Annotated in this window: 36 protein-coding genes, 1 tRNA gene and 1 pseudogene; 30 read left to right on the forward strand and 8 right to left on the reverse strand. The window is 76.3% G+C overall.

Annotation, left to right across the window (positions count from 1 at the left end; translation table 11 throughout):
• The first annotated feature begins 11 nt into the window (after positions 1 to 11).
• From rnc to JIG38_RS18170, 3 genes are read left to right on the forward strand one after another with little or no spacing between them, the layout of a single operon-like run.
• Positions 12 to 740: a ribonuclease III gene (gene rnc / locus JIG38_RS18160; RefSeq protein WP_199425130.1), complete on the forward strand. Its 729-nt coding sequence runs from the start codon at positions 12 to 14 to the stop codon at positions 738 to 740.
• A complete protein-coding gene (gene mutM, locus JIG38_RS18165; protein ID WP_199425131.1) occupies positions 733 to 1698 on the forward strand; it encodes a bifunctional DNA-formamidopyrimidine glycosylase/DNA-(apurinic or apyrimidinic site) lyase in 966 nt (321 codons plus the stop codon). The genes rnc and mutM overlap by 8 nt, the downstream gene beginning before the upstream one ends.
• 44 nt (positions 1699 to 1742) lie before the next feature.
• Positions 1743 to 2369, forward strand: a complete 627-nt coding sequence (locus tag JIG38_RS18170) for a response regulator (protein ID WP_199425160.1) — start codon at positions 1743 to 1745, stop codon at positions 2367 to 2369.
• 48 nt (positions 2370 to 2417) lie between these two features.
• Here the strand turns inward: JIG38_RS18170 and JIG38_RS18175 are convergent, their stop codons facing one another.
• The 5 genes from JIG38_RS18175 to JIG38_RS18195 are packed head-to-tail and all read right to left on the reverse strand — an operon-like array spanning position 2418 to position 10114.
• A complete protein-coding gene (locus tag JIG38_RS18175) occupies positions 2418 to 4190 on the reverse strand; it encodes a sensor histidine kinase (protein ID WP_199425132.1) in 1773 nt (590 codons plus the stop codon).
• A gap of 33 nt (positions 4191 to 4223) precedes the next feature.
• On the reverse strand, positions 4224 to 5924 hold the full coding sequence (cydC, locus tag JIG38_RS18180) for a thiol reductant ABC exporter subunit CydC (RefSeq protein ID WP_199425133.1): 1701 nt from the start codon (positions 5922 to 5924) through the stop codon (positions 4224 to 4226).
• A complete protein-coding gene (cydD, locus tag JIG38_RS18185) occupies positions 5921 to 7618 on the reverse strand; it encodes a thiol reductant ABC exporter subunit CydD (protein ID WP_199425134.1) in 1698 nt (565 codons plus the stop codon). Before cydD ends, cydC begins: the two co-directional genes overlap by 4 nt.
• The gene (gene cydB / locus JIG38_RS18190) at positions 7615 to 8634 is read right to left on the reverse strand and encodes a cytochrome d ubiquinol oxidase subunit II (protein ID WP_199425135.1); all 1020 of its coding nucleotides are present in this window, start codon (positions 8632 to 8634) and stop codon (positions 7615 to 7617) included. The genes cydD and cydB overlap by 4 nt, the downstream gene beginning before the upstream one ends.
• A 10-nt stretch (positions 8635 to 8644) precedes the next feature.
• Entirely contained in the window at positions 8645 to 10114 is a 1470-nt protein-coding gene (locus JIG38_RS18195; protein WP_199425136.1) for a cytochrome ubiquinol oxidase subunit I, read from the reverse strand.
• A 423-nt stretch (positions 10115 to 10537) separates the two neighbouring features.
• Between JIG38_RS18195 and JIG38_RS18200 the strand changes: the two genes are divergently transcribed.
• The 6 genes from JIG38_RS18200 (at position 10538) to proB (ending at position 18323) form a co-directional block, all read left to right on the forward strand.
• Positions 10538 to 13876 (forward strand): Rne/Rng family ribonuclease, encoded by a 3339-nt coding sequence (locus JIG38_RS18200; RefSeq protein ID WP_199425137.1) that lies wholly within the window; start codon positions 10538 to 10540, stop codon positions 13874 to 13876.
• Positions 13877 to 13950: 74 nt separating this feature from the next.
• The gene (locus JIG38_RS18205; protein WP_199425138.1) at positions 13951 to 14721 is read left to right on the forward strand and encodes a metallophosphoesterase family protein; all 771 of its coding nucleotides are present in this window, start codon (positions 13951 to 13953) and stop codon (positions 14719 to 14721) included.
• A 183-nt stretch (positions 14722 to 14904) separates the two neighbouring features.
• Entirely contained in the window at positions 14905 to 15213 is a 309-nt protein-coding gene (gene rplU / locus JIG38_RS18210; RefSeq protein WP_199425161.1) for a 50S ribosomal protein L21, read from the forward strand.
• A gap of 79 nt (positions 15214 to 15292) precedes the next feature.
• Positions 15293 to 15550 (forward strand): 50S ribosomal protein L27, encoded by a 258-nt coding sequence (gene rpmA / locus JIG38_RS18215; RefSeq protein ID WP_199425139.1) that lies wholly within the window; start codon positions 15293 to 15295, stop codon positions 15548 to 15550.
• A gap of 93 nt (positions 15551 to 15643) precedes the next feature.
• On the forward strand, positions 15644 to 17167 hold the full coding sequence (gene obgE / locus JIG38_RS18220; protein WP_199425140.1) for a GTPase ObgE: 1524 nt from the start codon (positions 15644 to 15646) through the stop codon (positions 17165 to 17167).
• A 7-nt stretch (positions 17168 to 17174) separates the two neighbouring features.
• The gene (gene proB, locus JIG38_RS18225; protein ID WP_199425141.1) at positions 17175 to 18323 is read left to right on the forward strand and encodes a glutamate 5-kinase; all 1149 of its coding nucleotides are present in this window, start codon (positions 17175 to 17177) and stop codon (positions 18321 to 18323) included.
• Positions 18324 to 18332: 9 nt separating this feature from the next.
• Here the strand turns inward: proB and JIG38_RS18230 are convergent, their stop codons facing one another.
• The gene (locus JIG38_RS18230) at positions 18333 to 19796 is read right to left on the reverse strand and encodes a lipase maturation factor family protein (RefSeq protein ID WP_199425142.1); all 1464 of its coding nucleotides are present in this window, start codon (positions 19794 to 19796) and stop codon (positions 18333 to 18335) included.
• Positions 19797 to 19813: 17 nt separating this feature from the next.
• Here JIG38_RS18230 and JIG38_RS18235 point away from each other — a divergent pair, with 17 nt between their 5' ends.
• The 7 genes from JIG38_RS18235 to JIG38_RS18265 all read left to right on the forward strand — a co-directional run bounded on the left by JIG38_RS18235 (position 19814) and on the right by JIG38_RS18265 (position 25549).
• Positions 19814 to 21121: a glutamate-5-semialdehyde dehydrogenase gene (locus tag JIG38_RS18235; RefSeq protein ID WP_199425143.1), complete on the forward strand. Its 1308-nt coding sequence runs from the start codon at positions 19814 to 19816 to the stop codon at positions 21119 to 21121.
• 180 nt (positions 21122 to 21301) lie between these two features.
• The gene (locus tag JIG38_RS18240; protein ID WP_199425144.1) at positions 21302 to 21445 is read left to right on the forward strand and encodes a hypothetical protein; all 144 of its coding nucleotides are present in this window, start codon (positions 21302 to 21304) and stop codon (positions 21443 to 21445) included.
• A 52-nt stretch (positions 21446 to 21497) separates the two neighbouring features.
• A complete protein-coding gene (gene nadD / locus JIG38_RS18245; RefSeq protein ID WP_199425145.1) occupies positions 21498 to 22100 on the forward strand; it encodes a nicotinate-nucleotide adenylyltransferase in 603 nt (200 codons plus the stop codon).
• Positions 22093 to 24288: a hypothetical protein gene (locus JIG38_RS18250; protein ID WP_199425146.1), complete on the forward strand. Its 2196-nt coding sequence runs from the start codon at positions 22093 to 22095 to the stop codon at positions 24286 to 24288. The genes nadD and JIG38_RS18250 overlap by 8 nt, the downstream gene beginning before the upstream one ends.
• Positions 24285 to 24671 carry a ribosome silencing factor gene (gene rsfS, locus JIG38_RS18255; protein ID WP_199425147.1) on the forward strand — a complete coding sequence of 129 codons (387 nt, stop codon included), beginning with the start codon at positions 24285 to 24287 and terminating at the stop codon, positions 24669 to 24671. The genes JIG38_RS18250 and rsfS overlap by 4 nt, the downstream gene beginning before the upstream one ends.
• On the forward strand, positions 24671 to 25369 hold the full coding sequence (locus JIG38_RS18260; RefSeq protein ID WP_199425148.1) for a histidine phosphatase family protein: 699 nt from the start codon (positions 24671 to 24673) through the stop codon (positions 25367 to 25369). The genes rsfS and JIG38_RS18260 overlap by 1 nt, the downstream gene beginning before the upstream one ends.
• A gap of 107 nt (positions 25370 to 25476) precedes the next feature.
• Positions 25477 to 25549 (forward strand) — tRNA-Ala (locus JIG38_RS18265).
• Between the two features lie 121 nt (positions 25550 to 25670).
• Here the strand turns inward: JIG38_RS18265 and JIG38_RS18270 are convergent.
• Positions 25671 to 25895, reverse strand: a complete 225-nt coding sequence (locus tag JIG38_RS18270) for a hypothetical protein (protein ID WP_199425149.1) — start codon at positions 25893 to 25895, stop codon at positions 25671 to 25673.
• Between the two features lie 96 nt (positions 25896 to 25991).
• On the opposite strand from JIG38_RS18270, the gene JIG38_RS18275 reads away from it, so the two are divergent.
• From JIG38_RS18275 to JIG38_RS18315, 9 genes are all read left to right on the forward strand, one after another.
• The gene (locus JIG38_RS18275) at positions 25992 to 26678 is read left to right on the forward strand and encodes a DedA family protein (protein ID WP_199425150.1); all 687 of its coding nucleotides are present in this window, start codon (positions 25992 to 25994) and stop codon (positions 26676 to 26678) included.
• Positions 26679 to 26687: 9 nt separating this feature from the next.
• Positions 26688 to 27488, forward strand: a complete 801-nt coding sequence (locus tag JIG38_RS18280) for an LLM class F420-dependent oxidoreductase (protein ID WP_199425151.1) — start codon at positions 26688 to 26690, stop codon at positions 27486 to 27488.
• 77 nt (positions 27489 to 27565) lie between these two features.
• Entirely contained in the window at positions 27566 to 29404 is a 1839-nt protein-coding gene (locus JIG38_RS20470) for a metallophosphoesterase family protein (RefSeq protein ID WP_233405246.1), read from the forward strand.
• 154 nt (positions 29405 to 29558) lie between these two features.
• Positions 29559 to 30239, forward strand: coding sequence for a copper resistance CopC family protein (locus tag JIG38_RS18290; RefSeq protein ID WP_199425152.1), 681 nt, complete (start codon positions 29559 to 29561; stop codon positions 30237 to 30239).
• Entirely contained in the window at positions 30236 to 30997 is a 762-nt protein-coding gene (locus JIG38_RS21165) for a YceI family protein (protein ID WP_199425153.1), read from the forward strand. Before JIG38_RS18290 ends, JIG38_RS21165 begins: the two co-directional genes overlap by 4 nt.
• 64 nt (positions 30998 to 31061) lie before the next feature.
• Positions 31062 to 31982 carry a metal ABC transporter solute-binding protein, Zn/Mn family gene (locus JIG38_RS18300; protein WP_199425154.1) on the forward strand — a complete coding sequence of 307 codons (921 nt, stop codon included), beginning with the start codon at positions 31062 to 31064 and terminating at the stop codon, positions 31980 to 31982.
• Positions 31979 to 32740 (forward strand): metal ABC transporter ATP-binding protein, encoded by a 762-nt coding sequence (locus JIG38_RS18305; protein ID WP_199425155.1) that lies wholly within the window; start codon positions 31979 to 31981, stop codon positions 32738 to 32740. Before JIG38_RS18300 ends, JIG38_RS18305 begins: the two co-directional genes overlap by 4 nt.
• The gene (locus JIG38_RS18310) at positions 32737 to 33576 is read left to right on the forward strand and encodes a metal ABC transporter permease (protein WP_199425156.1); all 840 of its coding nucleotides are present in this window, start codon (positions 32737 to 32739) and stop codon (positions 33574 to 33576) included. Before JIG38_RS18305 ends, JIG38_RS18310 begins: the two co-directional genes overlap by 4 nt.
• A 50-nt stretch (positions 33577 to 33626) precedes the next feature.
• A complete protein-coding gene (locus JIG38_RS18315; RefSeq protein WP_199425163.1) occupies positions 33627 to 34241 on the forward strand; it encodes a metal-dependent transcriptional regulator in 615 nt (204 codons plus the stop codon).
• A 30-nt stretch (positions 34242 to 34271) separates the two neighbouring features.
• Here the strand turns inward: JIG38_RS18315 and JIG38_RS18320 are convergent, their stop codons facing one another.
• Complete coding sequence (locus tag JIG38_RS18320; RefSeq protein ID WP_199425157.1) at positions 34272 to 36107, reverse strand: helicase HerA-like domain-containing protein; 1836 nt, start codon at positions 36105 to 36107, stop codon at positions 34272 to 34274.
• Between the two features lie 137 nt (positions 36108 to 36244).
• Between JIG38_RS18320 and JIG38_RS18325 the strand changes: the two genes are divergently transcribed.
• The 5 genes and pseudogenes from JIG38_RS18325 to JIG38_RS18345 all read left to right on the forward strand — a co-directional run.
• Positions 36245 to 37360 (forward strand): fatty acid desaturase family protein, encoded by a 1116-nt coding sequence (locus JIG38_RS18325; protein WP_199425158.1) that lies wholly within the window; start codon positions 36245 to 36247, stop codon positions 37358 to 37360.
• A 92-nt stretch (positions 37361 to 37452) separates the two neighbouring features.
• Positions 37453 to 40383, forward strand: coding sequence for a leucine--tRNA ligase (gene leuS / locus JIG38_RS18330; protein WP_199425164.1), 2931 nt, complete (start codon positions 37453 to 37455; stop codon positions 40381 to 40383).
• 51 nt (positions 40384 to 40434) lie between these two features.
• Positions 40435 to 41301, forward strand: coding sequence for a DegV family protein (locus tag JIG38_RS18335; RefSeq protein ID WP_199425159.1), 867 nt, complete (start codon positions 40435 to 40437; stop codon positions 41299 to 41301).
• A gap of 184 nt (positions 41302 to 41485) precedes the next feature.
• Entirely contained in the window at positions 41486 to 42646 is a 1161-nt protein-coding gene (locus JIG38_RS21170) for a ComEA family DNA-binding protein (RefSeq protein ID WP_307845022.1), read from the forward strand.
• Positions 42627 to 43206 (forward strand): annotated as a pseudogene (locus JIG38_RS18345) (hypothetical protein); the annotation flags it as partial. The gene JIG38_RS21170 and the pseudogene JIG38_RS18345, both read left to right, overlap by 20 nt.

Here is a 43206-nt window from a genome sequence, read left to right on the forward strand (position 1 = left end):
GTGCGGGACCGTTGCCCGCCACCCCTGCCGCCCCGCTCGTCGAGAAGCTCGGGGTCCACCTGGACCCCGAGCTTCTCGTGCTGTCGCTGACCCACCGCTCGTTCGCGCACGAGGCCGGCGGCATCCCCACCAACGAGCGGCTCGAGTTCCTCGGCGACACCGTCCTCGGGCTCGTCGTCACCGAGGCGCTCTACCGGCGCCACCCCGACCTGTCCGAGGGCGAGCTCGCGAAGATGCGCGCCGCGACGGTCTCGCAGCGGGCGCTCGCCGCCATCGCGCGCGAGCTCGGGCTGGGGGCGTACCTGCTGCTGGGCAAGGGCGAGCTCGCGACGGGCGGTCAGGACAAGGACTCGATCCTCTCCGACACGCTCGAGGCGCTCATCGGGGCGGTGTACCTCACGCACGGCCTCGAGCCGGCGCGCGCCGTCGTCGAGCGGCTCGTCGAGGCGACGCTCAGCACGGCCGCGGGCCTCGGCGCGGGGCTCGACTGGAAGACGTCGCTCCAGGAGCTCGCCGCGCGGCTCGACCTCGGCGCACCCGAGTACCGGTGCGAGGGCGAGGGCCCCGACCACGCGCGCGTCTTCACGGCCCGCATCGTGCTCGGCGGCGAGGTCCGGGGCAGCGGCACGGGACCGTCCAAGAAGGTGGCCGAGCAGGAGGCCGCGGCCGCGGCGTACCGGGCGCTCGAGGGGCTCACGGGGGCCGCGAGCCGCACCGCGGGCACGACGGCGGGTGCCTGAGCTCCCCGAGGTCGAGACGGTGCGCGACGGGCTCGCGCGCCACGTGCTCGGCCGGACGGTCACCGCGGTCGAGGTCCGCCGCGACTCGAGCGTCCGCCGCCACGACGGCGGTGCGGCCGACTTCGCGGGCCGCCTGACCGGGCGCACGCTCAGCGCCGCGGTCCGCCGCGGCAAGTTCCTCTGGCTCCTGCTCGACGACGCGTCGTCCGGCGAGGCGATGCTCGCGCACCTGGGGATGAGCGGCCAGCTGCTCGTCCGGGCGGCCGGCACACCCGAGGCGGACGCCCACCCGCACCTGCGCACGCGCCTGCACCTCGCCGGGCCGGGCGGGGACCGGGTGCTCGACTTCGTCGACCAGCGGACGTTCGGCCACCTCATGGTCGCCGACCTCGTGCCGACGCCCGACGGCGCCCCCGCCGGCCAGGGCAGCGCGCTCGCCGCGCTGCCGGCGCCCGCGGTGCACATCGCGCGCGACCTGCTCGACCCGCACCTCGACCGGCGCGCCCTCGTCGCGGCGCTGCGGCGCCGTCGCACCGAGGTCAAGCGCGCGCTGCTGGACCAGACGCTCGTCTCGGGCGTCGGCAACATCTACGCGGACGAGGCGCTGTGGCGCGCCCGGCTCCACGGCCGCCGCCCCGCCGACGCGCTGCGGCCCGTCCAGGTCGGGCGACTCCTCGACGCGGCGGCCGAGGTCATGACGCAGGCGCTCCGCGTGGGCGGGACGAGCTTCGACGCGCTCTACGTCGACGTCAACGGCTCGTCCGGCTACTTCGACCGGTCTCTCGCGGTGTACGGCCAGGAGGGCCGCCCGTGCCCGCGCTGCGGCGCGGCGGTCGTGCGGGACGCGTTCATGAACCGGTCGTCCTTCACGTGCCCCCGCTGCCAGCCACGCCCACGCGTCCGCCTCGCTCGCGCCTCCGCCCCCCGACCCACCGGCACGCCTAGGATGCTCCCGTGACCAACGTCCCGCCCGCCGCCGGCCGCCCGGCGGACATCGCCGTCATGATCGTCGACGACCACGAGGTCGTCCGCCGGGGGATCGCCGAGGTGATCGACCGGTCCGAGGGCATGGGCGTCGTCGCCGAGGCCGGCTCGGTCGCCGAGGGCGTGCGGCGCGCGACGCTCGTCAAGCCCAAGGTCATGCTCGTCGACCTGCAGCTGCCCGACGGCACCGGGATCGACCTCATGACCGCGCTGCGCGACCAGCTGCCGGAGACGCGCGCCATCGTGCTGACGTCGTTCGACGACGACGACGCGCTCGCCGCCGCCCTCAAGGCCGGCGCGGCCGCGTACGTCCTCAAGAGCGTGCGGGGCGCCGAGATCGCGGACGTCATCCGCTCCGTCGCCGCGGGCCGCACGCTCCTCGACGAGCGCACCGTCACGCGCCGTCGCGCCGACCACGACGACCCGACGGCCGACCTCACGCCGAGCGAGCGCAAGGTCCTCGACCTCATCGGCGAGGGCATGTCGAACCGCGAGATCGCCGAGCGCCTGGGCGTCGCCGAGAAGACGGTCAAGAACCACATCACGTCGCTGCTCGCCAAGATGGGCCTGCAGCGCCGGACGCAGGTGGCCGCGTGGGTCGCGGGCCACAAGCACAGCGCGTGGCGCGGGGAGCACACGGACTGACCCCCGCCCCGCGCGCCGGAGGGCCGGTGCGGCGGGCGGAGGCGTGCGTCAGGCGAGGGCCGACGCGTGGGCCGTGGCCCGCGCGGGCGACAGCGGCGCACGCCAGCACAGGAGCGTGCCGCGCCCCTCGGCCGGGGTGCCCAGGCTGAACGACCCGCCGTGGCGGCGTGCCCGCGCGGCGAGGTTGTCGGTGCCCGAGCGTCGGTCGCGCTCGGGCGGCAGGCCCGCGCCGTCGTCCTCGACCTCGACCACGACCTCGCCGCCGGGCGGCACCGCCCCGCCGTCGGCCCGCGTCCCGTCCTCGACGACCTCGACGCGCACGGTCACCGCGGTCGCGCGCGCGTGCCGCGCCGCGTTCGCGAGCCCTTCGCGCACGACCGCGACGACGTCGTCGGCGAGGTCCTCGCCCGTGCGGTCGTCGATCGCCCCGGCGTCGCCCTCGAGCGCCTCGTCGGAGTCGAGCACGCGCCCGTCGACGGTGATGACGAGCCCGGGGGCGAACCCGAGCCCGGTCCGCGCGAGCGACGCCTCGCGGCGCAGGCGCTCGGCCAGCGGGGCGCGCGCGTCCGGGTCGCGCAGCGCGTGGACGATCGAGCGGATCTGACGGACGGTCGAGTCCACGTTGTCGAGCGCGTCCTCGACGATGCCCGTGAGCTCGGAGGGGTCGACGCCGCGTGCGGCGCGACGCCGCACGGTCTCGAGCTGCATGCCGGTCGCGAAGAGCTGCTGGATCGCGAGGTCGTGCAGGTCGCGCGCGATGCGCTCGCGCTCGTCGAGCAGGGCCGCGACGTCCTGGGCGTGGCGCGCCTCGGCGAGCACGAGCGCGAGCGCGGCCTGGGCGGCGTACGACTCGGCCGTCGCGAGGTCGCTCGGGGCGAAGGGCGCGCTGCCGCTGCGGCGCAGCAGCACGAGGACGCCGACGCCGCGGCCGTCCGCCTGCATGGGGGCGTACAGCGCGGGACCGAACTGGCGCATGGCGTCGACGCGCATGGCCCGAGCCCGGCTGAGGGAGTCGACGACGAGGCCGTTGCCGTCGCGCAGCACCGTCCGCGCGCGCCCGTCGGGCGGCATCACGGTGCCGATGAGCTGGTCGGCACCGAGGCCGTCGACGATCTCCATGACCCAGTCGTCGCCGACCCCGGGCAGCACGAGGGCGGCCGTGTCGGCGCCCGCGACCTGGCGCGACGAGGACGCGATGCGGGCGAGCACCTCCTCCTCCTCGGCGCCGGACAGCAGCATGGTGGTGATCTCCTGGCCCGCACGGAGCCAGTGCTCGCGCCGCTCGGACTCGGCGTACACCTGCGCGTTCTGGATCGCGACGGCGGCCGCGGCGGCGAGCGTGACGACGGCCTCGTCGTCCTCGTCGGAGAAGCCGCCCGGCTTCTCGGAGAGGTAGAGGTACCCGAAGACCCGGTCCCGCACGCGGACCGCCGCACCGAGGAACGAGCCCATGGGTGGGTGGTTCGGCGGGAAGCCCTTGAAGGTCGGGTGGTGCATGAGGTCGTCGAGCCGGAGCGTGCCGTGCGGCGGGATCGAGCCGAGGACGCCGATCGCGTGGGGCGGCCGGCCGAGCATCGCGGCCAGCCGGTCGTCGATGCCGGTGTGGACGAACGTCGTGGAGCGGCCGCGTGCGTCGAGCACGTTGATCGCGGCGTAGCGGGCGCCCGTGAGGTCGGCGCTCGCGCTGACGAAGCGCTGCAGCACGGTCGGCAGGTCGAGGTCCGAGGCGAGGCCGAGCGCCGCCTGGAGGAGGTCCGCGGCCGCGAGGCTGCTGTCGTGGTGGTCCGTGCCGCTCTTGCCTCCGTCGACCCGCGAAACCATGCCTGTGCTCCTGCGCTCGGTGCCGGTCACCGCTCAGCGAGCGGCTGCCCGCACGCTACCCCGCTCGCCGACGTGGATCACCTCGTCGGCCGCGGCGAGCGCGGCCGTGCGGTGGGTGACGACGACGACGCCGCGCCCGGGCGCCACGGTCCCGTCGAGCAGGCCGACGAGCAGGCGGTCGCCGTCGGCGTCCAGGTGCTCGGTGGGCTCGTCCAGCAGCAGCAGGGGAGCGGGGGACAGGAGAGCGCGCGCGACGAGGAGCCGACGGCGCTCGCCGCCCGACAGCCGCGCCGCACCGGAGCCGACCGTGGTGCCGAGGCCGTCGGGCAGCGCGGCGAGCCAGGGCCCGAGGCCGACGGCGTCGAGGGCGGCCCGTGCCTCGTCGGGGGTCACGTCGCCGCGCGCGACGCGCAGGTTCTCCAGGACCGTCGTGTCGAACACGTGCGCGTCCTCGGTGGTCACCGCGACCGCCGCCGCCGCGGCCCCGCGCGGGAGGTCGCCGACGTCGCGCCCGTCGAGGCGCGCCGATCCCGCGACGGGCGGCAGGAGGCCCGCGAGCGTGAGGAGGAGGGTCGTCTTGCCCGCGCCGCTCGGCCCGACGACGGCGATGCTCCGACCGCGGACGAGCTCGAGGTCCACGCCCGTCGCCGCCGTCGGCCGCCCCGGCCGCCCGGCCGTGAGGCCGGACGCGACGAGACGCGGGGAGGGGGCGGCGGGCTCGCGCATCTTCGCGGCGGCCGCCACGTCGTCCACCGCGTCGGCGTCGCCGGCGGCGTCGAGCAGGCCGACGAGGCGCGCCGCCGCGTCACGCGACCGGAGCACCTGCACCGCGGCGGCAGGCAGCAGGCCGCTCGCCTCGAACGCCGCGAGCGGGGTGAGGACGACGACGGCCAGCTCGACCGCGGCGAGGCGCCCGTCGACCGTGGCCGGCACCCCGAGCAGCAGGGCGGACAGCACGGCGAGGCCCGTCGCGGCGGGGCCGAGCGCGGCGGCGAGGGCGGCGGGGCGTGCGGCGGCGTCGGTGGCGCGCGCCACGTCGGCGTCGGCGGCACGCAGGCGCGCGAGCAGGTCAGGGACGCGCCCCGCGACGCGCAGCTCGTCGGCGCCGTCGAGCAGCGTCATGGTGAGCGCCGCGACCTGGGTCCGCGCACGAGCGGCCCGGTGCTCCGCAGCGCGCGCGGCCCGCGCGGCGACCCAGGGCGCGACGACGCCCGCGAGCACGAGGCACGCGGCGAGCGCGGCGCCGGCCGCGGGCAGGAAGGCGGCGACCAGCGCGACGCTCCCGAGCCCGACGCCGGCAGCGACCCCCGCGGGGACGAGCCCGCGCACGACGACGTCCCCGACCGCGTCGACGTCGGCGCCCACGCGCGCGAGCAGGTCGCCGCGCCGCAGGTCGACGACGCGGTCGACGCGCGCGGCCGCGAGCCGCTCGTAGACGCGCGCGCGCAGCGTGGCCATGCCGCGCAGCGCGACGTCGTGCGAGACGAGGCGCTCGACGTACCGGAGCAGGCCGCGGCCGATGCCCAGCGCGCGGACCGTGACCGCGGCGATGGTCAGGTGCATGACGGGCGGCATCTGCGACGCGCGGGCGATGAGCCACGCCGAGACCGCCGCGAGCGCGACGGCGCTGCCGAGGCTGCCGGTGCCGGCGACGACGGCCGCGAGGACGCGTCGCCGGTCGACGTCGAGCAGCCGCACGACGCGCACGAGCGGGTCCCGCGCCGGCCGGCTCACGCGTCGACCCCCACGGCCGCGCGCACGGCGACCACGTGGTCGGCGCACGCGAGCAGGTCGGGCCGGTGGGCCACGAGCAGCACGGTCCGCCCCGCGTCGCGCAGCGCGGCGACGGCGGCGAGCACGACGGCGGCGGCGTCGTCGTCGAGGTGGGCGGTGGGCTCGTCGAGCACGACGAGCTGTGCGTCGCCGACGAGCGCGCGGGCCAGGGCCACACGCTGGCGCTGGCCGAGGCTGAGGCCCGCGCCGCCCTGGCCGAGGGCGGTGGCCCAGCCGTCGGGGAGCGACGCGAGCACGGCGTCGAGGCCCGTGAGCCGCGCCGCCCGCGCGAGCGCGGCGTCGTCCGCCGGCGCGTCGCGCAGGACGGCCTCGCGCAGCGTGCCGGGCTCGAGCACGGGTCGCTGCGGCACCCACGCGACCTGGCGCCAGTACGACGCCGGCTCGACGTCGGGCAGCGCGACGGCGGGGCCCTGCGCCGGCACGAGGAGGACCTCGCCCTCGTCGGGCGGCAGGAGGCCCAGGGCGACCGCGACCGCCGTCGACTTGCCCGACCCGTTGGGGCCGGCGAGGGCGACCACGCTGCCGGGCGCGACGTCGACGTCGAGGCCGCAGGGCGCGGTCGCGGCACGATCGTCGCGGCGCACCCCCACGCCCGCGAGGCGCAGCGTCGTCCTTCGCAGGTCGGGCGCCGGCACGCGACCGGCCGGCGACGGTCCCGGGCCGGCGGCCTCGCCGGCCGGGCGCGTCTCGAGGACCGCGAACGCGCGGTCGGCCGCGGCGACGCCGTCGACCGACGCGTGGAAGTGCGCGCCCACCTGGCGCAGCGGGAGGTAGACCTCGGGCGCGAGCATGAGGACCGCGAGGCCCGTCTCGAGGTCGAGCCCGCCGTCGACGAGGCGGAAGCCGATCCCGACGGCCACGAGCGCGACCGAGAGGGTCGTGAGCAGCTCGAGCACCATCCCGGACAGGAAGGCGACCCGCAGCGTCCCGAGCGTCGCGCGCCGGTGCGCCTCGCCGAGCGCGCGCACCCGCGGGCCCGGACCGCGCTCGCGGCCGAGCGCCCGAAGGGTGGGCAGGCCCACGAGCAGGTCGAGCACCTGGTGCCCGAGGCGCTCCATGACCACCAGCCGGCGCTCGGCCGCACCCTGCGTCATGCGACCCACGAGGACCATGAAGACGGGCACGAGGGGCAGCGTCGCGGCGATCGTCGCGGCCGCGACCCAGTCCAGCCCGAGCACGACGACGAGGGCCGCCGGCGTCACGGTCGCCGCGAGGAGCAGCTGGGGCAGGTACCGCACGAAGTAGGGCTCGAGCGCGTCGAGGCCGCGCGTCGCGAGCGTCGCGACGGCTGCGGGCCGGCCGTGGGCGGGGCCGTGGGCCCCGAGCGTGACCGCGTGCTCGACGACGCCCGCGCGCAGCTCTGCCACGGCGCGGGTCGCCGCGCGGTGGGCGAACCGCTCCTGCACCGCGGTCACGGCGACCCGCGCGAGGACGACGGCGGCGAGCCCGGAGATCGTGGGCGCGACGTCGGGCAGCGCGGCCCGTCCGGCGACCACGGGCGCGAGGGCGCGCGCGAGCAGCAGCGCCTGCGCGACGACGAGCGCCGCGGTGAGGCCGCCGAGCGCCGCGGTGAGGACGACGTACCGGCGCGCCGCGCGCGCGTGGCGCAGCAGCCGGGGGTCGAGGGGCCTCACACGCGCGTGAGGGGCAGGCCCGTGTGGTCGGGGATCTGCTCGGCGGTCAGCCGCTTGCGGAACACCCAGTACGTCCAGCCCTGGTAGAGCAGGACGACGGGCGTGAGGATCGCCGCGACCCACGTCATGAGCCGCAGCGTGTAGTCGGACGACGCCGCCTCGGCCACGGACAGCGAGAGCGCGGGGTCGGTCGCGGGCATGACGTCGGGCCACATCGACCCGAAGATCAGGACGACCGCCGCGACGAGGGTCACCGCGGAGGCGCCGAACGCGAGCCCCTCCCGCCGGGCACGCGTCGCGGAGACGAGCGCGAGCAGCGCGACGGCGGCGAGACCGGTGGCCGCCCACGTCCACGTGACCGAGTAGGCGAGCTGCGCCCACACCGCCCAGGCCCCCGCGACGACGAGGCTCGCGACCGCGAGGCGCGCGGCGAGCGCGCCCGACCGGCGGCGCACGTCGCCGTCGGTCTTGAGCGCGAGGAACACCGCGCCGTGCGCGAGGAAGAGCAGCGCGGTCGTCGCGCCGCCCAGCAGGGCGAACGGGCTGAGCAGGTCGGCGAACGACCCGACGTACTGGTGGTCGGCGTCGAGCGGGACGCCCCGCACGAGGTTGGCGAACGCGACGCCCCACAGGACGGCCGGCACCCACGAGCCGACGACGAGCGCGCGGTCCGCCCACGCCCGCCAGCGGTCGTCGTGGATCTTGCCGCGCCACTCGAACGCGACCACGCGCACGATGAGTGCGAGCAGGATGAGCAGGAGCGCGACGTAGAAGCCCGAGAACATCGTGGCGTACCACTCGGGGAACGCCGCGAAGGTCGCGCCGCCCGCGGTGAGGAGCCAGACCTCGTTGCCGTCCCATACGGGCCCGATCGTGTTGATCATGACGCGCCGGTCGCGGTCGCGGCGGCCGAGCACGGGCAGCAGCATGCCGACCCCGAAGTCGAAGCCCTCGAGCACGAGGTAGCCGGTCCACAGGACCGCGATGAGCAGGAACCAGACCGTCGAGAGCTCCATGGCGGCCTCCTCAGTAGGCGAAGGACAGGGGGCGGTCGCCGTCGGCGTCGGACCGCGCGTCCGGGCTGACGTCGGGCTCGCTCGCGGACACGCCGTGCGCGGCGTAGCGCGCCATGAGGCGGAACCACAGCACGGCGAGCACGGCGTACAGGGCGGTGAAGGCGATCATCGACGTGAGCACCGCACCCGGGCCGACGACGCTCGAGACGCCGTTCGCGGTGAGCATCCACACGCCGTCGACGCCGCTCGGGTTGGGGTTGGGCACGACGACCCAGGGCTGGCGGCCCATCTCGGTGAAGATCCAGCCGAACGCCGACGCGAGGAACGGCGTCGGGATCGCGAGGAGCCCGAGCCGGCCGAACCAGCGGTGGCCGACGGTGCGACCGCGGCGCAGGAGCCAGAGGGTCGCGGCGGCCAGGGCCGCCGAGCCCGCGCCAAGACCGATCATGAGCCGGAACGACCAGTACGTCACCGCGAGGTTGGGCCGGTAGTCGACGCCCTCGCCGTAGAGCAGCTCGGAGCGCTCCTGGAGCTCGTCGACGCCCGGGAGGTAGGAGTCGAACTCGCCCGAGGCGAGGAACGACGTCACGCCCGGGATGGTGAGGACGTGGGTGACGCCCTCGCACGAGTTGGACAGGTCACCGATCGTGAGGAGCGAGAAGGCCGCGCCGTTCTCGCCCTCGCACAGCGCCTCGGCCGAGGCCATCTTCATGGGCTGCTGGTCGAACATCAGCTTGGCCTGCCAGTCGCCCGAGAGCGCGACGCCGACGCCGGACACGAGGACGGTCACCACGCCGAGCACCACGGCCGGGCGGTAGATCGTGCGGGCCGTCAGGGCGTCGCCCGCGCCGTGGCTGCGCACCATCCACCAGGCGCCGATGCCGGCGACGAACGTGCCCGCGGTGAGGAAGGCCGCGGCGATGGTGTGGGGGAACGCGGCCAGCAGCGTCGGGTTGCTCAGGACGGCGCCGATGTCGACCATCTCCGCGCGGCCCGTCTCCTCATTCAGCACCGCGCCGACGGGGTGCTGCATCCAGGAGTTGGCGGCGAGGATGAAGAAGGCCGAGAGGTTGGTCGCGATCGCGACCGCCCAGATGCAGGCGAGGTGGATGCGCTTCGGCAGCCGGTCCCAGCCGAAGATCCACAGGCCGAGGAACGTCGACTCGACGAAGAAGGCGGCGAGCGCCTCCATCGCGAGCGGTGCGCCGAAGACGTCGCCGACGAAGCGCGAGTACTCGCTCCAGTTCATCCCGAACTGGAACTCCTGCACGATGCCGGTCGCGACGCCGATCGCGAAGTTGATGAGCAGGAGCTTGCCGAAGAACTTCGTCAGCCGGAGCCAGCGCTCGTCGCCCGTCCGCACCCAGAACGTCTGCATGAGCGCGACGAGGGGCGAGAGGCCGATCGTCAGCGGGACGAAGATGAAGTGGTAGACGGTGGTGATCCCGAACTGCCAGCGGGCCAGGTCCAGGGCGTCCACGGGCGTCTCCTCGAGGCAGGACGGAGCGGGGGAGAGGGCGCCGCCGACGGGCTGCGTCCGTGGTCGACGCTAGGAAGAGGGCCCCGCTCGGCCGTGGGACCAAGGTCCCGGTTGATGACGGGACGTCAGTTTCCTCGCGACCCCTCGGGGCGTGGCATGTCGCGGGGCAGGACGGACGTCCTGTGCGATACTGACCGCGGCTCGGGGGGTCGCCACACCGTCCGCCCGGCCGACGAACGTCCCGCTGGACCCCGGTCCGCGGCCCGCCGTGCGCCGCCGTCTCCCGACGCGCAGGCGCCGGCGCCGCCGCCCGCCCAGCCGTGACGACACCGACGACTTCCGTCGCGCACCGACGAGGCGCACGCGACGACCGAACCGCCCGAGGACCGGCGAGTGTGGACAGCCCTCGGGCCTGGAGCACCCGTGACCGACGAGACCACGACCCCCGAAGCAGCAGCAGCGCCCGTGCGGCGCACGCGAGGACGCCGCGTCGCCACCGGCGTCGCGACGCCGCCCTCGAGCGAGGCGCTCGCGAGCGCACCCGCCGCCGCCCCGCCGGCCGCCGCACCCGTGGTCGACACCCCGGTGGCCGACACCGCCGGAGAGGCCCCGTCCGGCGCCCCGTCGGCCGCCTCCGACGGCGCGGGGCAGGCCGCCCCGAAGACCCGAGCGCGTCGCACGACCCGCCGCGCGACCGCGCCGACCGCCGCAGCGGACGCGGCACCGGCCGAGCAGGCCGCCGCCGCGCCGGCCGCGGACGAGCCCACGACGGCGTCCGCGGCGCCCGAGCCGACGCCGCAGCAGGCCCCCGAGCAGGCTCCGGAGCCGGCGCCGCGAGCGCGCCGCAGCCGCAGGGCGACGTCGGCGTCCGTCGCCGCGCCGTCCGACGAGGCACCGTCCGACCAGGCGCCCACCGACGAGACGGCGGCCCGGACGGACGAGACGGCCGCGTCCGCCGCGGTCCCGTCCGAGACCACGCCCGAGGAGCCGACGCCGGCCGCCGAGGAGCGTCCCGCCCGCGCGCGCCGCCGCCCGGCTCGTGGCGCCGCGGCCAAGGCCGAGGCCTCCGACGCACCGCCCGCGCTCGACGTGCTCGCGGAGCTGGGCATCGAGCGCCCCACGACCACCACGACGGCTGCGCCGGCTGCGACGGCCGAGCCGCCCGCCGCCCCGGCGGCCGGCTCCGCGCGCGGTCGGAGCGAGGCGCCGCGCCTCGCGACGACCGCCCTCCTCTTCCAGGCGCCCGACCCGACGGCGCGCCCGCGGCGCCGCCGCGCCCAGGCGCCGGCCGGTCCGCCGCGCCCCGAGGACGTCGTCGTCACCGCCGAGGAGGAGACGGACGAGGACGCGCTGGCGGTCGAGGCCGGCCTCGTGCCCGCCGAGGAGGACGCCGCTGCGATCGAGGCGACGACCGAGGACGCCGCCGAGACCACCGACGAGGTCGCGGGCGACGACGTGGCGGGCGACGAGGAGGACGGCGGCCCCCGCCGTCGTCGTCGCCGTGGTGGCCGTGGCCGCCGCAGCCGCTCGGGCGCCGACCGCGAGACGGACGAGCAGGACGGTGCGGACGACGCGTCCGCCGAGGTGACGGACGACGCGACCGACGCGGACGAGGTCCCGGGCGACGAGGAGCCCGCCGGGCGCCGTCGCCGGCGCTCGGGCCGGGGCCGGGGCGCGGCGACCGTCGAGGACCAGGACCAGGCCGAGCAGGCCGAGGACGAGGACGCCGACGACGACGAGCAGGGCGAGGGTGCCGACGCCGACGAGGCGGGCGGCTCGTCGAGCCGTCGTCGCCGTCGTCGCCGTCGCACGCGAGGCGAGGGCGACGACGTCGTCGCGCCCGTCCGGACGCGCACCCGCGCCGCGCGCGGGGTGTCCGACGAGGTCACGGCCCTCAAGGGCTCGACCCGCCTCGAGGCCAAGCGTCAGCGCCGCCGCGAGGGCCGCGACGCGGGTCGTCGCCGCACCATCGTCACCGAGTCCGAGTTCCTGGCCCGCCGCGAGGCGGTCGACCGCGCCATGGTCGTGCGCGAGTCCGACGGACGCGTGCAGATCGCCGTGCTCGAGGACGGCGTGCTCGTCGAGCACTTCGTGTCGCGCACGAGCAACGGCCAGAACCAGGCGTCGATGGCCGGCAACGTCTACCTGGGTCGGGTCCAGAACGTGCTGCCGAGCATGGAGGCCGCGTTCGTCGACGTCGGCAAGGGCCGCAACGCCGTGCTCTACGCGGGCGAGGTCAACTGGGACGCGGCCGGCCTCGAGGGGCAGCCGCGTCGCATCGAGCAGGCGCTCAAGTCGGGCGACTCCGTGCTCGTCCAGGTGACGAAGGACCCGATCGGCCACAAGGGCGCGCGCCTCACCTCGCAGATCACGCTCGCCGGCCGCTATCTCGTGTACGTGCCGTCCGGCGGCATGACGGGCATCTCGCGCAAGCTGCCCGAGAACGAGCGTGCGCGGCTCAAGAAGCTCCTCAAGGAGATCGTGCCGGACGCGGCGGGCGTCATCGTCCGCACCGCGGCCGAGGGCGCCTCCGAGGAGGAGCTGCGCAGCGACGTCCAGCGCCTGCAGGACCAGTGGGCCGCGATCGAGAAGAAGGCCAAGAGCGCGTCGGCGCCCGCGCTGCTCCAGGGCGAGCCGGACCTCGCGATCCGCGTCGTGCGCGACATCTTCAACGACGACTTCTCCTCGCTCGTCGTCCAGGGCGACGGCGCGTGGTCGATGATCTCGGAGTACGTGGAGGCCATGGCACCCGACCTCGTCGAGAAGGTCAGCCGCTGGACGGGGACCGGTGACGTGTTCGGGGCGCACCGCATCGACGAGCAGCTCGCCAAGGGCATGGACCGCAAGGTCTACCTGCCGTCGGGCGGCTCGCTCGTCATCGACCGCACCGAGGCGATGACGGTCGTCGACGTCAACACGGGCAAGTTCACGGGCTCGGGCGGCACGCTCGAGGAGACCGTGACGCGCAACAACCTCGAGGCCGCCGAGGAGATCGTCCGCCAGCTCCGCCTGCGCGACATCGGCGGCATCATCGTCATCGACTTCATCGACATGGTGCTCGAGTCCAACCGCGACCTCGTGCTGCGGCGGCTCGTCGAGTGCCTGGGCCGCGACCGGACCAAGCACCAGGTCGCCGAGGTGACGTCGCTCGGGCTCGTCCAGATGACGCGCAAGCGCGTCGGCCAGGGGCTCGTCGAGGCGTTCAGCGAGACGTGCCAGCACTGCAACGGCCGTGGCTTCATCGTGCACGCCGAGCCCGTCGAGGTGCGTGGCGCGGCGCCGGACGACGGTCGGCCCGCCGAGCCGAGCGAGTCCAAGCGCTCGCGGCGCAAGAAGGGTGCCGCGTCGGCGCCTGCCGCCCCGGCCGTCGCCGTCCCGGTGCTGCCCGAGGCGCGTGAGGCGGTCAAGGCGACGCTCGCGACGATCGCCGCCGCGGCGGCGCACGCGCACGAGCACCCGCACGAGCACTTCCACGAGGACGTCGCGGTCCACCCGCACGACGAGCAGGGGTCGGAGGACACCGTGACCGGAGCACCGACGACGGACGGGCAGCCGTCCGACGAGCAGCCGTCCGTCGAGGAGGCAGGGGAGCCCGCCGCGACCGACGCCGGCAGCGCCGAGCTCGGCGACGCGCTGTCGAGCATCCAGGCCGTCGAGGCGCCCGTAGCGCCCGTCGCCGACGGCGCGGACGGTCCCGACCGCGCGGACGGTGGGGACGGTGCCGACGGCGCGGACGGTGCGGACGGCGCGGACGAGGACTGAGCCGACCGACGGACGACCGGCGCCCGCCTGAGCGCGCCGGCCGTCCGTCGCCGGCGGCGGCTACCGTGACGCGCGTGGAGCGGATCGCGGTGGTCTCGGACGTGCACGGCAACATGACCGCGTACGACGCGGTGCTCGCCGACATCGACCGCCGGGGGATCACCACGGTCCTCAACCTCGGCGACGTCGCGGGCAAGGGGCCGCGCGGCTCGGCGGCCGTCGCACGCACGCGCGAGCGCTGCGCGGTCACGGTGCGAGGCAACTGGGACGACTTCCTGCCGCGCCCGGACCCGGACAAGAACCCGGCCTCGGTCTGGTGGTACGAGGAGCTGACGCCCGAGGACCGCGCGTGGCTCCTCGCGCTCCCGCTCGTCCACGACATGGTGATCAGCGGTCGCCGCGTGCGCTTCGTGCACGCCTCGGCGGACAGCGTCTACACGCGCGTGCGGCGCGTGCACACCGACGAGGAGTTCGACGGCATGTTCGCGGCGACCGAGCTCACGGGCCCCGGCCCGGCGCCGTCCGTGGTCGTCTACGGGGACGTGCACGACGCCTACGTGAAGACGGTCGACGGGCGCACGCTGGTCAACGCCGGCAGCGCGGGCAACCCGCTCGACGAGCCCGTGCCGTCCTACCTCGTCCTCGAGGGCGTCGTCGGCGGCACCGCCCGGGACCCGTTCGCGCTCCAGGTCGTGCGCGTCCCGTACGACGTCGAGGCCGAGATCGAGGTCGCCCGGGCGGCCGGGATGCCCGAGCTGGAGGCCTGGGCGATCGAGCTGCGGACCGCGGTCTTCCGGGGCCGGCACGCCGAGCTGGGGCTGGTCCCCGACCCGCCCGTCCGGTGACCGGGCCGGTTTGACCCTCGCGGGGCCGTTCCGTACTCTAGGACGTCGGCGCGTCTCGGATGCGCCGGGTTGTGCGTGCCCCCAGACCGGCGTCCCCGGACGCTGCGGCTGCGCGCGGCGCCTGACCAAGAACGAGCACGCGACTGACGTGCGACCGAAGAACGAGTAGAGATGAGCGGCAACGTGGTGTACGCGATCGTCAAGGCTGGTGGCCGCCAGGAGAAGGTTGCGGTCGGGGACGTCGTCGTCGTCGACCGTCTCAAGGGCGAGGCCGGCGGGACCGTGCAGCTGCCCGCGCTCCTGCTCGTGGACGGGGAGAAGGTGACCTCCGACGCCGCGACGCTGGCGGGCGTGACGGTCACCGCGGAGATCGTGCGGGACGAGAAGGGCCCGAAGATCGACATCCTCAAGTACAAGAACAAGACGGGCTACCGCAAGCGCATGGGTCACCGTCAGAAGCTGACCCGCCTGAAGGTCACCGCGATCAGTTGAGTCCGGACGGCCGCCCGCGCGACGCGGCGGCCGACCACCCTCCCACCCGTCTCACGTTCAGCACGAAAGCAGGTCAGTCATGGCACACAAGAAGGGCGCCAGCTCCTCGCGGAACGGCCGCGACTCCAACGCGCAGCGTCTCGGCGTCAAGCGCTTCGGCGGTCAGCTCGTCAACGCGGGCGAGATCATCGTGCGCCAGCGTGGCACCCACTTCCACCCCGGCAACAACGTGGGCCGTGGCGGCGACGACACGCTCTTCGCGCTGACCGCCGGTGCCGTGCAGTTCGGCGTGCGCCGTGGCCGCAAGGTCATCGACATCGTCACGGCCGACGCCTGACCCAGAGCACACCACGCGAAGGGGCGCACCGGAGAACGGTGCGCCCCTTCGTGCGTCACACCCCCGCACCACCCCGACCGAGAGGAGAGCGCCGTGGCATCGTTCGTCGACCGCGTCGTCCTGCACGCGACGGGAGGTGACGGCGGCCACGGGTGCGCCTCCATCCGCCGTGAGAAGTTCAAGCCCCTGGCGGGCCCCGACGGCGGCAACGGCGGTGACGGCGGCGACGTCGTCCTCGTCGTCGACCACCAGGTGACGACCCTCCTGGACTACCACCACTCGCCGCACCGGCACGCGCCGTCGGGCAGCCAGGGCATGGGCGACGACCGCCAGGGCGGCACGGGCCAGGACCTCGTCCTGCCGGTGCCCGACGGCACCGTCGTGAAGTCCACCGACGGCGAGGTCCTCGCGGACCTCGTCGGCGAGGGCGCCCGGTTCGTCGTCGCCGCGGGCGGCCGGGGCGGGCTCGGCAACGCCGCGCTGTCCTCGCCGCGCCGCAAGGCGCCCGGTTTCGCGCTGCTCGGCGAGCCGGGCGAGAGCCGTGACGTCGTGCTCGAGCTCAAGACCATCGCCGACGTCGCGCTCGTCGGGTACCCGAGCGCCGGCAAGTCGAGCCTCGTCGCCGCGATCTCGGCCGCGCGGCCCAAGATCGCCGACTACCCCTTCACGACGCTCGTGCCGAACCTCGGCGTCGTCCAGGCGGGGTCGGCGCGGTTCACCGTGGCGGACGTCCCCGGGCTCATCCCGGGCGCGAGCCAGGGCAAGGGCCTGGGCCTGGAGTTCCTGCGCCACATCGAGCGCTGCGCCGTCCTCGTGCACGTCCTCGACTGCGCGACGCTCGAGCCGGACCGCGACCCGATCAGCGACCTCGACGTCATCGAGGCCGAGCTCGCGGCGTACGCGAGCGACCTCGAGATCCGCGGCGGCGAGGTGCCGCTCACCGAGCGCCCGCGCGTCGTCGTCCTCAACAAGATCGACGTGCCCGAGGCGCGGGAGCTCGCCGAGCTCGTGCGCCCCGAGCTCGAGGCGCGCGGTCTCACCGTGCTCGAGATCTCGACCGCGAGCCACGAGGGCCTGCGGCCGCTGACGTTCGCGCTCGCCGAGCTCGTGAGCCGGGCGCGCGCGGCGGCCGCGGCGGTCGTGCCGGCGCGCGTCGTGCTGCGTCCCAAGGCCGTGGACGACGCCGGCTTCACCGTGACCCGCAAGGAGAGCGGCGGCCGCGTGTTCTTCCAGGTGCTCGGCACCAAGCCGCAGCGCTGGGTCCGGCAGACCGACTTCACGAACGACGAGGCCGTGGGCTACCTCGCGGACCGGCTCGCGCGCCTCGGCGTCGAGGAGCGGCTGTTCGCGGAGGGAGCGACGCCCGGCGCCGAGGTCGTCATCGGACCGGAGGACGGCGGGGTCGTCTTCGACTGGGAGCCGACGCTGCTGACGGGGTCCGAGCTGCTCGGCGGCCCGCGTGGCACGGACCTGCGGCTCGAGGACCACGCGCGGCCGACGCGCGCGGCGAAGCGCGAGCAGTACAAGGACCGGATGGACGCCAAGGCGGAGGCGCGCTCGGAGCTGTGGACCGAGCGCGAGGCCGGCCACTGGGCGGACCCGGGCTCGGACGCGTGAGCCGACGGTGAGCGGGTCCGCGCGCCACGAGCCCGGCGCCGACCGGGCGGCCGTCGCCTCGGCGGACCGGGTGGTCGTCAAGGTCGGCTCGTCGTCCCTCACGGGCGGCGACGGGCACCTCGACGTCGAGGCGCTGCGGGCGCTCGTCGCGGTGATCGCCGCGCGGCGCGCCGCGGGCGGTCAGGTCGTGCTCGTGACGTCCGGCGCCATCGCCGCGGGCCTCGCCCCGCTGGGCCTGGCGACGCGGCCCCGGGACCTCGCGACGGCCCAGGCGACGGCCTCGGTCGGCCAGGGCCTCCTGGTCGCGCGCTACACGGAGGCGTTCGCCGCGCACGGCCTGCGGGTCGGCCAGGTGCTCCTCACCGCGGAGGACACCGTCCGCCGCGGGCACTACCGCAACGCGCAGCGGGCGCTGGACCGGCTGCTCGGGCTCGGCGTCGTGCCCATCGTCAACGAGAACGACACGGTCGCGACCGACGAGATCCGCTTCGGCGACAACGACCGGCTCGCCGCGCTCGTGTCCCACCTCGTGCGGGCCGACGCGATGGTCCTGCTCACGGACGTCGACGCGCTCTACGACGGCCCGCCGTCGCGTCCCGGCGCGCGCCGGATCACGGAGGTGCGCAGCGCGGCCGACCTCGACGGCGTCGACGTCAGCGTGCGGGGGAGCGCCGTCGGCACCGGCGGCATGGTGACCAAGCTCGCCTCGGTCCGGATCGCGACCGGCTCGGGCGTGCCGGTCGTCCTCACGTCCGCCGCGCAGGCCGCGCAGGCGCTCGCCGGTGAGCCGGTCGGGACGTGGTTCGCGGCGACCGGCCGCCGCCGCTCCACGCGCATGCTCTGGCTCGAGCACGCCGCGAGCACGCAGGGCCGGCTCGTGCTGGACGACGGCGCGGTGCGCGCGGTCGTCGAGCGCCGCACCTCGCTGCTGCCCGCGGGGATCACGCACGTCACGGGCGACTTCGAGGCGGGGGACCCGGTCGAGCTCGTGTCGACCGAGGGCGCCGTGGTCGCGCGCGGGCTCGTCGCCTTCGGTGCGGCGGAGCTGCCGGACCTGCTCGGCCGCTCGACGCACGAGCTGCGCGAGCGCCTGGGTGCGGGCTACGACCGCGAGGTCGTGCACCGCGACGACATCGTGCTCGTCCGCCACCGCTGACGCCCGCGGTCAGAGGTAGCGGCGCAGCGACCGCAGGTCGTGGACGTCGACGAGCAGGCCCTCGTCGGACCGGACCCACCACTGGCCGGTGGACCGCCGCTCCTCGCGCGTGGCGAAGCGGTAGTGGTACAGCCGCGCGCGCACCCACCGCGCGGGCCGCCCGTCGAACGGGTCCCGGCGCAGCAGGCGCAGCGTCGGCGCGTCCGCCTCGAGCAGCCGGGCGAGGAAGGGCACGAACCAGCGCATCTGCGCCGAGGACCCGAGCCCGAGGAACCACATCCCCCAGTCGAGGCGCAGGTGGTACGGCGCGTACTGGGGCGGCACGCGCCGGACGTCGCCCGGCTTGCCCCGGAACTCGTACTCGCGCCAGGCGGCGTCGTCCGGGTCCTCGTCGAGCGTGCCCTCGACGACCACCTCGACGCGGCGGCGCGTGATGCTGCCGAACGCGCCGTAGGCGTTCACCAGGTGCCAGGCGTTGAACGAGGCGTTCATGAGCTGGCGGCGCGAGACGAGGTTGCGCAGCGGGTGCCGGCTCAGCACGACGAGCCACGCGCTCACCGCGAGCACGACGACGACGAACCACGCGGGCGCGGGCTCCGTCCCTGCGGACCAGGACGCCGGGTCGACGTCGGCGCCGAGGAGCCCGAGGAGCCACGCGAGCGAGGCGTCGTCGACCGCCGAGAAGGCGAGCACCATCGTCAGCCCGTTGAGCCAGGCGAAGTTGCCGGAGAGCACGAGCCACGCCTGGGTCACGACCATGATCGCCGCGCCGGCGCTGGCCACCGGGCCGGGGGCGAGCAGCAGGAACGGCACGAGGAGCTGGGTCACGTGGTTCGCGGCGACCTCGACCCGGTGCAGCGGCCTCGGCAGCAGGTGGAACCAGCGGCTCAGCGGGTTCGGCATCGGCTGGGTCTCGTGGTGGTAGTAGAGCGCCGTGAGGTCGCGCCACGCGCGGTCGCCGCGCCACTTGATGAGGCCCGCGCCGAGCTCGAGGCGAAGCACGAGCCACCACAGCAGCGCGAGGACGGTGACCGGCGGCGCGACGCGGTCCGAGCCCAGGAAGGCGCACAGGAACCCCGCCTCGAGCAGGAGCGACTCCCAGCCGAACCCGTAGAAGACCTGGCCGACGTTGACGACCGAGAGGTAGAGGCCGAACAGCGCGAGGAACACGAGCAGGGGGACCCACGGCGGGCCCTGCTGAGGCAGGCCGACGACGACGCTCAGGGCGAGCACGAGACCGGTCCACCCGACCACCACGAGGAGGCGGTCCGAGTACCGCCGGTGGAAGAGGCTCGGGGCGCTGCGCCACGGCACGCGCGCCACGAACGCCGGCACCGGCAGCAGGCCGTGCTCGCCGAGCAGCGGGCGGAACTGACGCAGGACCGCGACGAACGCGACGACGTAGACGGCGGCGACGCCCCGTTGCGCCACGGTGCGCGCGACGGTCCAGCCCTCCGCGTCGAACCACTCCACGCGACTATCCTGCGGCCATGAGCCTCGCAGCGCCCCCGTCCGTCCCCGAGGCCTCCGGCGTCGACGTCGAGGAGGCCGTGCGGTCCGTCGCGCGGCGCGCGCAGGTCGCCGCCCGAGCCCTGGCGACCGCCCCGCGCTCGCTCAAGGACGCCGCCCTGCACGCGATGGCCGACGCGCTCGTGGCCGCGACTCCCGAGATCGTCTCCGCCAACGCCGTCGACCTCGAGCGGGGCGAGGCGGGCGGGCTGTCCGCCGGTCTGCTCGACCGGCTCACGCTCACGCCCGACCGCGTCGCGGCCATCGCCGACGCGCTCCGCGAGCTCGCCGCTCTGCCGGACCCCGTCGGCGAGGTGGTGCGCGGCTCGACGCTGCCCAACGGGCTGCGGCTGCGCCAGGTGCGCGTGCCGCTCGGCGTCGTGGGCATGATCTACGAGGCGCGGCCCAACGTCACGGTCGACGCCGCGGGCCTCGCGCTCAAGAGCGGCAACGCGGCGATCCTGCGCGGCGGCTCGGCCGCGTCGAGCTCCAACACGGTGGTCGTCGAGGTCCTCGGCCAGGCGCTGCGCTCGGTCGGCCTGCCCGCGGACGCGGTCCAGTCGATCGACGAGCACGGTCGGGCGGGCGCCGTCGCGCTCATGCACGCGCGCGGCCTGGTGGACCTCCTCGTGCCGCGCGGCGGCGCGGACCTCATCCAGACCGTGGTGCGTGAGGCGACCGTCCCGGTCGTCGAGACCGGCGTCGGCAACTGCCACGTGTACGTCGACGCCGCCGCGGACCCGGCGATGGCCCTGCCGATCCTGCTCAACTCCAAGACGCAGCGCGTCGGCGTGTGCAACGCGGCCGAGACGCTCCTCGTGCACGCCGACGCCGCGCCCGGCTTCCTGCCCTCGGCGCTCGCCGCGCTGGCCGGCGCCGGCGTCGTCGTGCACGGGGACGAGCGGACCGCGGCCCTCGCGCCGGCGGGCGTCGACGTCGTGCCCGCGACCGACGAGGACTGGGCGACCGAGTACCTCTCGCTCGACCTCGCGGTGCGCGTGGTGGACACGCTCGACGACGCGCTCGAGCACATCCGCACGTGGTCGTCGGGCCACACCGAGGCGATCGTCACCAACGACCTGGCCGCCTCGCGGCGGTTCGTCGCCGAGGTCGACTCCGCCGCGGTCATGGTCAACGCGTCGACCCGGTTCACCGACGGCGGTCAGCTGGGGCTCGGTGCCGAGATCGGGATCTCGACCCAGAAGATGCACGCGCGCGGCCCCATGGGGCTCGCGGAGCTCACGACGACGCGGTGGGTCGTCGAGGGGGACGGGCACGTCCGGCCCTGAGGTCACCCGTCCGGCCCCGCGCAGGCCCTGCCCCGCGGGGAGTCGTGCGACACTGGAGGCCCGCTCTGCGCCGGTCCGCGGCTCGCCGACGACCGCGCGCGGGCACCGCCGGGACCCGCGAGGGCCCCGCGCCGGACGGACCGAGACGTAACCGAGAAGCACCGACAGCTGGAGGTCGACGTGCACGCTGCCCTGCTCGCCGCGGAGGAGACGGCCGAGGCCGCCCAGGTGGCCCCCGAGGTCTTCGGCCTCGTCGCGTTCGGCGCGCTCGTCGTCCTGCTCGCCGTGACCTACGCCTTCCGCAGCGTCGGCACGCGCCACTGACCGCACGCACGCACGGCCACATCCGTCGACGCACCCGGAGGACCAGCAGGGGATGACTGACCAACGGCCCAGGATCGGGGTGATGGGCGGGACGTTCGACCCCATCCACCACGGCCACCTGGTCGCCGCGAGCGAGGCCGCAGCCGACCTGCGGCTCGACGAGGTCGTGTTCGTCCCGACCGGTCGCCCGTCCCTCAAGCAGGACCGCGAGGTGACCGCGGCGGAGCACCGGTACCTCATGACAGTCATCGCGACCGCGTCGAACCCGCGCTTCACCGTGAGCCGCGTCGACGTCGACCGGCCCGGGCTGACCTACACGGTCGACACGCTGCGCGACCTGCGCAGCGAGCGTCCCGACGCCGACCTGTTCTTCATCACGGGCGCGGACGCGATCGAGCAGATCTTCACGTGGAAGGACGTCGACGCGCTCTGGTCGATGGCGCACTTCGTCGCGGTCACGCGGCCCGGGCACGCCATGACGCTCGCCGGGATCCCCGAGGGCGCCGTGACGCAGCTCGAGGTCCCCGCGCTCGCGATCTCCTCCACCGACTGCCGTCACCGGGCGCACGCGGGCGAGCCCGTCTGGTACCTCGTGCCCGACGGCGTCGTCCAGTACATCGCGAAGCACGGGCTCTACCGGGGTCACGATGAGTGAGCAGACGTCCGCCGAGTGGGGCGAGCGCCGCCGCCGGCGCGAGGAGGAGCGCCTGCGGGCGCTCGCGGCGCAGCAGGCCGCCGAGCAGTCCGGGCCGTCCGGGCCGTCGAGCGGCGAGGAGGTCTCGGCGCCGTCGACGACGTCGGCTGCGCCCGCCCATCAGCCCGCGCCCGCGGAGCGTCCGCTGTCGCGGCGCGAGCTCCGCGAGCGGGCCGAGGCGGCCGCGGCGGCCTCGGCAGCCCCGACGGCCGGCGCTGCTGCACGTCCGCCCGCCGCGTCCGCCGCCGTCCAGGCGCCGACCCCGCCCGTGGTGCGCGCGCCGGCACCCGCCCCGACCCCCGCGCCGGCACTCGCCGTGACTCCCGCCCCCACCCCCGCTCCGGCTCCGGAGGCGCCCGCCGCCCCGGCGAGCCGGCCTGCGGCGTCCCGCCCGCTCTCGCGGCGCGAGCTGCGCGCCGCGGCGACCGGCGAGGCCGTGCCGCCCCGGTCGACGCCCGCCGTCCCGGCGCGGCCGACGCCCGAGGTGCAGCCGCCCGCGCTGACGGGGGGCATCCGGCGCGTGTCCGCGTCGGGCGGCCTCACCGACGTCGAGCCCACGTCCGACGACGGGACCGACGTCCGGCCGGGCCACGGCATCGCGACCCCGCGGCCGACGGCGTCGTCCGGAGCCGCCCTGACGCCGCAGGCGCGTGCCGCCGCTGTCCGCGCCCAGGCGGCGCGGGCGCAGGCCGAGCGTGAGGAGGCCGCTCGCCGGAGCGCCGAGCGTGCCCAGGCGCAGCGGCGCGCCGAGCAGGAGCGGACGGCGCAGGAGCGCGCCGCGCGCGCGCGTGCCGCCGAGGAGGCACGGGACCCCGCGGGAACCACGCTGCGCGAGCACATGCCCGGGTCCGACGAGGCGCCGGCACCGGAGGAGGAGCGCGCGGCGGCTCGACGTCGCCCGCGCGGGTCGGAGCCGGCACCTGCCGACCGCCCGACCGCACCCGGCCCTCGCCCCACCACGGCCCGGGAGCGGGCCACCCAGGAGGCCGCGCTGCGCGCTGCCGCCGGCCGGGCCGGCGCACCCCCGCACCAGGCCGCCCCCGGCCCTCAGGCACCCACCGGGACGGGCGCCGCCACCGGACCCGGCGCGCCCGCGGGCCCGAGCGGCCCGGCGCAGCCGTCCGCACACCCCGGGACGAGCGGTCCGGCGCAGCCGTCCGCGCCCCAGGCGCAGGGCGGCCCGGTGCCGCAGACCCCGTGGCACGCCGCGCCCGCGGGCTCCGGCCCGCGGGGGGGCGCCTCCGGGCACCTCACGGGCGTCCCCGGACCTCGGCAGGGCGCGCCGCACCGTCCCGTGCCCGACGAGGAGCCCGAGGCGCCGCTCGCCCGTCCGTGGACCGCGGGTTCGTCGCGCGCCCCCGGCGCGGCGCCGGCGGCCGCGTCGGCCGCGCCGACCGGCGCCCCGGTGAGGCCCGGAGCCTCGTCGCCTGCAGGCGCGACCGCGTCGACGGGCGCGTGGACCCCGTCCGCGCCGCCCGCCGTCCCCCGCGGTGCCGGTGCCGGTGCGGCGCCGGCCGCCCCCGCGGCCCGGACCCCGGGGTCGTTCGGCGCGGGCGCGGTGGCGGACCACCCGACCGTCCAGCTCCCCGCCGCCGGCGACGGCCGCCCCGGCGGGACGACGCCCGGCCGGCCCGAGCAGCGCGCCGCGTCGGCGGCCGCCCCCCAGCCGGGCGCGATCGCGCTCGTGCCGGCGGGCCGCCCCCTGCGTGCGGGCGACACCTTCGGCTCGATGACCCTGCCGACGCCCGCGAGCCCGTCCGACGCCCGGCCCGCGGCCGGACCTGCCGCTCGCCCCGGCGCCGAGCGGGCGGCCGAGGCGCCGCGCTGGAGCACGGTCGCGCCGACCTCGAGCTCCTGGACGCCGACGCCCGACGCCCCCGCGGCGTCGTCGCGCGACGAGCCCGAGGACGAGGCGCCGGAGGCCGCGGAGCACGAGACCGTGCGCGCCCACCCCTACACGTGGCTGCACATGATCGTGCTCGTGGTGGTCGCCTTCGTGCTCGGCATGCTCATCTTCATGGTCGTGATGCGCGACAGCCCGCCGGCCGACGGCGGCACCGGGCAGGCTCCCGCGTCGTCGAGCAGCACGCCCTCCGACCCGGTCGCGGACGTCGCGGCCGGCCCCGACGACCCGACAGGGGATCTGTGACCGCCTCCGACCGTGCCCTCGACATCGCGATCGCGGCCGCGCGCGCCGCGTCCGACCTCAAGGCCGAGGAGATCATCGCGCTCGACGTGAGCGAGCGGCTCGTCCTCACGGACGTGTTCCTCATCGCGTCGGCGACCAACGAGCGGCAGGTCTCCGCGATCGTCGACGCCGTCGAGGAGTCCCTGCACCGCAAGGGCGTCAAGGCGATCCGCCGCGAGGGCGTGCGCGAGGCGCGCTGGGTGCTGCTCGACTTCGGGGACGTCGTCGTGCACGTCCAGCACGCCGACGACCGCACCTACTACGCGCTCGAGCGGCTGTGGGCGGACTGCCCCGTCGTCGAGCTCCCCGCGGACGCGCGGGGCGGGGACGGGCTGGCCGGCTGATGGCGGCCCGCGCCGTCGTCCTGTGGCGGCACGGCCGGACGGCGTTCAACGCCGCCGCGCGCCTCCAGGGCCACACCGACATCCCGCTCGACGACGTCGGCGCGTGGCAGGTCGCCGAGGCCGCGCAGCACCTCGCGCAGCGTCACACGCCGAGCCGGATCATCGCGTCCGACCTCGGGCGCGCGGTCCAGACCGCCGGCGCCCTGGCGGAGCTCACGGGCATGGCGGTCGACGTCGACCCGCGGCTGCGCGAGCGCGGGTTCGGCGCCTGGGAGGGGCTGACCGCGGCCGAGATCGAGGAGCGCTGGCCCGACGCGTACGCCGTCTGGCGCGCGGGCAAGGACCCCCAGCGCGCGGGCGCCGAGAGCCGCGGCGAGGTCGCGCGCCGCATGGTCGAGGCGGTCACCGAGCACGCGGCGGCCGTCGAGGACGGCGGCACGCTCGTCGTCGTCTCGCACGGCGCCGCGATCACCCTCGGCCTCGTCGAGCTGCTCGGGCTCGACCCGGCGACGTGGCGCGGCCTGGGCGGCCTGCACAACGCCCACTGGTCGCTGCTGCGGGCCAGCCACCGCGACATCGGCCCCGCCTGGTACGTCGAGTCGCACAACCTCGGCCCGGCCGTCGCGGTCGACGACTGGAACGCGGGCGTGCCCGCCGACGCGATGCCCAGCAGCACGGCCGACGCGCTGCGGTCGTGACCCGCTCCGGTGGCGGCGGTGTGGCGCTGGTCACGCCGCGGAGGCCGGGCGCGGATTGGCTCTGCGGGCCCTGGTTCGCCTAGACTGCACGAGCCCTCAGGGGCACCGGGGCTGTGGCGCAGCTGGTAGCGCACCTGCATGGCATGCAGGGGGTCAGGGGTTCGAGTCCCCTCAGCTCCACCGGTGGTGAAGGTCGGAGGCCGTCTCCCCGTCGGGGAAGCGGCCTCTCGGTGTGAGTGGACGACGTGGGCACGTGGGCCCCGCGGAGACACCCCGCGTTCGCGGAGGTCGCGGCACAGCGTCAGGCGCCGGGCTCGCGGAACAGCGGCCCCGGCTCGGGCGCGTCACCACCGCCGAGGCCGCGTGCCTCCTCCGGGGGCAGCGGACGCCCGTCCTCGACCGCGAGCTCGTAGGCGGCGGTCTCCTCGGTCGTCCGCGGGTCCTCGCGCCCCGGCTCGCCGACGTGCCGGGGCACCTCGGCCTCGGCCGGGTGGCCGAGCTGGGCGCGCACGGGTTCCTCGCTCATCGGTCCTCCCTCGGTCCGGTCGCCCCCATGCTCGCCGTCGGCGGCCGCGTGCGCGCGGCGAGCGCCGACGCGCACGCGAGCCGGTCACGTGATCGCATGGGACCCGTGACGACCGCCGACCCCGCCGACCTCACCGGCCTCGCCGGGTGGGTCGCCGACACGATCGCCACGCTCGGCCCCTGGGGGGTCGGCGCGATGGTCGCGCTCGAGACGATCTTCCCTCCGATCCCGAGCGAGGTCGTCCTGCCCGTCGCCGGCCTGCTCGCCGGCCAGGGGCGCATGTCGCTCCTCCTCGCGGTCGTCGCCGCGACGGTCGGCTCCGTCGTCGGCGCTCTCGTCCTGTACTGGGCGGGTGCGCGCCTCGGGCTCGACCGCCTCAAGCGCCTGGCCGACCGGCTGCCGCTCGTCGAGCCGCACGACCTCGACCGCGCCGACGACTGGTTCCGGCGGCACGGGCGGACCGCCGTGCTCACCGGGCGCGCGATCCCCGTCGTGCGCAGCCTCGTCTCGGTGCCTGCGGGCGTCGAGCGCATGTCGCCGGGGCTCTTCGTCGTCCTCACGGCGGTCGGGAGCGCCGTCTACAACGGCGTGCTCGTCGGCCTCGGCTACGTGCTCGGCGGGCGGTGGACGCAGATCGGCACGTACAGCGACGTCATCAACTACGTCGTCTACGCGGCGATCGCCGTCGCGCTGGGCGTGTTCGTGCGACGGCGACTGCGCCGACGTCGGCACGAGCGTCCGGCGGTCGGGCACGACGCGCCCCGCGCCCACGACGCCGCCTAGGGTCGGGGCATGTCGAGGCCCATCCGCATCGGTGTCCAGATCCAGCCCCAGCACGCCGACTACGCGGCCATCCGTCGCGCCGTCGCCGCCGTCGAGGAGGCGGGTGCCGACATCGCGTTCAACTGGGACCACTTCTTCCCGCTCTACGGCCCGCCGGACGGCAAGCACTTCGAGTGCTGGACCATGCTGGCCGCGTGGGCGGAGGCCACCGAGCGCCTCGAGCTCGGCGCGCTCGTGACCTGCAACAGCTACCGGAACCCGGACCTGCTCGCGGACATGGCGCGGACCGTCGACCACATCAGCGACGGCCGGCTCATCCTCGGCATCGGCGCGGGGTGGTTCGAGCGCGACTACGACGAGTACGGGTACGCGTTCGGCACCGCGGGCTCGCGGATCGCCGACCTGGCCGACGGCATGCGCCGCATCCGCGCCCGCTGGGCGGCGCTCAACCCCGCGCCCACGCGCGACATCCCCGTCCTCATCGGCGGCGGGGGCGAGCGGAAGACGCTGCGCGTCGTCGCCGAGCACGCGACGGTGTGGCACGCGTTCGGCGACGCGGAGACCATCGCCCACAAGTCCGCGGTCCTCGACCGGCACTGCGCCGCCGTCGGGCGCGACCCCGCGGAGATCGAGCGCTCCGTCGGGGTCGGGGGTGAGGGCAGCCCGGGCGCGCAGGCGCAGGCGATGCTCGACCTCGGCGTGACGCTCTTCACCGTCGACGTCAGCGGCCCGGACTACGACCTCGGCCGGCTCGGCGACTGGCTCGCGTGGCGCGACGAGCGCAACGCCGGGCGGACCGCGGACTCCTGAGCGCGTTCGCCCACAGCGAACGTCGCCGCGCGGACCGGTGGCCCCGGCGGCGCCGGATCGACGAGGCTAGGGACGCCATGACGACCGAGCCGCCGCAGACGCAGCCGCCGCAGACGCAGCCGCCCCGGACCGGGACGCGCGCACCCCGCAGCCGCACGCGCCGGGTCCTGCGGTGGTTCGGGCTGCTGCTGGCGCTGCTCGTGCCCTCGGCCGCGTGGGGCGTCGCGACGGCGTCGGCCGAGGCGACCCTCGGCCCGCACCTCGCGCGGTACGAGGTCACGGTCGACGGGGACGTGACGATCGACCTCGGCCCGCTCGGCACGCTCGTGACGGACTCGCCCCTGCCGCTCGCGCTCGGGGCGCGCGTGGTCGTCCACGAGATCCCGCGCGAGGTGACGTCGGTCGAGCCCGCGGACACGCTCGAGGCCCTCGGCGGCGACCTTCGCGGGTACGTGCAGTTCTTCAGCGCGCCCGGTGCGGCCATCGAGACCGCCGTCGAGCGGCTCGTGCTGGACGCTGCGCGGCGTGCCGCTCTCGCGATGGTCGCGCTCGCGCTCGGCTCCTGGCTGGTGCGCGCGGCGCTCGGGCCGGCGCGCCGCGGCGAGCTGCTGGAGACCGCGCGCCCCTACACGGGCGTCGCGGCCGGCGCGACGGCGGTCGCGATGCTCGTGACGGGGACGCTCACCGCGAGCGGCGAGCGCGCGCTCGACGACACGACGTCGGCGGCCGCGTCCCGGGTGTTCGACGGGACGCCCCTGGAGGGCGCCCGCATCACGGGTCGCCTCGCGGGCGTCATCGACACCTACGGCGGCTACGTCGTCGACGCGTACCGCGAGAACGAGGCCTTCTACGACGGTGCGACGGCCACCCTGCGCGAGGCGTGGGCCGAACGCGAGGAGAGCGACGTCGCGCTCGCGGCGGCGCGTGAGGCGCTGCTCGGGACCGACGGCGCGCCGGCACCGTCCGCCACGGACCCTGCGCCGGGGGAGACCGCCGGACCCCCGCCGACGCCGTCCGCGGTGGCGACTGGCGGCGCCGCCGACGAGGACCCTGCCGACGAGCCGGCCGACGAGGGACCCGCCGACGACGGCACGGCACCGGCCGGCCCGACGGTGGCGCCGGACCGCGAGCGCGAGGACGCGCCCGAGCCGGTCGTGCTCCTCGTGGTGAGCGATCTGCACTGCAACGTCGGCATGGCGCGCGTCATCCGCGCCGCGGCCGAGCTGTCCGGGGCGCAGGTGGTCGTCAACGCGGGGGACACGACGGTCAACGGCACCGCGGTCGAGGAGTACTGCGTCGAGGCGTTCGTCGACGCCGTGCCCGGCGACGCCGTCATGGTCGTCGCGGACGGCAACCACGACAGCGAGCAGACGAGCGCCCAGGAGCGCCGTGCCGGCGCGCGCGTGCTCGACGGCGAGGTCGTCGAGGTGGGGGGCCTGCGCATCCTCGGTGACAGCGACCCGAACGCGACCCGCATCGGCGTCGGCACCGTGCCCGTGGGCGAGGAGTCGATCGGCGCCGCCGCGCGGCGCCTCGCGGACGTGGCGTGCGCCGACGAGGAGGGCGTCGACCTGCTCCTCGTGCACAACCCGAACGTCGGGAACCTCGCGCTCGAGGAGGGGTGCGCCCCCGCCCAGGTGTCCGGGCACCAGCACCGGCGGATCGGGCCCGTCCGCTTCGGCGAGGGCGTGCGCTACGTGAGCAGCAGCACGGCGGGCGCCGCCCTCGGGCAGGCGACGATCGGACCGCTCAACGGCGTGGCCGAGATGACGGTGCTGCGCTGGGACCCCGCGACGCGGTCGGTCCTCGACCAGCGGCTCGTGCGCGTCATGCCGACGGGCGAGGTGCAGGTCGGCTTCGCGGTCGCGTGGCCCGTGGCCGACGACGTGGACGCGCCGCGCGCCGGGGCGCGCTGACGGGCGGCGATCGGAGCTCCGGCGCGTCGCACGGACGGGTGACCCTCGGTCCCCGGCCGGGTGGCTGTCGGGGGCGCGGCCGCGCGCGGCGTACGGTAGGTGCCGCCGTCGAGCGGCGGGAGCGGTCCCGCCAGGCGCGTCCGGGAGGAGAGTCGTGGTGCAGCAGGTCGTCCGGGGACCCGTCGTCGCACGAGGGGTCCGGGGACCGACCTGGCACCGCGCACCGGCGCGGCGGGCCGCCGTCGCCGCCGTGCTCGCGACGCTCCTCGCGGCGCTCGCCGCCCCGCTCGTCGCCGCCCCTGCGGCAGCGCACGACCAGCTCGTCGCCAGCGACCCGGCCGACGGCGCGGTGCTCACCGCGATCCCGTCGCAGGTCACGCTGACGTTCTCGGCGGAGCCGCTCGCCGGCGTGGGCGGTGCCGCGGTCGTGGTCACCGGCCCGGACGGCGCGTCGTGGTCCGAGGGGGAGCCGGCGGTCGAGGGCACGACGGTGACGCAGGCGCTGCGACCGGGCATGCCCACGGGCGCCTGGACGGTCGCGTGGCGCGCGCCGTCGTCGGACGGGCACGTGCTCGAGGGGACGTTCGGCTTCACGCTCGACGTCCCGGCCGCGGCGCCGACCGCCGGGCCCACGACGGCGCCCACCGGCGAGCCGGTCACCCCCACCGAGGCGCCGAGCGCCGAGCCCGCGCCCGAGCCGTCGGACGCCGCGGCCACCGACGAGCCCGACGTCGAGGTCGACCCTCTCCCGTGGCTGTGGGCGGGCGTGGTCGTCGTCGCGCTGGGCGGCCTCGCGCTCGCCGTCGCGCTGCGCCGACGCGGGGGCGGCGCGTGACGGCCGGCCCCGGCGGGTCGCGCGGAGCGGCCGCGCCGCCGCCCGCACCCCAGCTCCCGCCCGAGCACCGCCGGCGCTGGCTCGTCACGACGCTCGTCGCCGTCGTCGTGGCCGTCGGGCTCATCGTGGGTGGGCCCTGGTTCTACGCGCGCGTCCTGGCGCCGGACGCGCGCGCGCCGCTGACGCTCACGACGCCGACCGCGACGCCCACGGCCGACGCCGACGCCCCGCCGGCCACCCTCGACGTCGAGGGGGCGTGGCAGGTGGGCGCCGGGTCCGCGGCGGGGTACCGCCTGGGCGAGGTCCTCTCGGGCGAGCAGGTCACGGTCGTCGGGCGCACGGAGGAGGTGACCGGCTCGGCGACCGTCGCGGCGGGGCAGCTCACCGAGGCGACGGTCGTCGTCGACACCGCGTCGATCACGACCGACGAGTCGGCCCGGGACGCGTTCTTCCGGCGCGCGCTCGACACGACGACGTTCCCCGAGGCGACGTTCGTGCTCTCCGCGCCCGTGGACGTCAGCGCGGTCGGGACCGCCGTCGGGCCGGTCGCCGTGGCGGCCACGGGCACGCTGACCTTCCACGGCGTGAGCCAGGCGGTCACCGCCGAGCTGCAGATCCAGCGCACGGCGGACGGGATCGAGGTCGCGGGCCAGGTACCCGTGACGCTCGAGGCGTTCGGCCTGGAGGCGCCCGACCTCGGCTTCGTCACGGTGGAGCCGGCGGGCGCCGTGGAGCTGCTGCTGGTGCTCGTGCGCTGAGGGGCCGCTCCCGGGCGGTCCCGGCCCGCTGGCCCCGAGCGGACGGCGCGGCCTAGAGTTCGGTGTGCCGAACTTCCGGTGGGCCCCGCGGGTCGCGGCGGCGTCGGGGGCCGTGGCGCTCGCCGCGGGACTCGCCGCGTGCGCCCCGCGCGCCGAGGCGGCCCCGGACCCGCGCCCCGTCGTCCTGGCGACGTTCACGGTGCTCGCCGACATCGCCCAGGTCGTCGCCGGACCGGACGTGCGCGTCGAGTCGCTCACCGGCGTCGGCACCGAGATCCACGGTTACGAGCCCACCCCGGACGACCTGCGCCGCGCCGCCGAGGCGGACCTGCTCCTCGCCAACGGCCTGGGTCTCGAGGCGTGGCTCGACGGCCTCGTCGCGCCGCTCGACATCCCGACCGTCCTCCTCACGGACGACGTCGAGCCCCTCGCCATCGCGGGCAGCGAGCACGCCAACCCCCACGCGTGGATGTCGCCCGCCACGGGACGGGCGTACGTCGAGGCCGTGCGCGCCGCGCTCACCGACCTCGCGCCGGCCCACGCCGACGCCTTCGCGGCGCGCGCCGCCGCGTACACGGCCGAGCTCGAGGCGCTGCACGCCGAGCTCGTGGGCCGGCTCGAGGCGCTCGAGGACGACCAGCGGATGCTCGTGACGTGCGAGGGGGCGTTCTCGTACCTCGCGCGCGACGCCGGCCTCGACGAGGCCTACCTCTGGCCGGTCAACGCCGAGCGGCAGGGCACGCCGCGGCAGGTGGCCGCCGTCGTCCTGCGCGTGCGGGACGCGGACGTGCCCGCGGTGTTCTGCGAGTCGACCGTCTCGCCCACCGCCCAGCAGCAGGTGGCGCGGGAGACGGGCGCGCGGTTCGGCGGCACGCTCTACGTCGACTCGCTCTCCGAGCCCGGCGGCCCCGTGCCCACGTACCTCGACCTGCTCCGGCACGACGTCGACGTCGTCGTCGCGGGACTGACGGGAGCAGCGCCGTGAACGACGCGTCCCTCCGGCCGGACCCCGGCCACGCCCTCGAGGTGACCGACCTCACCGTGCGCTACCGCGACGTGCTGGCGCTCGACGCCGTGACGCTCGCCGTCGAGCCGGCGCAGGCGTGCGGCCTCGTGGGCATGAACGGGTCGGGCAAGTCGACGCTCCTCCAGGCGTGCGCGGGCCTCGTGCGGCCGCGCCGGGGGTCGGTCCGCGTGCTCGGGCGCACGCCCGACGAGGCACGCCGTGAGGGCCTCGTCGGGTACGTGCCCCAGGTCGACCAGATCGACAAGGACTTCCCGGTCGTCGTGCACGACGTCGTCCTCATGGGCCGCTACCACCGCGGCGCGTCGTGGCGGCGCCCCCAGCGCGCCGACCGCGCCGCGGTGGACGCCGCGCTCGACCGCGTGGGCCTCGCCGACCTCGCGGGGCGCCGGATCGGGCGGCTCTCGGGCGGGCAGCGCCAGCGCGTCCTGCTCGCGCGGGCGCTCGCCCAGGGCGCGCGCCTGCTCCTGCTCGACGAGCCGTTCACCGGGCTCGACGTCGTGTCGACCGCGGCGGTCACCGCCGTGCTGCACGAGCTCGTGGCCGACGGCGTGACCGTCGTCGTCTCGTCGCACGACCTCCGCACGCTGCCCGACCTGTGCCGCACGGCGGTCCTGCTGCACCGCACCGTCCTGGCGTCCGGCCCCACGGCCGACGTCGTCACGCCCGAGAACCTCGCCCGGGCGTTCGGCCTCGACCCGACCGGGAGCGCGCGATGAGCTGGTGGGAGCTGCTGGCCGAGCCGTGGCAGTTCGCCTTCATGCAGCGGGCGCTGCTCGTGACGCTCGTCGCGTCGGTCGTGTGCGCGCTGCTCAGCTGCTGGCTCGTGCTCATCGGCTGGTCACTCATGGGCGACGCCGTCTCGCACGCCGTCCTGCCCGGGGTCGTGCTGTCCTACCTGGTCGGCGCGCCGTTCGCGGTCGGTGCGTTCGTCTTCGGCGTCGGCGCGGTCGCGCTCATCGGGACCGTCCGCGAGTCGACGCGGCTCAAGGAGGACGCCGCGATCGGCGTCGTGTTCACGACCGTGTTCGCGGTCGGGGTGGTCCTCGTCTCGACGACGCCGAGCCAGATCGACCTCTCGCACATCCTCTTCGGCAACGTGCTCGGGGTCTCCGACGTCGACATCGTCCAGGTGCTCGTGCTCGCTGCGGTCGCGTTCGCGGTGCTCGTCCTGCTGCGCCGCGACTTCACGCTCTACGCCTTCGACCGGGTGCACGCCCACGTCGTCGGGATGGACGTGCGGCGCACGCGCGTCCTGCTGCTCGGCCTGCTCGCGCTCACCGTCGTGGTGGCGCTCCAGGCCGTCGGCGTCGTGCTCGCCGTCGCCATGCTCATCACGCCCGGCGCGACGGCCTCGCTGCTCACCGACCGCATCGACCGCATGCTGGTCGTCGCGCCCGTGGTCGCCGCCGTGTGCGCCGTCGTCGGCATCTGGACGAGCTACCTGCTCGACGCCGCCTCGGCGGGCCTCGTCGTCGTGTGGCAGGGGGTCGCGTTCGGGCTCGCGTGGGCGTGGTCGCGGGTGCGCGCACGCCGCCTCGAGGCGGTCGCGTGAGCCCCCGGACGGCACGGACCGGGCCCGGGGCGGGCCAGCGCGGCGGGCGGGTGCCGGGCCTCACGCCCGTCGCCGAGGACTACCTCAAGGTCGTCTGGAACCTGGGGGAGTGGTCCGACGAGCCCGTGACCACCTCGATGCTCGCCCGGCGCCTGGGCGTCGGCCTGCCGTCGGTGTCCGAGACGCTCGGACGCCTCGTCGCGCGCGGCTGGGTCGAGCACGAGCGGTACGGCTCGGTCCGGCTCACGGCCGAGGGCCGCGCGCTCGCGGTCCGGATGGTGCGGCGCCACCGGCTCGTCGAGACGTGGCTCGTCGAGCACCTCGGGTACGCGTGGGACGAGGTCCACGACGAGGCCGAGGTGCTCGAGCACGCCGTGTCGGACCTCTTCGTGGAGCGGCTGGACGCGCTCCTCGGCCACCCGGTCCGCGACCCGCACGGCGACCCCGTCCCGCGCGCGGACGGCACGGTCGCGCGGCCCGACGCGGTGCTGCTCGCGACCGTGCCGGCGGGAGTGCACGTGCGCGTCGCGCGCATCGACGACGAGGACCCGGACGTGCTGCGCGAGTGCGCCGCGCTCGGCGTGGGGCTCGACGACGTCGTCGCGGCGCCCGGGGGCCTCAGCCCGCGCGCGGCCGCGGCCGTGCGCGTCGTCGTGCTCGGCTGACGCGCCGGCGCCGGCGGACGCGGTGCGGGCTCAGCGTCGGCGCGTGCCGAACACCGAGCGCGTGATCTCGCGCCCCAGCGCGGTGCCGGCCGAGCGCAGGAAGGAGTCCAGCGGGCTCCCGGCGCGCGATCGCGTGCGGGGCGCGGGTCGCGACATGCGCTCCTCGATGCGGCGCAGCTCGCGCTCCTGGCGCTCGGCCTCCTTGCGCGCCGCGGCGGCCGACCGCTCGGCCTCCCTGCGGGCTGCCTCGGCCTCCTCCGCCGCGGCCTCATCCGCCTCCGCGCGCGCGGCGTCCTCCTCGGCCTGCGCGGCGCGCGCCGACAGCAGCTCGTAGGCCGACTCCCGGTCGACGGCCTCGGCGTAGCGCGGGGCGAGCGGCGAGGCGGCCACGAGGGCGGTCATCGCGTCGGCCGGGAGCGGCGCCATGGACGAGAGGGGTGCGCGCAGCCGCGTCCAGGCGACGGGCGTCGGGGCGCCCTTCTCGGACAGGACGGTGACGAGCGCCTCGCCGGTGCCGAGCGTCGTGAGCAGCTCCTCGAGGTCGTAGTCCGAGTGCGGGAAGGTGCGCGCCGTGGCGCGCAGGGCGCGTGCGTCGTCGGGCGTGTGGGCGCGCAGCGCGTGCTGGACCCGGTTGCCGAGCTGCGCGAGGACGTCGGCCGGCACGTCCTTGGGCGTCTGCGTGACGAAGAAGACGCCGACCCCCTTGGAGCGCACGAGGCGCACGGTCTGCGTGACCTGGGTGAGGAAGTCGTCGGACGCGTCCGTGAACAGCAGGTGCGCCTCGTCGAAGAAGAAGACCAGGCGGGGCCGGTCGACGTCGCCCACCTCCGGCAGCTCGGAGAAGAGGTCGGCGAGGAGCCACATGAGGAACGTCGAGAACAGCGCGGGGCGGTCCTGGACGTCGGGCAGCTCGAGCGCCGAGATCATGCCGCGGCCGTCGGGCGCCGTGCGCAGCAGGTCGGCGGTCGAGAACGCCGGCTCGCCGAAGAAGACGTCGGCACCCTGGGCCTGGAGCGCGACGATCTCGCGCAGGATGACGCCCGCGGTCGCGGCGGAGAGCCCGCCGATGCCCTTGAGCTCCGCCTTGCCCTCGTCCGAGAGCAGGAAGGCGATCGTGGCGCGCAGGTCCTTGAGGTCGAGCAGGCCGAGGCCCTGCGTGTCGGCCCAGTGGAAGACGAGGCCGAGGCTCGACTCCTGGGTCGCGTTGAGGCCCAGGACCTTCGACAGGAGCAGGGGGCCGAAGTCGGTCACGGTCGTGCGGATCGGGATGCCCGTGCCGAGTCCGCCCAGCGTGTAGAGCTCGACCGGGAAGCGCGACGCCGCCCACGGCTGGCCGATGCTCGTGGTGCGCGCGGCGAGCGCCTCGCTCGGGGTGCCGGGCGCCGCGAGGCCCGAGAGGTCGCCCTTGATGTCCGCGACGAACACCGGGACCCCGGCGGCCGACAGGCCCTCGGCCATGACCTGGAGGGTCTTGGTCTTGCCCGTGCCGGTCGCGCCGGCGACGAGGCCGTGCCGGTTCATCATCCGCAGCGGGAGCCCGACCTGCGCCGACGCCGTCGCGGCGCCGTCCTCGACGAGCGCGCCGAGGGGGAGGACCGCGCCCTGGGCCGCGTAGGCCTCCGCGACCGTGCCCGCCCAGTCGGACGGGGCGTCCGGGGCGAGCTCCGGCGTCGCGGCGCCGTCGGCCCGGGTGCTCGCCGCTTCGTCCGTCGGGGGAGCCACGGTCTCGGCCGCGAGGCGCACGGCCTCGGCCCTCGCCTCCGCGGCCTCGGCCCGTGCGAGCGCGGCCTGCGCCCGCGCCTCCGCGGCCTCCGCCCGTGCCTCGGCCGCCGCGAGGAGGGCATCCCGCGTGCTGTCGTCCGTCATGGGCCGACTCTAGGGCCGCGACGCGCCGTGGACTCCAGTGTCGCTCCGAGGGCGGCCGGGTTACGCTTCCGTAGGTTGGACCGATCGGATGTGGTGCCGTCGGCATCGCGTCGACCCCCCATCAGACCGGGATGCATATGAGCGCCGACGTCGTACCCTCCACCTCCACCTCCACCTCCACCGAGGCCGCGGAGGCCGGCTCGCCACGCGAGCGGCAGGTCAGCGAGTTCACCGCACTGACGCGGACCGTGCAGGAGGCGGGCCTCATGCGCCGTCGCTATGCGTACTACTGGACGCGGTTCGCGGTGCTCACGCTGCTCCTCCTGGGCATCGGCGCGGGCGTCGTCCTGCTCGGTCACACGTGGTGGCAGCTCGCGCTGGCCGCCGCGCTCGCCCTCGTGCTGGGCCAGGTGATGTTCCTGGGGCACGACGCTGCGCACCGGCAGATCTTCAACTCGGGCCGCTGGAACGACTGGGCCAGCCTGGTCATCGCGAACCTCTACGCGGGCATGAGCTACGGCTGGTGGCAGCACAAGCACAGCCGTCACCACGCGAAGCCCAACCAGGTCGGGGCCGACCCGGACATCGCCACGGGCGCGCTCGTGTTCCACACCGAGGAGCTCGCGGCGCCGCGCAGGGGCCTCGTCGGCTGGTTCACCCAGCGCCAGGGCTGGCTGTTCTTCCCCCTGCTGCTGCTCGAGGGGCTCAACCTCCACATCTCCGGCGTCAAGACGATCTTCGGGCGGGGCGAGGTCAAGCGCCGTCCCGTCGAGATCGCCTTCGTGACCCTGCGGCTCGGCGGGTACCTCGCGCTCGTGTTCTGGGCCCTGCCCGTCGGTATGGCGTTCGCGTTCCTGGGCGTCCAGCTCGCGATCTTCGGCCTCTACATGGGCGCCGTGTTCGCGCCGAACCACAAGGGCATGCCCATCGTGCCGCCGGACGCGCGGATCGACTTCCTGCGTCGCCAGGTGCTCATGAGCCGCAACGTGCGCGGCGGCCGGTTCACCGACCTCATGATGGGCGGCCTCAACTACCAGGTCGAGCACCACCTCTTCCCGAACATGGCGCGCCCGCACCTGCGCCACGTGCAGCCGATCGTGCGCGAGTTCTGCGCGAGCCGCGGCATCCACTACACCGAGACGTCGCTGATGCGCTCCTACGCGATCGTCATCGCCTACCTCAACAAGGTCGGCCTCGCCGCGCGCGACCCGTTCCAGTGCCCGCTCACCCTGGAGTACCGCTCCGCGCGGTGACGTCCGACGTCGGGATGCGGGCGGGCCGGGCGGGCCGCCGACGGTAGCCTTGCCCGGTGCACAACCCCGATCCCAGCGCTCCCACCGGCCCCGTGACGACCCCCGCGACCAGCCCGGACGGCGGCGGCCGCGCCACGGCCTCGACGCCCCCCGAGGCGCCGCTGCGCTACACGGCGGCGCTCGCCTCGGAGATCGAGCAGCGCTGGCAGGACCGCTGGGAGGAGCAGGGCACCTTCTGGGCCGCGAACCCGACGGGGCGCCTCACCGACGCCGAGGGCCGCCACGCGGACCCGGCGTCCCGCTCGTTCTTCCTCATGGACATGTTCCCGTACCCCTCGGGGGCTGGCCTGCACGTCGGGCACCCGCTCGGCTACATCGCGACCGACGTCGTCGGGCGGCACCGGCGCATGTGCGGCGACAACGTCCTGCACGCGCTGGGCTACGACGCCTACGGCCTGCCCGCCGAGCAGTACGCGGTCCAGACCGGGCAGCACCCGCGGAAGACGACCGAGGAGAACATCGTCACGATGCGGCGCCAGCTGCGCCGCCTGGGGCTCGCGCACGACGCGCGGCGCACCTTCGCGACCACGGACTCCGAGTACGTCCGCTGGACGCAGTGGATCTTCCTGCAGATCTTCGAGTCCTGGTACGACGACGCCGCGCCCCGGCCCGACGGCGGCACGGGCCGCGCGCGCCCGGTCGCCGAGCTGGTGGCGGCCTACGAGCGGGGCGAGCGCGAGGTGCCGGCCGGGCTCTCGGGCGGTCGTGCCTGGGCCGAGCTGGACGCGGTCGAGCGCCGGCGCGTCGTCGACGCCCAGCGCCTGGCCTACGTCTCCGAGACGCCGGTCAACTGGTGCCCCGGCCTGGGCACGGTGCTGGCCAACGAGGAGGTCACGGTCGACGGCCGCTCCGAGCGCGGCAACTTCCCGGTCTTCAAGCGCAACCTGCGCCAGTGGAACATGCGGATCACGGCCTACGCCGACCGCCTGCTGGCCGACCTCGACCTCATCGACTGGCCCGAGAAGGTCCGTGCGATGCAGCGGAACTGGATCGGCCGCTCCGAGGGCGCGGCGGTGACCTTCGAGGTCATCGGCGGGTCCGCGGTCGAGGTCTTCACGACGCGTCCGGACACGCTGTTCGGCGCGACGTTCATGGTGGTCTCGCCCGAGCACCCCCTGCTGGACGAGGTGCCGGCGGCGTGGCCGGACGGGACGCACGCCGCGTGGACGGGCGGCCACCGCACGCCGGTCGCAGCGGTCGCGGCGTACCGCGCGGAGGCTTCGGCCAAGAGCGCGGTCGAGCGCCAGGCCGACGCGGGCCGCAAGACGGGCGTCTTCACGGGCCACCTCGCGATCAACCCCGCCAACGGCGAGCAGATCCCCGTGTTCACGGCCGACTACGTGCTCATGGGCTACGGCACGGGCGCGATCATGGCCGTGCCCGCGCAGGACGAGCGCGACTGGGCCTTCGCCGAGCAGTTCGAGCTGCCCGTGGTCCGCACGGTCGCGCCCCCCGAGGGCTGGGACGGCGGGGCCTGGACCGGCGAGGGCGTCGCGATCAACTCGGCCAACGACGAGGTCAGCCTGGACGGGCTGGGCGTCGACGAGGCCAAGCGCACGATGATCGCGTGGCTCGAGGGGCGCGGGGTCGGTACCGGGACCGTGACCTACCGCCTGCGCGACTGGCTGTTCAGCCGGCAGCGCTACTGGGGCGAGCCGTTCCCGGTCGTCTACGACGAGCACGACCTGCCGATCGCGCTGCCCGACCACCTGCTCCCGGTCGACCTGCCCGAGGTGCCCGACTACTCGCCGCGCACCTTCGCGCCCGACGACGTCACGTCGATGCCCGAGCCGCCTCTGGGGCGCAACGAGGAGTGGGTGCACGTCGAGCTCGACCTGGGCGACGGGCCCCGCACCTACCGGCGCGACACCAACACGATGCCCAACTGGGCGGGGTCGTGCTGGTACTACCTCAACTACCTCGACCCGGGCCGGCGCGACGTCGTCGTGGACCCCGGGCTCGAGCGGTACTGGATGGGTCCGGGGCACGACGCCGACGCGGGCGCCTCGGGCGGCGTGGACCTGTACGTGGGTGGCGTCGAGCACGCGGTGCTGCACCTGCTGTACGCGCGCTTCTGGCACAAGGTGCTGCACGACCTGGGCCACGTCTCGAGCGTCGAGCCGTTCCGCACGCTGTTCAACCAGGGCTACATCCAGGCGTACGCGTACACCGACGCGCGCGGCGCGTACGTCTGGGCGCACGAGGTGGTCGAGGACGACACCGTGCCCAGCGGGTTCTCCTGGCAGGGCCAGGAGGTCTTCCGCGAGTACGGGAAGATCGGCAAGTCGCTGAAGAACAGCGTGACGCCCGACGAGATGTACGACGCCTACGGCGCCGACACCTTCCGGCTCTACGAGATGTCGATGGGTCCGCTCGACCTGTCGCGGCCGTGGGAGACGCGCGCCGTCGTCGGGTCGCAGCGCTTCCTGCAGCGGCTCTGGCGCAACGTCGTCGACGAGACGACAGGCGAGCTCGTCGTCACCGACGACGCGCCGTCGGAGGCGACGCTGCGCGTGCTGCACCGCACGGTCACCGACGTGCGCACCGAGATGGAGGCGATGCGGTTCAACACGGCCATCGCCAAGCTCATCGTCCTCAACAACCACCTCACGACCCTCGACGCGGTGCCGCGCGCGGCCGCCGAGACGATCGTGCTGCTGCTCGCGCCGCTCGCACCGCACATCTGCGAGGAGCTGTGGGAGCGCCTCGGGCACGACCGGAGCCTCGCGCGCGAGCCGTATCCGGTGGCCGACGAGGCGTGGCTGGTCGAGGAGACCGTGACGTGCGTCGTCCAGGTCCAGGGCAAGGTGCGTGACCGGCTCGAGGTCCCGCCGTCGATCGGCGAGGACGAGCTGCGCGAGCGGGCGCTCGCGACCGCGGGGGTGCAGCGCGCGCTCGACGGCCGCGCCGTGCGCACGGTCATCGTGCGGGCGCCCCGGCTCGTCAACGTCGTCCCCGCGTGACGCTCGCGGCGTGCGGCGCGGGACGGTGAGCGTGCGGCGCTGGGGCACCTCGTGAGCCCGACGACGCCCGCGGGCCGCGTCGCGGTGGTCACCGACTCGACCGCGTCCCTGCCGGACGTCGTGCCGGACGGGGCGGACGTCGTGGTGGTGCCGCTCCACGTCGTCGTCGACGGCACGGCCCACCTCGAGGGCGTGGACCTCACGCCCGCGCGTCTCGTGGCGGCGCTGCGCGCGGGCGCGCAGGTCACCACCTCCCAGCCGGGGCCCGAGGCGTTCGCGCGCGCGTACTCGCGTGCGGCGGCCCGCGGCGCGCGCGAGGTCGTGTCGGTGCACCTCTCGGCCGAGCTCTCGGGCACGGTCACGTCGGCCGCGATCGCGGCGCAGACGTCGCCCGTGCCCGTGCACGTCGTCGACTCGCGGTCCGTCGGCATGGGCCTGGGGTTCCCGGTGCTCACCGCGCTCGCGGCCGCGCGGGCCGGCGAGGACGGAGCCGCGGTGGCGCGCGCCGCCGAGCGACGCGCGGCGACCACGAGCGTCCTGTTCGCCGTCGACACGCTCGAGCACCTGCGGCGCGGCGGCCGGCTCGGCCCGGTCGCCGCGGCGGTCGGGACCGTGCTCGGGCTGCGTCCCGTCCTCGGCGTCCGGGACGGCCGCATCGAGGTCGTCGAGAAGGTCCGGACCAGCGCCCGCGCGCGCACCCGTCTCGTCGAGCTCGTCGCCGACGGCGTCGCGCGGCGCGGGGCCTTCGACCTCGCCGTCCACCACCTGGGCGACGCGGCGTCGGCGGAGGAGCTCGGGGATCGGCTGCGCGCCTCGTGCGGCCCGGGCCTGCGGGACCTGCACGTCGCCGAGATCAGCGCCGTCGTGGGTGCGCACGTGGGTCCGGGCGTGCTCGCGGTCGTCGCCGCGGACCACTAGCGACGGACGGATCGCGCGCCGGGACCGCGGGCACGACGGGACCGCTGACGCCGCGGCGCGCTTCCGGGCTCGCACGGGCGCGCGGGCGCCGCCGGCGGGGGCGCACCCGTCCACAGGTGGAGCTCGTCCACGGCCTGTGCGGTCCCGCCCGCCCGCGCGGCGCGGGGCTTGCGACGGTCGGGCCGTGGCCACGCAGGACGTCAGCTCGGCAGCGACCGCGCACCGCGGCGCCGACCCCTCGGCTACCGACGCGCGGCGCCGCCTGCGCGCGCTCGCCGCGGCGGCGCAGACGCGGCCCCCCGTCCCGCCTGAGTCGCAGGAGGCGGCGCCGCGCGGGGGACCGGCGGGCGCGAGGGCGACCGGGTGGGTCCCGGCGCGCGAGGCGCCGACGCGCGGGGGTGCGCCCCGGTGGTCCCCGGTGCGCGCACCCGGCATCGAGGGCACCGTGGTGGAGTCGCCGCGCGACGTCGACGGCACCGTGGTGGAGCCCGCGCCCGACGGTGACGGCGGTGCCGCGGGCGGCGACGGCTCCGGGCTGCGCCGGCGCGCGCTGGCCGCCGCCGTCACGGGCTACACGGCCGCGCACGGGCACCCGCTCGAGCACCCGGCGGCGGGCGACGGCACCCGGGGACGTCCGCGGTGGGCGGTGCGGCCGGGCGCGGTGGCGGTCGCGGTGCTCGTCCTCGTGGTCGTCGCCGGGCTCGTCGGCTGGCGGGCGCTGCGGCCGGCACCCTCGGTCGTCGTCGACCGCGGCGGCGCGGCCACGCCCGCCGCGTCCCCGTCGCCCGGGGCGGACGCGGTCGGAGCGGACGCGCCGGTCGGCGCGGACGGTGGTGACGGTGCGGTCGCGACGGGCACCACGGTCGCGACGGACGTCACGGGCGCAGGGGGCGGCAGCGGGACGGCAGGGGGCGCGGGCGATGTCGTGGTGCACGTCGTCGGCCAGGTCGTCGCGCCGGGCGTGCTCGCACTGCCGGCCGGGTCGCGCGTCGTCGACGCGCTCGCCGCGGCGGGCGGGCCGCTCGCCACCGCCGACCTCGCCGCGCTCAACCTCGCGCGCGAGCTCGTCGACGGCGAGCAGGTGGTCGTGCCGCAGCCGGGCGACCCGCCGGTCCCGTCCGCCGGTCCCGCGGGCGGCGTCGTCGCGCCGGACGCGCCCCTCGACCTCAACGCGGCCGACCTCGCGGCGCTCGACGGGCTCCCCGGGATCGGGCCGGTGCTCGCCGAGCGCATCCTCGCGTGGCGCGACGAGCACGGCCGGTTCACGTCCGTCGAGGAGCTCGCCGAGGTGCCCGGCATCGGGCCCGGCCTCCTGGGTGACCTGCGTGACCTCGTCCGCGTCTGACGGCGCCGCGGGCCCCCCACTGGACCTGCGCCTCGTGCCGACCGCGCTCGCCACCTGGGTGGCGTGCGGCGTGGCCGTGGGGTCCGGGGCGCACGAGGTCGCCGCGGGGGGAGCGCTGCTCGCGGCGACGGCCGTGCTCGTCGCGGCGTGGGGGTGGTGGGCCGCGCGTCACGGACGCGTCCACGCGCCGGGGCGACCGCGCGGCGGGCGGGCGGCGGGCCGTGCGGCGCGCGGACGGGCGGCCGTCGCGTCCGCGTGGCCCGGTGCGGTGCTCGTCCTCACGGCCGTGTCCGTCGCGCTCGCGGGCTGCGCGGTCCAGCTCGCGGTGCGGGAGCGCGGCGGGCTCGCGCGAGCCGCCGGGGAGCGCGCGGTCGTCGCGGTCGACGGGGTCGTGCGGTCGGGTGCGCGCCCCGTGGCCTCGGCGTGGGAGGGCGAGGCGTCGCGCTGGGTGGTCGAGGTCTCCGTCGACCGCGTGGTGGTCCGGGGTGCGGAGCACCCCGGCGGCGGCGGCGCCCCCCGGCTGGGCGCCCACCGGTGGTGCCCGCTCGCCCGCGCCACCC

The organism is Actinotalea solisilvae, assembly GCF_016464425.1.
Lineage (GTDB): Bacteria > Actinomycetota > Actinomycetes > Actinomycetales > Cellulomonadaceae > Actinotalea > Actinotalea solisilvae.

Bases quoted from the DNA above. Each gene is read 5' to 3' on its own strand.
- JIG38_RS18170 (WP_199425160.1), top strand. From the start codon at position 1,743: ATGATCGTCGACGACCACGAGGTCGTCCGCCGGGGGATCGCCGAGGTG.
- JIG38_RS18175 (WP_199425132.1), bottom strand. From the start codon at position 4,190: ATGGTTTCGCGGGTCGACGGAGGCAAGAGCGGCACGGACCACCACGAC.
- cydB (WP_199425135.1), bottom strand. From the start codon at position 8,634: ATGGAGCTCTCGACGGTCTGGTTCCTGCTCATCGCGGTCCTGTGGACC.
- rpmA (WP_199425139.1), top strand. From the start codon at position 15,293: ATGGCACACAAGAAGGGCGCCAGCTCCTCGCGGAACGGCCGCGACTCC.
- JIG38_RS18235 (WP_199425143.1), top strand. From the start codon at position 19,814: ATGAGCCTCGCAGCGCCCCCGTCCGTCCCCGAGGCCTCCGGCGTCGAC.
- nadD (WP_199425145.1), top strand. From the start codon at position 21,498: ATGACTGACCAACGGCCCAGGATCGGGGTGATGGGCGGGACGTTCGAC.
- JIG38_RS18250 (WP_199425146.1), top strand. From the start codon at position 22,093: ATGAGTGAGCAGACGTCCGCCGAGTGGGGCGAGCGCCGCCGCCGGCGC.
- JIG38_RS18260 (WP_199425148.1), top strand. From the start codon at position 24,671: ATGGCGGCCCGCGCCGTCGTCCTGTGGCGGCACGGCCGGACGGCGTTC.
- JIG38_RS18270 (WP_199425149.1), bottom strand. From the start codon at position 25,895: ATGAGCGAGGAACCCGTGCGCGCCCAGCTCGGCCACCCGGCCGAGGCC.
- JIG38_RS18275 (WP_199425150.1), top strand. From the start codon at position 25,992: ATGGGACCCGTGACGACCGCCGACCCCGCCGACCTCACCGGCCTCGCC.
- JIG38_RS18280 (WP_199425151.1), top strand. From the start codon at position 26,688: ATGTCGAGGCCCATCCGCATCGGTGTCCAGATCCAGCCCCAGCACGCC.
- JIG38_RS20470 (WP_233405246.1), top strand. From the start codon at position 27,566: ATGACGACCGAGCCGCCGCAGACGCAGCCGCCGCAGACGCAGCCGCCC.
- JIG38_RS18310 (WP_199425156.1), top strand. From the start codon at position 32,737: ATGAGCTGGTGGGAGCTGCTGGCCGAGCCGTGGCAGTTCGCCTTCATG.
- JIG38_RS18320 (WP_199425157.1), bottom strand. From the start codon at position 36,107: ATGACGGACGACAGCACGCGGGATGCCCTCCTCGCGGCGGCCGAGGCA.
- JIG38_RS18325 (WP_199425158.1), top strand. From the start codon at position 36,245: ATGAGCGCCGACGTCGTACCCTCCACCTCCACCTCCACCTCCACCGAG.